Here is a 56105-nt window from a genome sequence, read left to right on the forward strand (position 1 = left end):
CCGCGACCGAGCTTTCGACGGCCGAGGCGGCCATCATTGCCGGTCTGGTCAAGGCGCCCAGCCGCTATTCCCCGACCGCCGATGTCGACGCCGCCGTGGGCCGTGCGAATGTCGTGCTGCGCCTGATGCGCGAACAGGGCCGTATCTCCAGCAGCGAGGCCTCGGTCGATCCTTCCACGGTGAAGCTGAAGGAAGAGCGTAGCCAGAATTCCGCGCGGTACTTCACCGATTGGGTACTGCCGCAGCTGGACATATTGCTTCCCGAAACTTTTGCCCCGATCGAAGTCTGGACGACCCTGGATGTCGGCATGCAGCGCGCAGCGGCGGCGGCGATCACCGCCAATACACCGCCGGGTACGCAGGGCGCGCTGGTCAGCATGGACGACGACGGCGCGGTGCTCGCCCTCGTCGGCGGCACGGATTACGTCTCCAGCAATTACAACCGCGCCACCAGCGCGCTTCGCCAGCCAGGTTCGGCGTGGAAACTGTTCGTCTATCTCGCCGCGCTGGAAGCGGGCTACACGCCCGAAGACCGCGTGGTGGACGCGCCGGTCACGATCGAAGGGTGGAGCCCGCGCAATTCAGGCGGTGGTTATGCGGGCGAAATCGACGTGCGCACGGCTTTCGCCTATTCCAAGAACACGGTTGCCGCGCAGCTCGGGAACGAGGTCGGTTTCGGCACGGTGGCATCGATGGCGCGCCGCTTCGGCATCACCACGCCCATCGCCACGAACCCGGCGATGGTGCTCGGCAGTTCGGAGGTGCGCCTGCTCGATATGACGCGCGCCTTCGCCTCGGTTTCGGCGGGCGGCACTTCGGTCGAACCCTATGGCATCCTGAAGGTCACTACCGACGACGGTGAGGTGCTTTACGCTCACGAGGAAAACGACGCCGTCCAGCTGGTGCCGGCCTATGTCGCTGCCGCCATCACGGACTTGCTGCAGACGACGGTGAACACCGGCACGGGCCGCGCGGCGCAGATCGGCCGCCCCGTAGCGGGCAAGACCGGCACGACCACGGCCAACAAGGATGGCTGGTTCCTCGGCTTCTCAAGCGGCATCGCTACCGGTGTCTGGATGGGCCGCGACGATGCAAAGGCGGTTGGTGGCTTGCAGGGCGGGCGGGCACCGGCGCAGGCCTTTGCCGCCTTCATGCGCTATGCGGTCAAGGATCGCCCGATCACCCAGTTCCAGACCGAACTGCAATTGCCCGAATGGCAACTGGAACCCGATGACGAATATTTCTTCGGCGATCCTGAAGATTATTACTTCATCGACGAGCAGGGTAATCTGATCGAACCGGGCCGCAGCGACCGTTCGGGCCGCAATCCATTCCCGATGGAAGGTGAGGAAGGCGACTTCAGCCCCGATGACCGGGTGCCCGAACAGGACCAGGCCGTCAGCGACGATTTCCTCGACAGGGCGCTTGGCCGCGGCCGTAACCGGCAAAACCCGCCGCCGCCGCCTCCAGCGCCGCTCCCGCTTCCGCCGCAGCCGGGTCCCGGCGGCGGCGGCGGTGGGCCGGGGTCGCAGCCGATCCTCGTCCCTGCAAATCCCCGGGACTAGCGTTGCCGGACAGCGGGCGATCGAGCCGAGCGCGGGCATGACACCAGGCGAAGAAAAAGGCCCCGCCGGTTAAACCGGCGGGGCCTTTCCATTTTCAGCGATCGCTTCGTCGCGTCAGTTCAGGCGCACCGCCACATATTGCGCTGGCGATCCGCGGCGCTGGATGCGCAGCAGAACGGCATCACGGTTGGCCCGATCGGCTTCGGAAACGATGGCTTCCAGATCGGCAATCGAAGCGACCTCGTTATAATTGGCCGAGAGGATGATGTCGCCCCGGCGCAGACCCTTGCGGCCCGCATCGGAGTTGGGATTCACCGCTCCGATAACCAGACCTTGCAGATCGGGATCGACGCCAAGCTGCCGAGCTATACGCGGCGTGAGGTCGATTACCTGAAGTCCGAGTTCTTCGGCGATCACGCCGCTGTCCTCGCCTTCGGGCATTTCTTCCTCGGCATCGGGATCGAACATCTGCTGCTCGCGCAGTTCCTCGTCGCTAGGGCGGCGACCGACTGTCGCCGTCACCCGGCGGCGCTCGCCGTCGCGCAGCAGCACGATCGGCACGCGCGTTCCCGGCTCGATATTGGCCACCAGATAGGAAAGCGTCTGGTCGGGCGTGACGTCCTGCCCGTTGACGCTGACGACGATGTCACCGGCGCGGATTCCCGCATCGGCGGCAGCGGCGCCGGGTTCAACCGACTGGACCAGTTCGCCCTGATTGCGCGGAAGGCCGAGCGAGGCGGCAAGATCGTCATCGACCGGCTGGATGCGAACACCCAGATAGCCGCGTTCGATGTCCAGACCCTGCGCCAGACGATCGACGATCGGCGCGGCGATCTCGGCGGGAATGGCGAAGCCGATGCCCACGCTGCCGCCAGAAGGCGAGAAGATGGCATTGTTGATGCCGATCACGTTGCCCTGCATGTCGAACAGGGGGCCACCCGAATTGCCGCGATTGATGCTGGCATCGGTCTGAATATAACGGTCGTAGGCACCGCCGGAATTCGTGGCGCGATAGACGGCAGATACGATGCCCGAAGTCACCGTACCGCCAAGCCCGAAGGGGTTGCCGATGGCGATGACCCAGTCACCCACGCGCGCCTGGCTTGAATCGCCGAAATTGACGAAGGGGAACGGTGTCCCGCGCTGGATCTTCAGCACCGCAAGGTCGCTGGAGGCGTCATTGCCGACCAGTTCCGCCGGATATTCCGTGCCGTCGGGCATGGTGACGGTAATCTCTTCCACCGTGCCGCGCCCGGTCGGGCTGACGACATGGTTGTTTGTGACCACGAACCCGTCGGCGGAAATGATGAAGCCCGAACCCAGCGACTGCGCCTCGCGCGTTTGGGGTTGCTGCGGCTGACCCTGGCCCCGGCGGCTGCCGAACAGGCCTTCGAAAGGTGTTCCGGCAAAGGGGTTTTGCTGCTGCTGAACCTCGACCCGCTGGCGTGTGGAGATGTTGACCACGGCCGGTTGCAGCTGTTCCGTCAGATCGGCGAAACTCGCAGGCGCCCCATCGACAGGAACAGTCCGGTTGATCATGTTGTCCGCATTGCGGGCCACCTGCGCACCGGCCGGCTGGCCAGTCACGAGGGAGATGGCGGCGCCGCCGACCAGCAGCGCGGAGGTCAGTCCATAAGCATATCGCACAGGCTTCACGTCCTTTATCTTCCTTCTATCTGCGTTCTTCGGCGGGGCGCTGGAAAGCGCTCCCGTTTGCGCCACATTGCGGCACGCCGCTTGAATGCGGTTTGAACGGCGGCGGGCATATGGCCCCGCCGTTCAAACCGTGAATTTACCTCTGTCCCCGGAACTGGCGCAGATATTCATTGTCCGGCGACAATATGATGGAACTTTGCGCATCGCCGTTCTCGAAAGTGCGACGGTAACTTTCCATGGCGCGGTAGAAATCGTAGAATTCCGGGTCCTTGCCATAGGCATCGGCATAGGTGCTCGCGGCTGTCGCCTCGCTTTCGGCGCGAATGATCTGCGCGTTCTTGCGTCCCTGCGCCCGTATCGTCGCGGCCTCTTCCTCACGGTCGGTTTCCATGCGGGTAAAGGCCGATTCCAGCGGGCGACCGTCGGGCAGATCGGCGCGCTTGATCCGCACGTCGATGATCTGCGCGCCATATTGCCGCGCCTGCCGGTCGAGCGTGTTGCGGATGTTCTCCATCGCATCGCCGCGCTCTGCAGTCAGCAGCGAGGCGAAGGGACGACGGCCCAGTTCCTGCCGCAGGACCGAGGTCAGAATGGGTTCGAGCTGCATAACCACCTGTTCCGTGGTGCCTGCGGTGCGAACCATCTTCACCGGGTCGATGATGCGGAAGCGGGCATAGGCATCGACCTGCAGACGCTGCTGGTCGTTCGACAGCACCTGCTGACGCTCCATGTCGAGGTCGAGCACGCGCTTGTCGATATATTGCGCGCGTTCGAGGAACGGGATGCGCCAGACGATGCCCGCGCCGGTCTGACCGTAGGGCTCGTTGGGCTGAAACCGGTTGACGACACGCACCGGCTCACCGGTCCGGACAATGACCGCCTGCTGGCTTTCCGGCACCACGATCAGGCTGGAAAGGGCGGCGAAGATCAGCACCGCCAGCGCCATCAGCGCCAGCTTGTGGTCTTCCCAGATACGCTGGATCCTGTTCATGTCACTGGTCCCCCGTTGCGGGTGCCGCGGCCGCGCTCGCGGCAGGCGCACGCTGGCGGCGCTGCACTTCGGGCAGCGGCAGATAGGTCTGCACGCCGTCGGTTTCCACGATGGTCTTGTCGGTCTTGGCCAAAACGCTTTCCATGGTTTCGTAATAGAGGCGGCGGCGGGTCACTTCGGGCGCCATCCGGTATTCCTCGTAAATCTTGTCGAATGATGCGGCGTCACCTTCGGCCTGGGCCAGAACCTGCTGGGCATAAGCCCGGGCGCGGTTCAGTTCGGCATCGGCATCCTGCTGTGCGGCGGAGACGTCCTTGAACGCCTCGACCACGCGCTCGGGCGGATCGGTCCGTTCGATTTCGATACCCTGCACGGCGATGCCGGCGCGATAGGCGTCGAGGAGAGCCTGCATCCGGGCGCGTACGCCCTGTTCGATTTCGGCACGGCCTGCACCGGAGAATGTGGCGTCCAGAGTCTGCTCGGCGACGGAGGCACGCATGGCGGCCTCGGCCACTTCGCGTACCGTCTCTTCAGGTTCCGCCAGCTGGAACATGTATTGCTTCAGATCCTTGATGTTCCAGCGGATGACATAGCTGAGATCGACGAGGTTCTGGTCGCCGGTCAGGATCAATTTCTGTTCGTTACCCTCGGGTATCTTCTCGCTGCGGATAGAGGTCACGTCCGTCACCTCGACCTGCTGGAACGGCCAGGGGGCCGTGATATGCAGGCCGGAATTCAGCGTATTGGTATATTTGCCGAAAGTGGTGACCACGCCCTGTTCGCGTGGAGCGATCTGGTGGACCATGGTGACGAACAGCAGCACGCCGACGATCAGCGCGATGCCGATGGGGAACCAGCTCTTGCCGCCGCGGCGTTCGGGCAGGCGGAAATTGCCGCCCCCGCCGCCACCGGCACGGCGCGGCCCTTCCGGCCCGCGGTTCTTGAAGATGTCTTCGATGCTGGCGCTGCGGCGCGGCCCGGGCTTGCCCGTGTCGTTGCCGCCGCCTGGCGGAAGCCAGGGATTGCGCGGCCCGCCTACGCGGCCCTTGGCCGGTGGCTCGCCATCGGAGGAGGGGCCAGTGTCCGGCGTCTCGCGAGGCTCGTCGCCTCCGCCGCCATTGCTGTCGCCACTGCCCCAGGGGCTTTTCCTGCCAGCCATTGCCAGCGCGATCCGTTTCGTGAACCCGTCCATTCTGTCCATGACATCATTATAGGTACGGGTGAGGCAAAAAACAGGGGTTCGGGAGGTCCAATCGAGAAATCCGGAAACGATTTTCGCCAGTCGTGAAAAACAGGGGTGGCGAGCACGCATTTGCTGCTAGGACGCGGGCCATGGACGAAGCTGCAATCAAGAGCCGCCTTCCCGCCCCGATCGCCCATCGCCTGCAGGCCGTCCGCATCAGCGGCGGAACGGTCAGCCTGGTGGTGGATGCGCATGGCCTGGACGAAGGCGCGAGGCAGGCGCTGGACCGCGCCGCGAAGGAAGCATTGCGCGGCATGGAAGGTATTACCGAAACGCGCGTGGCGCTGGTCGCCGACCGCGCCGCTCCGGAACACGATGCGCCCGCCGCGAATGCACCCGCACCGGCCGCCGAAAGGCGCTCCGCAACCATCCAGCCGCCGCCGCCCGGCGTGCCGCCGATCATTGCCGTGGGATCGGGCAAGGGCGGCGTGGGCAAGTCAACCCTGACGGCCAATCTGGCCGTGGCGCTGAAGCGAGCCGGTCGCCGTGTCGGCGTCGTCGATGCCGACATCTATGGTCCCTCCATACCCAAGATCTTCGCCACCGAAGATGCACGGCCCGAAAGCGAAGGCGCCAAGCTGATCCCGGTCACCGGTGCTGCGGGAATACCGGCGCTGTCGATGGGCCATCTGGTGGAGGCGGACCGTGCCATCGCCTGGCGCGGCCCGATGATCGGCAAGGCGATGGCCCAGCTGATCGACGCGCACTGGGGTGATGCCGAGATGCTGCTGATCGATCTGCCGCCCGGCACCGGCGATGTGCAGCTGACCATGCTGCAGCGCTTCCGCCCGGCAGGTGCCGTGATCGTGTCCACGCCGCAGGACCTTGCCCTGATGGACGCGAAGCGCGCGGCGCAATTGTTCGAGGTCGCGGGCGTTCCGCTGGTGGGTCTGGTCGAGAATATGGCGGGCTACGAATGCCCCCATTGCCATGAGGTCAGCGACCCCTTCGGGCGCGGCGGGGTCGAGGCTGCGGCGGCAGGCATGCAGGTGCCCTTCCTCGGCCGCATACCGCTGGCGTTGGAAATTCGCGAGGGCGGCGATGCTGGCAATCCTACCGCTGCGGGCGAGGGTCCGCAGGCGGAAGCCTTCCGCGATGTCGCCGCGAAATTGTCGGACTGGCTGACGCGGCACAAGGTCGTCTGACGATGAAGCTGAGCCGCCGCGGCGTTCTGGTCGGGGCGGCAGCGGGCGGGGGCCTGCTGCTCGCCTGGGGGTTGATGCCGCGCGAATATGGCTCGCCCTTGCCGACAGGCCCGGACGAGACGGCCTTCGGTGCCTGGCTGACGATTGCGCGCGACGGCATCGTGACCGTCGCGGTTCCACAGCTTGAGATGGGGCAGGGGGTCACCACCATCTTGCCGCAGATCGTCGCGGGAGAACTCGGGGCCGATTGGCGGCAGGTCGCCGCCGAACCGGTGCCGCCCAGCGGTGCCTATGCCAATATTCCGCTTGCCGCCGAATGGGCGCCCTTGTGGATGCCCGCCTTTCCCGGTCTTGCGGGCGAGCCGGACAATCTGATCGCGCAGCGCTACGCCCGCGCCAGCAGCTTCACCGCCACGGCCGCCGGGACGACGCTGGCTGCCTATGAACTGCCCGCGAGGGAAGCTGCCGCGACGGCTCGCGCCTTGCTGGCCATGGCCGCTGCCGAGCGGTGGGACATCCCCTGGGAGGAATGCCGGGTCGAAAATGGGTTCGTTCTCCACCAGAACCAGCGCGCGGCGTTCGGGGAACTGGCGGCGGAAGCGGCTCTGCTGGTTCCGCCCGATCCGCCGCCGCTGCGCCCGGAAGCGATGCAGGAGCGTCCATTCGCGGGCGCGGCAGGCGCTCCGCTCGACTTCCCGCGACTCGATCTGCCGGCCAAGGTCAGCGGGCAGTTCCTGTTCGCGGGCGATGTTCGCCTGCCCGGCATGGTGCATGCCGCGATCCGGCACGGCCCGCAGGGCGGGGCGGAATTGCTGCGCTTCGATGAAGGGGCCGCATCAACCGTTGCAGGGATGATCGGCGTGGTGCGCGGCCAGCACTGGCTCGCCGCCGTCGCGGAAAACTGGTGGGCGGCGGAACGGGCCATCGATGCGATGCAGCCAGTCTTCGCAGTCGCCAACCCCGTCGACAGCGTAGCGGTGGAAGTTGCGCTGGACGAGGCGCTGCGTAGCGGTTCGGCCACGCGAGTGGCGGAACGGGTCACCGACAGCGGGCTGGAACTGGTGGAAGGCGACGCTTTCGCCGAACCGGACATCGCCTTGCGTTACGATGTCGCGCCGGCGCTCCATGTGCCGCTGGAAACGGCGAGCGCAACCGCGAGGCTGGCCGATGGCAGGCTGGAGCTTTGGGTCTCGAGTCAGGTGCCCGAACAGACGCGCGAGGCTGCGGCCAGGGCAATCGGCATATCTTCGCGCGATGTCATCCTCTATCCCATGCCCGCCGGCGGCAGTTTCGATGCGCGGCTGCAAACGGGCCATGCCGTGGAAGCGGCGCTGATCGCCCGTGCCACGCGCCGCCCGGTGCAACTCACCTGGTCCCGCTGGCAGGAGACGCTGGCCAGCCCGCCACGCGCACCCTCCGCCGCGCTGATGACGGCCAGGGTGGCCCCCGACGGCACGATCACCGCGCTGCGCAGCCGCATCGCCATGCCGCCGACGATGCGCGAGACAGGCCGCCGCGTCTTCTCGGGCGAAAGTGCAAGCGAGGCGGCAGCAGAAGATACAGGATTGTTCGGCTTGCAGGCCGACCCGCTGGCGGTGGACGGTGCTATCCCGCCCTACGCCATCCCTGCCGTGGCGGTCGATCACGCGCCGGTGGCGATCGGCCTGCCGACCAACCGGATGCGCGGCGGTCCGCATGGCTACACCTGCTTCTTCACCGAGAGCTTCATCGACGAAATTGCCGACCGGCGCGGGCGGGAGCCGCTGTCCTATCGCATCGCCATGCTCGGCAATGATGTGCGGCTGGTCGAATGTCTGCAACGCGCGGCGCGCCTCGGTGAATGGGGCGGCGGCGAGGGACGTAGCGGGCAAGGGCTGGCCTGTCATCGCATGGGCGACGACGGGCTGACGAGCAGCGCGGGCCGCATCGCCTGCATCGCCACCGCGCGGCGCGCTGCAGGCGGGATCGAGGTCAGCCGCATGGTCGCGGCGGTCGATATCGGCAGGATCGTCAATCTCGACATTGCTCGCCAGCAGGTTGAGGGCGGGCTGATCTACGGCCTCTCGCTGGCCTTGGGTGCGGCGGTGCGGTATGAAAACGGCTTGCCCGTTCAGGGCACGCTGGCGTCGCTGTCCCTGCCGCGTCTTGCACAAAGCCCCGAAATCCTCGTCGACTTCATCGCCAGCGACGCGCCGCCTGCCGATCCCGGCGAATTGGGCGTGGCCGTCGCCGCGCCTGCAATCGCCAACGCGCTATATTCCGCAACCGGCGTGCGCCATCGCCGCCTGCCCCTGCTATCGGAGGTGACATGACACGACAGCCCCAATCGCTTCCCACCGATCATCCGCCCGTCAGAAGCGGGAACATCGGACTGCTCGTGGTAAATCTCGGCACGCCGGATGCGCCGGATACGAAGTCGGTGAAGCGCTACCTGGCCGAATTCCTGTCCGACCGGCGCGTGGTCGAGATCCCGCCCATCGCCTGGCAGCCGATCCTGCGCGGCATCATCCTGAATACGCGCCCGAAGAAATCGGCCCATGCCTACGCCCAGGTGTGGAGCGAGGAAGGCTCGCCGCTTGCCGCCATCACTGCGCGGCAGGCGCGCGAATTGCAGCAGCGGCTGGGGCAGGGCGTCCAGGTGGATTACGCGATGCGCTACGGCAATCCGTCCATCGACAGCCGCCTGCGCAAGCTGATGGACGCGGGGTGCGACCGTATTCTGCTGGCGCCGCTCTATCCGCAATATAGCGGCGCGACCACGGCCACGGTGGTGGACAAGGCAGCGGACACGTTGCGAAAGCTGCGCTGGCAACCGGCGCTGCGCACCCTGCCGCCATACTATGACGATCCCGCCTATATCGACGCGCTGGCACAGGATCTGGGGCAACAGATCGAGGCGCTGGATTTCAGCCCCGAATTGCTGCTGCTGTCTTTCCACGGCATGCCGCAGCGCACACTGGAATTGGGCGACCCCTATCATTGCCACTGCCGCAAGACGGCTCGGCTGCTGACGGAAAGGCTGCAGGCCGAAAAGCGCTGGCCCGGCCTGCGGATCGAAACCAGCTTCCAGTCGCGCTTTGGCCCGGCAAAATGGCTGGAACCCGCTACCGACGCCGTGCTGGAGGCCGAGGCGAAGAAGGGCACCAGGCGCATCGCCATCGCCGCGCCCGGCTTTTCCGCCGATTGCCTCGAAACGCTGGAGGAACTCGCGATCAGGGGGCGGGAGCAGTTCACCGAAGCAGGCGGCGAACAGCTCGCCGCACTGGTCTGCCTTAATACCTCGCCCAGCGGAATGGAGATGCTGGAGGCCTTGATGCGCCGTGAATTGTCGGGCTGGATTTAGCGCCGGAACTTACTTACACTGCGGTAAGTAAGGAGCATTCCATGGCCACGCTACCCGCCCATTCCCAGTCGCCGCAGCCTGCACCAGCACGGCAGTTCGAACATTGGTCGCAGAAACTGCCGGAACAGGCGCTCGATCACATTCCGGGCGAAGCGGGTGCGCCGCTGGTCGGCCATACCTTTACCCAGCTTGCCGATCCGCATGGCTTCACCCGGCGCATGCATGCCAAATATGGCAAGGTCTACAAGGTGCGCAGCTTCGGCCGCTGGAACGTCGCTTTGTTGGGCGCGGAAGCGAACGAACTGGTGCTGTTCGATCGGAACAAGGTTTTTTCCTCCGAACAGGGTTGGGGTCCGGTGCTCGACAAGCTGTTCCCGCGCGGGCTGATGCTGATCGATTTCGACCATCACCGAATGGATCGCCGCGCGCTCTCCATCGCCTTCAAGCCCGAACCGATGCGCCATTACGCTGGCGCGCTCAATAGCGGAATCGCGGCGCAGGTGGGCGACTGGGGCGGGACAATGAAGTTCTACCCCGCCATCAAGCAGCTGACGCTCGACCTTGCCGCCGACAGCTTCATCGGCCTGCCCTTCGGTCCGGAAGCGGACCGGATCAACACCGCTTTCGTCGACATGGTGCAGGCCTCGATCGCGCCGATCCGCAAGCCGCTGCCCTTTACGCAGATGCGCAGGGGAGTGAAGGGGCGCGAGTTCCTGGTCGATTATTTCACCGCCGAAACGCTGCGGCGCCGGGCAGCCGCCGGTGATGGGAATGCAGACGGGCAGGACATGTTCAGCCAGTTCGCCGTTGCCACGCGCGAGGATGGATCGCTGCTGCCGGTGGATCAGGTGGTCGACCACATGAACTTCCTGATGATGGCGGCGCATGACACCATCACTTCTTCCGCCACATCGCTCGTGTGGCTGCTGGCGCAGAACCCTGAATGGCAGGATAAATTGCGCGAGGAGATCATGGCGGTCACCGGCGGCCCGGACGAGAAGGGCGTGCCGCGCGATCTTGCTTACGAGGATCTCGGCAAGCTCGAACTGGTGGAGATGGCTTTCAAGGAGAGCCTGCGGATGATCCCGCCCGTGCCCTCGACGCCGCGCCGGGCGCTGAAATCGTTCGAATATTGCGGCTACACGATTCCGGCAGGTACCGCGGTCGGCATCAACGCGGCCTTCGTGCACATGATGGAAGAACATTGGGAGGAGCCGACCCGCTTCGACCCGATGCGCTTTACCGCCGAAGCGGTGAAGGCGCGGCATAAATATGCCTGGGTTCCGTTCGGCGGGGGCGCGCATATGTGCCTGGGCCTGCATTTCGCCTATATGCAGGTGAAGGTGCTGCTGACGCATCTACTGCAGCGTTACCGCATTGAAACGGCGGAGGGCTACGCGCCGGAGTGGCAGGCCTGGCCGATCCCGAAGCCGAAGGACGGGCTGAAGGTGACGCTCACGCCGCTGAAGTAAGCGGAAGCCTCAGAAATCTATGGCAATCCCGTCCTTAACCCAGTCGCCATAGCGGGTCGGTGACAGGCCCTGCGGATCGTCGGGATTTTCTTCCGGCGGCTTCGGCTTGGGCGGAGGCGTGTCGCTCCAGTGAGCGGGCTTCTCGAAATTGTCGGGCCGTTGTGTCGCACGCTGGGTCATGCGTCTGACATGGGGTCCGCCCGCCCGATTTGCAAATGCGTGTTTTCGCATCGACGCTTGCCCGCGATGGTTCTAAGGACGGGCGCATGGTCGATATTTCAGGATTACCCGCCCGCCGCGCTGCCATGCGGATGCTCGATGCCGTGCTGCGCCGGGGCGAAACCCTGGACCTTGCCGAGCGCGCAGCGACCAAGGGCATCCACTCCTTCGCCGACCGCGCGCTGGCCCGTGCCATCGCCAGCGAGGTGCTGCGCTGGCTGGTAGATCTCGATGCGATGATCGACAGCGCGACACAGCGCAATCTGCCCGAAGATGCGAAGCCCCGCGTGGCGCTGCGGATCATGCTGGCACAATGGCTGCGCCTCGACACGCCGCCCCATGCGGTGATTGCGACGGGTCTGCCGCTGCTGACCGGCGGGCCGCGTCGTCTGGCGCATGGGGTGTTCTCCACGCTGGTGAAGCGCGGCAGTTTCCTGCCCGAAGCGCCGACGCTGCCCGCCAATGTGGCGGCACGCTGGGGCGAGCGGAGCGCCGCCATCGCCGCCGGCCTCGCCATCCCGCCGCCGCTCGATCTTTCGCTTCGGGACATTGGCGAAACCGAGCACTGGGCTAATGAACTCGGCGGTACCAGCCTTGCGCCCGGCCATGTTCGCCTGCCGCGCGGCGTACCCGTCGAACAGCTGCCCGGTTTCGAAAAGGGCGCATGGTGGGTGCAGGACCTGGCTGCCAGCCTGCCGGTGCGGCTGCTCGGGCCGGGCAAGGGCGCAAACGGCGAAGCGAAGCGCGTGCTGGATCTCTGCGCCGCGCCGGGCGGCAAGAGCCTGCAACTCGCCGCCGCCGGATGGTCCGTCACCGCGCTCGACAGCAGCGAGAAGCGTCTGGAATTGCTGCGCGGTAATCTTCAGCGCACTGGCCTGACGGCGGAGATCATCACCGGCAACGCCATGGCGTGGGAACCGGCCAAGCAGTTCAATGCCATCCTGCTGGACGCGCCATGCAGTGCGACCGGAACTTGCCGCCGTCACCCCGATGTCATCCACCGCATCGGAGAACGGCAGATTGCCGAACTCGCCGAATTGCAGGCAGGGCTGCTGGCAAGGGCGACCGAATGGCTGCCCGCAGGCGGCACGCTCGTCTACGCGGTTTGCTCGCTGGAGCGTGAGGAGGGCGAGGCGCAGGCGAAGAAGGTCGAACTGGCCCCGGTCCCGATCACACAGGACGAACTGCCTGAAGGCCTTGCACCCACGCCGGAAGGTTACCTGCGCACGGACCCCGGCATGTTGGCGGATGCAGGCGGGCTGGACGGTTTCTTCATCGCCCGCTGGCGGCGCTGAATACCGATCTCACCGTCAGGCGGCGGGCTTGTCGATCAGATCGAGCAACTGGGCCGCGACATCATTGGCGCAAGCCGGTTTCGAGATCACCGGAGCATCGATCCGGCGCAGGAATTCGCCGACCCGGTCGAGGTCGCCAGTGTGCAGGATGAACGGCAACCCGCGTTCTTCCAGCTCCGCCGCAATCGGTTCGCAGGTCGCGCCTGCGCCGAGGTTCACGTCGAGCAGCGCGGCGTCGATCTGTTCGTCGGCGAGATATTGCCGCGCCTCGGCGCATGTCGCCGCGATCAGGGCGCGGACAGAAACGTCCTCGAAAGCAAAGCCCAGATCCATGGCGATGAAGGGCTCATCCTCGAGCACGAGTACGCAGGTCATGGCGGGGTCGGTCTTCATCATGCGGATAGCGGCAAAGTCATCGTCGCGCGCAGCCCGTCAGGCTCCCACGCCCGTTCCAGCCTGCCCCGCGAATAGGACAGCAAGGTGTCCGCGATGCTGAGGCCCGTGCCCGAACATTCGGGATTCTCAGGCGGCTTCGGACCGCCCGTTTCCTTCCAGTCGATGTTCAGAATGCGTTGCCCCTCCGCATCATGGTCCTGTTTCCAGGCAATGAATACCTCGCCTTGCGGCACCGACAACGCACCATATTTCAGCGCATTGGTCGCCAGTTCATGGAGGGTGAGGCCGATGGTGGAGACAGCGTTGGGTTCCGAACGGACCTCGCCGCCCTCCAGAGTGATGCGGTCACCTGCCGGATCGTAGGGTTTCAGCACGCTGCGAATGGCCTGACCGATCTCGATCGTGCCCATGAAAGCGTCGTCGAGCGTCGGCTCATAGGCGCGGCCAAGCGCCTGGATGCGCGAATTGATGCTCTGCGCCGCCTCGCGCACATTCAGCGACCGTCCGGTAATGTTCACGATGCCGCCGATCACGGCGAAGACGTTCTTCAGTCGGTGCGACACCTCGCGCGCCATCGCCTTGGCGTGGCGTTCCTCCGACCGGGCGAGGTGAATGTCGGTCACATCCCACTGGCTGCCGAAAAAATAGCGCAGATTGCCTTCGTCATCATAGATGGGGCCAAGGTGCAGCGCGTTCCAGAAAGTCGAACCGTCCTTGCGGTAATTCAACATCTCGACCACCGCGACTTCTTCCGCCGCGATCGCGTTGCGAATGCGCTGGACCTGCTCCGGGTCGGTACGCGGACCCTGCAGGAACCGGCAGTTGCGCCCGACGATATCCGCCGCGTCATAGCCGGTCAGGCGTTCGAAGGCCTGATTGCAGAAGACGATAGGATCGTCCTCCTGGCGCGGATCGGAAAGGCAGACCGCCATGCGGGTCTGCGCCATGGCCTGTTCGAACAGTAGGCCGCTTGCTCCGGAAAACCGCTTCCTGGCGGATTTCTGGAAGCTCTCGGACAGCTCGTTGCTTTCGCGAAGATAGGCCTGATTGGAACTTTCCAGGCCCTCGTCGTCGCGCATGTCATGGCTCATCTGAGAATCGACATCCCAATCCAAATTAGAATTGCTGAACGTCTATTTCGCTGAAGAGTGCCCGTCGCAAGGTAAAAATCGGTGAGTTTCTGCGGCAGAGCGGCGCATCGGCGCACAATTTCCGGCAGCTAGCCGAGCAGTCGGACCAGCAAGTGAGACAACAAGGCGCCGGAATCGCTTGAGAATTCCGGCGCCTCGGTCATCTTGCGTTCAAGGCCAAGGGCTTGAAGCGATCAGGCTTCGGCCCGGACCTTGTTCTGGAAGCTCTTGCGCAGTTTCATCAATTTCGGCGGGATCGTGGCGAGGCAATAGGGGTTCGCCTTGCCTTCGCCGTCCCAGTAATCCTGGTGGTAATCCTCGGCGGGATACCAGTTGGTCGGTTCCTCGATCGTGGTCACGACCTTGCCGTCATGCGCTTCATTGGCGCGGGCGATGGCGGCTTCGGCTTCAGCGCGCTGATCCGCATCAAGAGGGAAGATGGCGGACCGGTATTGCGTGCCCACATCGTTGCCCTGCCGGTTCAGCTGCGTCGGGTCATGGGTGCCAAGGAACACGTCGAGGATTTCAGCCAGCGAGATCGTATCGGTGTCGAAGGTGACGCGGATCGCCTCGGCATGGCCGGTCGTGCCGCTGCAGACCTGCTTGTAGGTCGGGTCCGCCGTGTCGCCGCCGATATAGCCGCTTTCCACTTCGCTAACGCCGATCACATCCTTGAAGACGGCTTCCGTGCACCAGAAGCACCCGCCGGCGATGATGGCCTGTTCTTTTGCCATGTTCTTCATTCTCCTGTTCTTCGCAGGCCGAGATAGGAAGCCCATCGCCGCTTGTCATGGGCTGGCAGCGCCCTAATGTAGCGCACACGACAGAACAGGGAGATTTCGATGCGTCATATTCTCGCACTCGCCGCAAGCACCGGGCTGGCACTCGCAATGGCCGCACCGGCCCATGCCGATCACCACATGGCTTCCGCCACGATCTCGGCGGAAAACCATCAGGCGATGCAGGCGGCGCTGGCCGATGCGCGCCGCGCCGACGACCGGGCGCGCGATACCTTCCGCAACCCGGGCGAGACGCTCGCCTTCTTCGGTGTCGAACCCGGCATGACCGTGGTCGATTACATGCCTGCAGGCGGCTGGTACACGCGGGTGCTGGTGCCCTACCTGGGTGCCAACGGCCGCTACATCGGCCTCACCCCCGATCCCGCCGCAGCGGACAACGAACGCTTCGGCAACTACTTCGCGGGCCTGCCGAAGGATTACACCGATAATGTCGGCAAATGGAACCTGACCGGCGCGCCCAACATGGTGGCCGCCACGGGTGCGGCTGAGCTGGAGCCGTATCAGGGCGAAGTCGACCGGGTTCTGATCTTTCGCGAAATGCACAATCTGTATCGTTCGGGGGTGCTGCATTCGGAACTGACGCGGATCCGCAACCTGCTGGCCGATGACGGCATGCTGGGCATTGTGCAGCACCGCGCCAAGCCCTGGGCAACGGGTGATTACACCTCGGGCAACAATGGTTATCTCCGCCAGCAGGACGTGATCGGGCTGATTGAAGCGCATGGCTTCCAGCTTGTCGGCACGAGCGAGGTCAACGCCAATCCGCGCGACACCGCCGATTACGAAGGCGGTGTGTGGGAGCTCCCGCCTGCCATGCGCGGCGACAACGAAGCGCGCCGTTCGGTTGGCGAAAGCGACCGCATGACGCTGCTCTTCCGCAAACGATAGGGACATTCAGTGACGCAAGTGACGGTCGCCGCGCTGCAATTGCAGCTCGGCGTTGGGGATATGCAGGACAACATCGCCGCCGTGTCGGACCTCGTGGCCGATGCGGCGGCTCGCGGTGCGCAGATCGTGTTGCCGCCCGAACTGTTCGCCGGCGGTTATTTCTGCCGGGTGGAGGACGAGGCGCTGTTCGCGCTGGCCCATCCGACCGCCGAACATCCCTCCGTCCTTGCCATGCAGAAGCTGGCGAGATCGCTGAAGGTGGCGATCCCCACCAGCTTCTTCGAACGCGACGGACACCATTACTACAACACGATGGCGATGGTCGGGGCTGATGGCGAGATCATGGGAACCTATCGCAAGAGCCACATTCCCGACGGACCGGGCTATGAGGAAAAGTACTATTTCCGCCCCGGCAATGACGGCTTCAAGGTGTGGGATGTCGCAGGCACCCGCATCGGTGTCGGCATATGCTGGGACCAATGGTACCCGGAATGCGCGCGGGTGATGGCGCTGCAAGGGGCGGAGCTGCTGTTCTATCCCACCGCCATCGGGTCCGAACCCTATGACGCCGATTTCGACACCAGCCGGCTTTGGAAGCGGGCGATGCAGGGCCATGCCGTGTCGAACTGCATGCCCGTGATCGCCGCCAACCGCATCGGGGCAGAGGGACCGGAAGGCGCGCAGCAGAGCTTCTATGGCCACAGCTTCATCACCGATGAATGGGGTGACATTGTGGAAGGATATGCGGAAGGCGAATCCGGCGCACTGGTCGCAACACTCGACCTTGCCCGCGCGGCGAAACACCGAGCCGGCATGGGCTTCTTTCGCGATCGCAGGCCACAATTATACGGCCGCATCTGCGAGGATATCTGAGCGCGGCGCGGTCTGCGGACGAGGAGGGCCGATGCAGGAATATCTCGTCGCGACTGGATCGAACATGCGCCATGCCAATCATGGCGGGCCGCGCCAGATACTGATCGCGGCCGAGGAAGCGGTGCGGAAGGCGGGCGTTCATGTCCTCGCCACGGCTCCCGTCAAGGCGAGCCGCCCGATCGGCCCATCCCGCCGCATCTACGCCAACGGCGGCTGGCATCTCGCCGCCCCTCACGATCCACCCGCCATGCTCGCCCTGCTGCAGCAAATAGAACGCAACTTCGCACGCCATCGGCGGGGGATGCGATGGCAGGCGCGAACGCTCGATCTCGATGTCGTATTGTGGAGCGGCGGCGTCTGGAGGGAACGCGGGGCCGAACCCGGTCTCATCATACCACACCCCGAATTTGCCCACCGCGCTTTTGTGACCGGCCCGTTAAGCGCCATAGCCCCGAGTTGGAAGGTTCCGGGCTCTGAACTGACGCTGCGCCAGTTGCATGCCCGCTTGACCCGAAGCCAACCGCTGCCTAGTGGAACCGGCGGTGGGGCCCTTAGCTCAGTCGGTAGAGCAACTGACTTTTAATCAGTAGGTCGCTGGTTCGAACCCAGCAGGGCTCACCACTCTCTCAACAAAATCAGGAGGTTAGACCTACCTCCTAATTTTGTGCTTCCCAGAAATCTGCTGGGGAAGCACCGGGGAAGCACCGGACGGGTTTCCCCAAGGCGAGCATTTGCTGGTGCTACTGAGCTGGAGGTGACTTGTGGGAAGCATTCGACTGGCCCCAGACATGACCGAGATTGATCATGTGCCTGTGGAGGTTCGAACCAGGGCAGGCGATATCATCCTCACATGTGCCCTGATCCAGCAGCAGCTGGCTGAACTATTTGCTCACATCGTGGGCCTGAACCCTGCAATTTTCACTTACCTGGGTCACGACCTCGACACATCGAAAATGATCACCGCCATAAAGCGCCTGGCCAAATCTGATGATTGCCCAAGTGAGGTGGACACCAAGCTGATCAGCACTCTCAATCAGTGCGCGAAGGTGCTCCAGGAGCGCAACAATGTCGCTCATGGCCCCATGGTCTATGTCAATGAGATGCTGATGCGGTTTGAGGTTAAGGGAGGCGAAAAGCCCCACAGAGTGGCCCAGGGGCTCTCCATCGCCTATTTCGACAAGACGCTAGGCGATGCAAAAGCAGCCCTCTGGGCGCTTCGCCAGCAGGTGATCCAGCTCAATAAGCGCAAGGCTCAGCAGCAGGCAAAGTAAGGGGCCAGCCAGCGCCAAGCATAGCTGGCCCCAATCAGGGCGGGACATATGGAGCCTGTGACCGCCCTGAAACTGCTTAGGTCAGCTCTTGGCCTTTGATTTTGGCTTGGGCTGAGCCTTGATTTCCTCAGCCAGCCCATTCTCAATCAAGGCCTTTCCATAGTCAGCTTCCACCGTGGGCTCATCGCCCTCCAAGAAGCTGCCATTTGCGCGGGTGATCCGAATTTTCATCTGCTCTCCATCCATGATGGGCACCATGCTCACGGCCCCAGGGACACCGCCCCTGATGAGGGCCGTGAGCCTATTCACTGGTGCGGGCCCAAGGCTGTGAATGGCCTGCCATCCATCAGCCCTCAGCTGCGCTGTAGTCACCGTAAATGAGGGCCTCAGGGCGGCGCACAGCCAGGCCCAGGCGTTCCTCAGCCAGGATGGTGACAAGGTTGCGGCGGAAATTGTCTGCATCCTCAGTGGAGAGCAGCACCACAGGCTCCATGCGATCATAGACCGTGGCAGCAGTGGCGAAGGCACCCACCAGGAATTTGCCAGCAGGCATGGAGTTGGACGGGGCCACCGGAAGGCCCCAGGCCTGCGGCTGTGCCTGGCCGAACGGTCCAGTGCCAATGTAGCGGCCCTGGCCATCCTTAAGCGTCTGCAGAGCCATCCAGTCGCCAGCATTCACGATCACGCCAGTTGCGGGCAGATCAGCCAGCTCAGCTTGGCGAATGGCCATCAGCAGCACATCAAACTTGCTAGCACCCGCAGGGGTCACTGCGGCATCATAGGCGGTGGCCTGTGGAATGAGGCCCAGGAGGTTCTGGCCAACGCCATCACCCAGCAGCAGCTGCTGCTCTTCTACCAGGGCCAGGCCATAGCGCATTTCACCATCAATGATGGTGCGCAGCTGCTCAGCATCATCCAGCACCTGGCGACTGGCCAACGTCCAGTGCGCCATGGTGCGCACAGCGGTCTGCTTAAGCTCAAAAGCGAAGGTGCTCTCAGGCTTGAGCGCGCCCTCTGCCACCATCGCCGCGCCATTGTTGCGGGCAGTCTGGCGCACATAGTCGATGGTGTTGCTGCGAGTGCGGCCTTGGCCAAGCAGGCTGCGAACGCGAAGGGTGCGCCGCGCAGTGGTGACAGGGGTAGCGCGATCAGGAGTGATGAATGAGCCACCGCCGCTGTCCACAGAGGTGATCATGGCCTGGGGGCCCAGGGGCACCGATACCTTGCCGCGCCCTGCCTGGCTGGCAAATGCGCGCACCTCATCATTGCTTGCTACCTGGCTGCCCCAGCTGGTGCCGAAAAACCCGCCATCATCGCCATTGGGGGAGCCGAGCACCTGGGCCTCAGAACGATCCAGCAACCGCTCCACCGCGCCCTCCATTGCGTTGACGCGATTATCGTAACGGGCCTGGAAACCCTGCACAGTGTCACGGAGACTGAGCAGCAGCTGATTGGGATCAGTTTCGGCGCGAACGGAGCCGCACATGGCGCGGGGGGCATTGATCAGGTTCATGGAAAACTCCCTCTGTTGAAAGAGGGCATGGACCATCGCGATTTGGGAAAAATCGGTTTACCCAAGGAAAATGACCTTAGGTCAGGGGGAGTGGGGAAATGGCACGAATACGGGCCGAGAAAGAGGCTACGCTTAGGGAGGTTCTGGCAGAGGTAAGTCTGCTGGATGTGGGGCGGTTGCTGAAAAGCACCCTACTCACCTTGGGGTGCCTGGGGATTTTCTACGCCATTATCTTTGGAGTGGGCGCGGTCGCGTCAAACGCCACTGGCTTCACGGTAAGCGATCTGGGCATCCCGGGCGGGGTGTTTTGGATTTTTGTCGCCTGGGTGTTTGTATTCGGCGCAACAAGTGACCGGAGCTTCCACGAGTGGAATGCGAGCTGGTTTTTTCCCAAGCTGGAGTGGTTCAGCTCACTGCTTTTGGCAGCCTACATTGTCGGCTTCATCTATCTCAACATCCACATCTTCAGCATGGAGCTGGGTGCAGAGCGCGCCCTAGCAGCTGTCACTTTCTGGCTGGGCTATGCGGGCCCCTTCCTGCTGTTCTTTTCCGCAATCAACATCGGCCATGCCAAGCTCCTGGAGAAGCGCGCTCAGGTCACTGCCAATGAGTGATGATGATCATGACGGACTTGGCGCGAGCGCGGAAAGCCAAGCAGGCGACGAAACCAAAGATTGGGAAGCGCACAACAAGGCGATCCAGGACGGCTATATCGAGCTCTTGGCTCCCCTTTTTCTGCCGAAAGACCCCACCAAGCCCGACATATTAGACTATTTCTGTGCGCTTCTGCGCGTGGGAGGCTGGGAGGATGGCGGCTGGGACCCCTACGGAGAGTCGCGGGTGGTCCTCAACGAAATACACGAATTGATGAAAGTAGAGCTGCCTGAAAAACATTTTCCAGACCACGAAAAGACCATCATACGGCTAGGCCTAATTTTCTATAGTCACATTGTAGAAATGGATGCCCCCTATGAGGTTATTGCCAACCTTTTGCGCTTCAAGCTGGATCTTGGATATTCACTCCAGCCGTTCTTTGATTTTTTGTCGGCCAAAGAGCAAAAACAATATCGGTACTCCGGTATTTACCCTTCTAAAAAGATCGAGATCATCAAAAAGCTTGGCCTAGAAGCTGGCTTGGACCTCGGTTCGATGTTCGACGATTTTTATGACAACGGACTGCGCAACGCCATTTCGCATTCCTCTTTCGCCATAACTGACACTGAGTTGCGATGTAGAAGCTGGAAGGTGGGAAAGTCTTTCAGCCTAACGCTACAGGAGCTTGATGAGAAAATCCTGTGCGCCAAGCTCTTCATAGGTGCTTTTTTTGCTCTTGAAGTGGAGGCCAGGCGTCAATGTGGGGAAGCGGCGGGTCGGGCCCTTGCGTATGATCCGCACTATAAGGGCATAATGGAGGTGCTGGTGAACGAAGAGGGGTTGATGGATGGCTACAAGGTCCACTGGCCGAATGGATCAGACTCCTATTATCGGAGAACACCGCAGGGTGCTAAGCTAGTTAACTGCTTACCCAGTGCGAAAAGACCAGCTGTGGAATTATTCGTGGGGCTTTACGCGCGCCAGCGAAGCCAATTTAGTCCGCTGGTCGAACAGGGGGCGGAGCCAATTTACACCCCGCTAGAAAACGGTGAGCCAACCGTATGGGCTCCCTAGTTATCGAGAAGGAATGCAGGCGCTGAAAGCTCATCCAGCCCTCAGATGCCTGTCATAGCGCCCAGCCAGGAGGGGCTCCACCTCAGCTGCAATCGCGCTCAGCTCAGCGCGGTGCTCCAGTGGGGAGAGGTGGCGGCCATGCCTGGCGCGTAGGCGCTCCACCTGGCGCTCCACGATCTCATCCAGGGTGTTGATTTCTGGATCAGTGGCCAAGGTGAGCACAGGGCTCTGGCAGGCCAGCTGCTCCAGGACTGTCAGCAGGCGATCACTCTGCAGCTCCTTCACCAGCTCAGCCACCACCTTGCTGGCCAGGGCTGAGGCCTTGCGGGTGACAGCCCAGCTGGCTGGATAGTCACCGGCAGCGGCCAGGACAGCCGCGCGCTCTGCCTGGGGCCTGGAGGGGCGCGCCATGCCCATCACAGGGCCTGCCAAAGCTGAGGGCCTGGCGATCAATGGGCCCTCCTCTGGCCAGCCATGGCATCGCGCTCCAGCACATCCAGGCCAGTGCGCAGCCATTCTATTGCGGCCACCGGCCCGCCTTTCAGCTCCATCGCCACATCCAGAGTGCTGTAGAGGCAGCCGATGGCCACATCCTCAGGGCAGATGCCGCGCTCATGGAATTTGGCAGCAGCTGAGCGGTTGATTTTCCGGCACAGCTCAATCGCGGCCATGCTCTGATCTTCATCATCATTGGTCATGATTTTTCCTCCTTTGGCTCAGTAGCCTTGTTTCCTAGTCGCACTGTCGATGGCGTTGAGAACAGCGGGCAAATCGGAGGGGGTGGCCAGCTTAAAAGCAGTATAGCCGTTGAAGGTGGACAGGGTTTTGAGCTTCGTTTCAATCTTCCCACGCACGTTGATCAGAAGCTGCTTCTTCTGAGATTGCGCTTCGATGGCCACGAAATTGTCACGGCGGTTCACAAAACGATTGTTTTGGCGCTGAAAATCGCCGGTTGGATCAAGTGCGCGAACATGCTCGATCACACCTTCTGCGGCCTGCCTCATCTCTTCTGGGAACTGCTGCACCTTCTGCAGAAGCTGCCGATCGCCAAGGCCTAGCCTCACGGCAGGAGCTTCCCCGGAGGCGGGCCCTGAAGCATTCTGGGGACCGCAATCGGCGGTCGCGCCCGCCTGACTACTGGCTTCTGCGCCGATAAGGATGGCCCGATCAGTTGACCCCAAGTTGAGCACGCGCACAGCGTTAATTGCGAAGCGCATTTCGCCCTCGCCAGCGTCAAATTCCGGCTGATCGATCATCACGATGCTATGGGCACCAATCTCTCCTGCTGGATTGCCAAGCTGGCGCACATTGGAGGGAGCAACGTCTGCCTCCCACAGCGACGGGGCCAGCTGGGTCACGTTAGATATGGTAGCACCAATTCGCATAAGAACCTCCTGCTATGTTCACTGCTAATCTTACTGCGCCAGTAAACTAGGAGTCAACCCTTTCCGTCTGCGAAAGTGGTGTTTGCGATTTTTTCTTGGGACGCCGCCGCTCTTGGGTCGGGCCTCTCTCAACTTTTCCATAGGGAGGGGGGCCTGCCCCGATGGAGCGCGGCTCCAGGGCCTGCAGCTGCTTGGGCACGGTCAGGCCAAAATCCGCATTCTGGCCCACACCAAACTTGTCGCGGTGCCTGATGAAGGGGAAACCCAGAGCGATGGCAGCTGCGATCAGCACCCCATTGGCCACATAGGTGTGAGCTGCGCGCGAGGGGCAAAGAGGGTCCTTCACCTCAGCCATGTGCTTGAGGGTGTAGCTGCAGGGCCAACGGCCTTTGCGCTCTTTGACCTGGCAGCACCTGAGGAAGGCCACAGCGCGCTCAAAGCCAGCCTGGTGGGCCAGCCAATCCTCATCGCCTGCCTCCCTGAAACCAGACAGAGCCAGCGGGCTATGCTCAGCTCTGATGGCAGCGATCAGCTCCAGGTAGGCCTCAGGCGACAGCGGCTGTGATGGGGCTCCAGCGATTGAAGCGCGTGAAGCGCGTGATCCGCTATCCCCCTCCTTTTTGCCCTTCCCACCCTCAGAAACCTCAACCTCAGAAAAACTTTTCAAAGCGTGGGCGCGAGGGGAAAAGAGGGGGGATAGGCGATCACGCGCTTCACGCGCTGCACGCGCTGAGCGATCAAAACGGGACTGCATTTTCACCCTCCCTGGCCAGCTTTTCGGCAGCTGAAATGGCATCGCGGATGCTCAGCTCACGCTTGGCGTAGATCACCACATCCTTGCCGCTCACCTTCCAGCGGCCAGCCTTGGCTGTAGGATTGCGCACGGCGCGATAGCCGCACTCTTCCATCTTGTGGGGCACCTTGCGGCTGTTCCTGCGGTCCCTGAGCCACTCAGCGAATGAGGCCTCAGCTGCCTCTGTGACAGCTGCCAGGGTCACTGCCCCAGGCCATCTGAGCTGCTCCAGAGCATCGGTCAGCTCTGCTGCCTCAGGCGCGCTATTGGAGGCGACGATATCCCAGAAGGCCTCTGTCTTGGGAGGCGGGGCCTTAGGGTCAAAGTGGCTGATATCCCTGTGCCTCAAATAGGCAGCGACATGGCCAAAGCCCCCACCCTGATACCAGGCCCAGAGGCGCTGCCAGTAGTCGGGCTCAAAATCGGATTTGGTAAGCTCGGACCAGGCCACATAGTGCCTGCGATCATCCTCAGGCAGATAGATGCCATCGCCCTTGTGGTTGCTGGTGATGATCACCCCGCACACATTAAAAACGGAGTATTCCCGCTGGAATTTCTCATCCACGCGGAGAACATCGGGCGGGGCAGCCGTGTAGGCCTTCATGTGATCATAGAAGGCGAAGCGGTCCACATCGCCCAAATCCCGCGCTTCGCTCACGCGGAGGATCACTGATTTCACAAAGCCATTGAAGCGGCCCAGGAGGTGCTGAGGCGATACCTCCTGGCAGTTCCATGGGCCAACGGCCTGCTTGACGGGCTCCAGGATCGTATCTTTGCCAATGCCCTGAGCACCGCCCATCACGATTGCATGATTGATCTTGTCCTGGGGCCGCTGCACCCGCTGCGCGCACCAATCCAGGAGGTGCTCAGCATCGCTGGGAAACACACGGCGCACATGATCCACCCACGGCCCAGCCAGGGCCGCATCACCTTTCTGGGGCGATGGCGGGCGGTAGAGATTGAACACATTGCACTCAGGTCGGGCAATCCAGCCACCCTCTGAAATCAGTCGATTATGGATTACTTGGGGAGCACCTGGAGCCCAGGTCATTTGCTCGACAGGGCGATGCCTATCTAGCCACTTGCTGGCAGCCAGAGTGCGCTGCTCACCCTCATCATCTAAATCAGGTTGGCCATTCGCACGGAACAGAAGAACGGGCGGAATGCGGGCATTGACGCTGGTGGCGGGCCAGGGCTCACCGCTGGGGGCAAAGATGTAGTTATGCGAGGGCATGAAGGCATGGAAATCCTCCAGGCGCACCCCTCTCCCAGCACCGCTCCCAGCCTTGGCAACCTCAGCCAGCAGTTCATCTTTGGAGTGCCCAGCCTCCAGCCAATCGGTCACATCCCCGCCCACAGCCAGGCCAGGCAGCTCCAGCAGCCTCACTGATTTGGCAACATGGCGCAGCTGAGCTTGGACCCTGGAGCCCCGCTTGCGGCCCTTCTCATCATTGTCGATGCACAGCACCACATCGCGCCCCGCAAAGTGCGCGTTAAATTCTGGCTTCCAATTCAGTGCGCCATTGGGGTTGGTGGTCGCGATCAGGCCAAGCTCAATGAGCCTATCGGCATCCTTTTCGCCCTCAGCGATGAAAACTGGATCATTCGGGCACGCTGCCATCTGCTCCAGCAGATCAGGCAGGCGATAGAGCAGATCAGGCTCATCAGCCGCGCCCTTCGTGTAGTGCTCCAAACCTGGGAGCCTGTAGAAATCCTCGGGACATTCTTGTTTGGCGCTCTGCAGCTCGCCCATCCCGCCATGGAAACGGCGCGCGGTCAGGAACACCTTTTCTCCGTCAGCGCGCGAGCCCTTCAGCTTGGAATAGGCATAGCGGCCATCAGGATGGTGATAGTCGAAAACGGCCACCAACTTGGTGGAAGCATCCCACCTGGGCCGCTCTGGATCATCATAGGACCAGGAGCCACCATTCCGCTCAGCAGAGGTGCTCCAGGGCGCGCTGGCTCCCTGCTCAGGAGCTTGGCTTTCCCGCCTGTTTTCGCTAAGCTCAGCGCCTTCATCGCCCGATGAAAACAGTGAGCCGTCCCCATTCGCCTGGGGGCGGCTTTCCTCTTTCATCACGCCACCTCAGGAACGCACTCGCCAGCGTCAATGAACGCCTCCAGATCGGAGCGGCGATAAAAGACCTTGCGGCCCAGCTTCACATATTTTGGACCACGGCCCTTGGCGCGCCACCACTGCAGGGTGGCAGCTGGCGTTTTCCCCAAATAGGCGCTGGCCTGCTCAGGCGATAGAAGTTCGGTTTGATTGTCCATCTCAGCCTCATCAGTTTGATTGAGTGAGGCTGAGTATGGGGAGGGATTGGGAGTTAGTCGTGGGGCAACAAAAACTGGTTTTTTATTGCCCCATCAGCTCCGTTGCTTGCGCCAATATTTAATGAGGCGGTCTCCCTTATGCTCAGCGCTATCCAGCCCTTCAAAAACGGCCTGAGCTGCTGCCTTTTGTGTCTGACCACTCGCTATGAGCCGCTCAAATTTGGAGAGGTTTTCTGGAGTGGTTATGGTGGACCCCCCGCCACTTCCCCTGCGCTCGATTGGATCGGGCCAGTGCTGCAGCAGCTCATCAGCGATTATCTCTGAGGGCAGCTTGTCGCCGCCCCTCGTGGCCCAGATTGATTTTGGATCATTTTGAGAGAGCTTCCTGGCTGCGGCCACGCGAGCTGCCATTTCCTTCACCTGGGCCCTTGTTTCCTCGGGAATGCTGGCGAGTGTGGCTCTCAGTCTCTCCATCCCGTCAGTCGCGCCATGGGGCTCCACAAGAGCTGAGGCCTCAGCCAGCAGCTCCATGGCTTCGTCCACGCGGCCTTGCCTTTCCAGCTCACCGGCGCGGGCCTCCAGATCACTGGCGCGATTGATCCAGCTCTGATCAGCCATTGGCCCGCTCCATCTGCACAACCTTGCCACCCTTGCCAGCGGCTTTGACAGCTCCAGCTCTCCGCTTGGCTGCCTGCTGAGCAGCCTTCATCACTTCATCGCGGCCCACATGAGCATAGCGCATGGCGGTGGCCACGCTGGAGTGACCCACGATGGCCATTTGGACGGGGAGGGGGATGCTGCTGTCAGTGTAAGTTTTGGTGGCAAACCAGTGCCTGATCAGGTGCAGGGTGGCGTTCTCATCAGCCCGCACTTTCGCGGCCTTCATCACCCGCTCAAAGCCAGCCTCCAGGGTTTCCACGCGCAACGGTTTGCGAGCTGCTCCACATTTCACCACAGGGGAGGGACACACCCAATCCACCCCCACGATGCGCTCAGCCTTTTTGAGCAGCTGATGCGCCTCAGCGGTGATGGGCTTTTCCAGGAAGCCAGTTTTGGAGCTGGGCCACCTGAGCAGGCCTTCCTCCAGGTCCACATTGCTCCACTGCAGCTCAGCGATTTCACCAGCCCTGCAGCCAGTGGCAAAGAGCAGCCGGATGCCGAGGGCCACAGGTGGAGACACTTTGCCCTCTGCCTCCAGCTCAGCCAGCTTGACCAGGAGCCTGGACACCTCTGCATCGCTGAATAGCCTGGTGCGCCGCCTGGAGCCTTTGAGCCTGATCCTGGCAGGGTTGGGCCCATGCGGCCTGAGCCCGAATTCCTCAGCCCAGGACATGGCAGATGAGAGCACCCGCACTGCCAGGGAGGCTTGGGTGGGGGTGCCGCGCATCCCATGATACATTTCAGCCACGGCCTTGGGCTCCAGCTCGTCAATGCGAGTGCCACCCAGCGCTGGCTTCAAGAGCTTGCCGGAAATCCGCTCATATTCCGCGCTCGTTTTTGGCGCGAGTTTCTCTTTGGCGTGATCCTCAATGAAGCGGTCCAGCACCTGGGCCACGGTGAGGGTTTTGCTGATGCGCTCCAGCTCCTGCCTCTCAGCAGTTTTCTCGCCAGCTGGATCACCGCCGCCATGGAATTGCGCAGCCAGGGCCTTGGCCTGCTCAAAGGCATGATCAGGGTGAGGTGACTTGATGGTGACGCGCCTGGAAGAGCCGCTCCTGCCTCCAGGGGTGCGATAGGCGAATATGAAGCTCTTGCTGCCAGTGGGGCGCACCCGCAGGCCAAAGCCAGCCACCCTGCTATCCCAGAGGATGTATTCGCGCTCCTGGGGCTGAGCCTCAGCAACCGCAGTTTTCGACAATCTGACCTTCATTTTGACCCCCTGGGGAAGCACCGGGGAAGCACACTCGCCCATCTGGGCCGCTGCTCCCACTCCCTTACTAATTCGGGGGATCACGAAAAGCAAAGGTATTTCAGGGGTTTTTAGCGATTATCCACGCGAACCCATTTTCCCACATCGTCGCTCAAACAAACTTTTAATCAGTAGGTCGCTGGTTCGAACCCAGCAGGGCTCACCATTTTCTTGCAATCTTTGTAGCGAGCCCGGCAGGGCTCGTGTCTGCGGCTCCGCCCTGATAGGCTGGCGGCTTGCAAGGAGATGGGGCGATGGTGCGGATTGCTGCGATTGTCCTCGGACTGATCGGGATATCGGGTTCATCACCAACGCAAGCTGACGAACAGCATGAGCATTGCATGGCAGCCGGTCAGACCACGCTGGATTACGAGAAATGCGGCTCCGAATGGATTGCGCGGGAGGATGCCGAGCTGAACCGGGTCTGGCGGCGGGTATATGGCGGTCTTGAGTCTAGGGCGGTCAAGCGTGACCTGTTGGCGGAACAGCGCAAGTGGATAAAATACAAGGAAACAACCTGCCTTCTGTTTCGAAACCGCGAAGAATTCGGCTCGATAGGGTGGGCACTGCAGTTTCCGACATGCCGCGCCGGAGTAATCCGTGAAAGAACCGATCGGCTCCGCCAATATGCAGATCAGATCGAGGGGCAGGCTGCTTCCAGGCAGCTTTGAAAATTCGGCACTCGTTTCAGTTCAGCGCCCGCTGATAGCCGTCAGAGCCGATCGCGGCGTGGAACGCCACGAAGGAACTGGCGAGCGCCGCTTCGCTGTCGATCAGCGACTGGCGGCTGGCGATGAGCTGCCGCTGTGCGTCCAGCACGTCGAACAGGGAGGCCAGGCCTTCGCGGTAAAGCGCGTTCGACTGGCCCAGCGCCGCTTCGCTCTGCTCGATCGCCTCGGTCAGTGAGGCGAGGCGCTGTTGATAGGCATCGATGGCAACCAGCGAGGTTTCCACTTCTGCCAATGCATTCAGGAAGGTGACGCGGTATTCGGCCAGCCGCGCGTCGGCCTCGGCGCGGGCCGCCACGACTTCGGCGCGGCGGCGTCCGCCGTCGAAGAGGGGCAGGTCGAGCGACGCGCCCAGCGTCAGCAGAAAATCGGAAAACAGGCCGCCCAGCGAGCCGTTGCCCAGCGACACCACGCCGGGGATGGTGAGGGCGGGGCGCAGATCTGCCTGTTCGACCCCGATGATGGCCGCCGCCTGGGCCAGACGGGCTTCGGCGGCCAGGATGTCCGCGCGGCGGCGCAGCAGGTCGGCGGGCGTGCCGGCCTCCGGCCCCCCGGCATAATCCGGTATTCCGCCGAGCTGAGCGTCGCTCGGCAGGAAAGCGCCCGGCGGCTCCGCCAGCAGCACGGCAAGCGCGGCAGCGGCTTCGGACCGGGCGATGGCGATCAGCCCCCGGCGCGCGCGGGTCTGCGCCAGATCGGCCGCGGCGCGGCGCACGTCGAGATTGGCGGCAAGCCCCGCCTCGAACCGCAGGGTGACGATGCGTAGGGTCTGTTCCTGCAGATCGGTCGATTCCTGCAGCAGTTCCAGCTGCGCGCCGGTACGGCGATACTCGATATATTGGTTGGCGATGGCCGCCGCGACCAGCCGGCGCGTGTCGGAGACGAGGTAATCGGCCTCGGCATAATTTGCGACCGCTGCCCTGATCTCGGCGGCGAGGCGGCCGTTGATGTCGGGATTGAACAGGCCGAACAGGCCGGCACCCGCATCGATGCTGGCTCCGCTGCCCCCCAGGCCGACGCCCGCTTCCGCCGACCCGTCCACTCCCGGCAGGCGGTCGGACCGCTCCGCCCGCAGCAGCGCGGCGGCGACGCGGAGTCGGTCCGCCGCCGCCTCGACGTCGTAATTGGCCGCAAGTCCCTGTTCGATCAACGCATCGAGCACGGGATCGTTGAAGCCGAGCCACCACTCCCGTGCCGGACCTGCCGGTGGCAGGTTGGTGGCATAATAGGGCGGCGCAGCGACGCTTGGCGGTATGTCCACCGGCTCGACACTGGCGCAACCGCCGATCAGCAGGACGGGCAGCAGCAGGGAAGGCACGGCAATATCGCGCAACCTCATGCCGGGGCCACCGTCATGTCCTCATCCACTTCCTCGATCTCTTCGCTCAGCCGCGCGAGATCGACATTGCGCGGCGTGCCGAAGCGGGCAACGCCGAGGTAGATTACCGGCGTCAGGAACAGGGTGAAGATCCCGGCGATGCCCAATCCGCCGAAGATTACCCAGCCGATGGACTGCCGCGCTTCCGCGCCCGCGCCAGTCGCCAGAATCAGCGGTACGGCGCCGAGCACGGTCGAGATCAGCGTCATGGCAATGGGGCGCAGGCGGATGGCGGCGGCTTCCTCGACAGCTTCTCGAACCGAGCGCCCCTGCCGTCGCAACTGGTCGGCGAATTCCACGATGAGGATGCCGTTCTTCGCCATTAATCCGATCAGCATGACGAGGCCGATCTGCGAATAGATGTTGAGCGAGGTGCCCGAGAGATACAGCGAGAACACCGCCGCCGCGAGCGCGAAGGGCACGGTCAGCACGACCACGATCGCGCTGGTCAGGCTCTCGAACTGAGCGACCAGCACGAGGAAGACAAAGACCAGCGCGAAGGCATAGGTGAGGAGCAAATCGTTCGAGGTTTCCTCGAGGCTTTCCGCCTCGCCCTGCAGCAGCATGTCAATGTCGTCAGCCACGGTTTCCTCAGACAGTCGCTCGATCTCGTCCACCGCTTCCCGCAGGGTCGCGCCCGGCGCGATGTCGGCGCTGACTTCGATGGCGCGGCGCTGTTCCGTCCGGTCGAGTTCGGCGGCAATGCCCTGTTCGTCAATCGTGGTCACGCTGGACAGCGGCACCAGCGTGTCATTCGCGCCCCTGACGAACAGGTTGCGCAGATCCGACGGGTTGGTGACGCTGACCGATTGCGCCGTGAGGAAGACGGGCACGGCCTGATCGCCGATGCTGAGATCGACCAGATCGTCGCCGCCGACCATCGCCCGCAGGGTCTGCGCAAGATCATCAAGATCGACGCCGAGATCGGCGGCGCGTTGCCGGTCGATGCGGATGGACAGCTGCGGCTGCGTCGGCTGGTAGGATATGTCGGGGTTGGATAGAATGTCGGACTGCGTGTCGATGGCCCGCGACAAGGCATCGGCGGATTCGTAGATGCGGCCATATTCCGAACCCGTCAGCGCGACCTCCAGCCCGTCGCCGCCTCCGCCGAAATTCAGTGTTCCGCGTCCGCGTGCGCTGGTGCGCGAGCCGGGGATGTCCTGCAAGGGTTCGTTCAGATCCTCGACGATTTCGGTCTGGCTGCGGTCGCGTTCGCCCCAATCGGCAAGCTGAGCGGTCACCCGGACGCGGTTCGGGTCATAGCGTCCGACGATTGAGAAGGTGCGCTCGATTTCTCCGCTGGCGAGATAGGGTTCGAGCACCTGCTCGACCTCGTCCAGCTCGTCATCCATGAAGTCGATGCCGACGCCGTCCGGCCCCGTCGCATCCACGGTGATGACGCCGCGATCCTCGTCGGGCACCAGTTCGTTGTCGAGCCCGGAGTAAAGCAGCCCCGCCAGCACGGCGAGAACGACGGCAACGATGCCGACCGTCACCGGCCGATCGAGACAGCGGGTCAGCGCGCTTTCATACCAGTGACTGGCCTTCTGGCCCCATGATCCGATGCGGCCCGGCTCGTCATCCTTGCTGGTGAGATCGAAGCGCGCGGCGAGCGCAGGCACCAGCGACAGGGCCACGAAGGACGACAGGATCACCGCCACCGCCAGCACGAAGCCGAATTCGCGGAACAGCCGCCCGGCCTCGGAAGGCAGGAAGGATATCGGCACGAAGACGGACACCAGCACGGCGGTGGTCGCGACCACGGCGAAGAAGACCTGCCGCGTGCCGATCACGGCGGCGGCACGGCGTCCCAGCCCCTTGTTCTGCAGGCGCTGAGCGTTCTCCAGCACCACGATGGCATCGTCGACGATGAGGCCGGTGGCCAGCACCAGCGCGAGCAGGGTCAGCAGATTGATGGAAAAGCCCATCGCCCAGATGCCCGCAATGACCCCGACCAGCGCGACGGGGATGGTGGTGCTGGGCACGACGGTGGGCCGCCATGCGCGGAAGAACACCAGCATCGTGCCGATCACCACGGCGATGGTGAAGCCGAGCGTGATCAGCACCTCGCGCACCGAGATGCGGATGAATTCGGCATCGTCCGAGACGATTTCGACATTCACATCGTCGAAGCGTTCGTTCAGCCGGTCGACTCCGTCACGAATTGAACTGGAAATGGTGATCGTGTTCGAACTGGCCTGCCGCACGACGCCCAGCCCGATGATCGGCTGCCCGTCCAGCCGCACGAAATTCGTCGCATTGGCAGGCGCGAAGATGGCTTCGGCCACGTCGCCGATGCGGGTGGTGCCGGAAATCACGATGCTCTCGATCTGTTCGGGCGTGGCGGCGGTCGCCTCTGCCCGCACCACCAGTTCCTGCGCATCGGACCGGAACGACCCGACCGGCACGTCATAGGGCGCGTTGTTCAGCGCCTCGGCCACATCGGTCAGCGCGAGGCCGAAACGGTTCAGCCGCGCCGGATCGATGCTGACGCGCATCTGCCTTTCGCGGGTGCCGAATTCCTCGATACTGGCGACCCCTTCGGCCGTCAGCAGTTCGGGGACGATGTCGTTTTCGACGATGCGCGTCAGTTCCGCCTCGTCATAGCGGTCCGACGATATTGCCAGCGTCATGATCGGCTGGGCGTCCTGGTCCGCCTTCACCACCGTGACCTGCTCGACCCGGTCGGGCAATTCGCGGGTGACGCGGCTGACCGCCTCACGCACGTCGGAAGCCGCCGTGTCCAGGTCGACGCCGGGATTGAACTCGACCCGAATGCGCGAATTGTTTTCCTCGCTCGACGCGTTGATCTGGCGCACGCCGGAGACTCGGGCAACCGCGCCTTCCAGCACGCTGGTCACTTCGGAATCCATCGTCTGCGGGGCAGCGCCCGGCAAATTGGCGGTAACGGAGACGATGGGCCGGTCGACATTTGGCAATTCGCGGACTTCCACGCCCATCAGCGCGGCGATGCCTGCAATGACGATGAGCAGGTTCAACACGCCGATCAGCAGCGGCCGCTTGACCGCCAGCATCGGCAGGTCTGACTTATTGTGCATTGTCGCCGCGTGTCGGCCGAAGCTGCACGTCCTGCGGGGCAGCGTTGTTGGCGCGCACGACCCGCACATCCTGCCCGTCGCGCACCTTCTGCACGCCTTCGACGATCACGCGGTCACCCGTCCGCACATCGCCATCGACGAAGACCAGCCCTTCACGGCGCGAGGTGATGGTCACCGGCACCCGGCGCGCCGTGCCTTCACGCACCAGGAAGAGATGCGACCCTTCGCCGCCCCAGACGATGGCTTCTTCCGGCACCGCCGCCCGCGCTTCGCCGTTGCGGCTGAAGATCACGCGGAAGCTCATGCCCGGGCGTAGCGTGTCGTCGGAATTGGAGATGGCGGTGCGGACGGTGAAATTGCGCGTGTCCTGCGAAATGCGCGCGTCGGTAGTCACTACGCGGGCATCGATGGTGCGTGAGGGGTCGGAGAAAGGCGTGACCTGCACGACCTGCCCGGGGCGCAAGGCGTTGAATACCGCTTCGGGCGCGGGAAAATCCACGTAGAGCGTCTCGCGCTTGTCGATCTGTGTGATCGGCGTGCTGTCGTTCACCCGGTCGCCGCGGTCGATCTCGGTCAGGCCGACATGGCCGGAAAAGGGCGCGCGCACGACCCTGTCGCCCAGGTCCACCTCGGCCTGCTGCAAGGCCACGCGGGCGGAGGCGAGGGCGGTCTCACCCGCCTCGATCTGGCTTTCCGACAAGGCGCCGGTGTCCTCGATGCGGCGATAGCGCGTCAGCAATTGATCGGCCTCGCTCACCTGCACGCGCGCGGCGTCAACCGCCAGGCTTTCGGCCCGCGCGTCGAGGCGCAGGAGCGGCTCGCCCTCGCGCACGTAATCGCCGGCGCTGAACAACACGCTGGTCACGCGGCCGGACGTTTCCGGATAAATCTCGGCAGAGGTGGTCGCGCGCGCCGTGCCGATCGCCTCGACCTCAAGCTGTTCGGGCAGCACCCTGACTGGCTGGGCGATGACCACGACCGGATCACGTTCGGGCGCGGCTTCCTCTTCGGAGCATCCGGCAACTGCGATCGCGAGACTGAATGCGGCGGTCAGCCGGCGAGCTAGCTTGAAACCCATGCAGCCCACCTATCGGAGCCGCACGGCTTGGGAAAGATTAGTTTGGAGATTTGGCGCGGAAAGATCAGCGATCGAGCCGTTTCGCCAGCCGCACGAGCAAGCCGATCAGCGGCGGCACCAGCACCAGGGACAGCACGACCTTGGCCAGCATCTGCCCCGCCAGCAGCGAGCCGATGGGAAATTCGCCATAGAAAGCAAGGGTGATGAAGATGATTGTATCGACGATCTGGCTGAGCGCCGAAGCAATGCCGCCGCGCACCATCATCCAGAGATTGCCGTCATTCGATCCGCTGCCGCGCAGCCAGTCGAAAATACGCACATTCAGGATCAGCGACACGCCATAGGCAACCGGCCCCGCCGCCATGATTCGCGGCGTCTGGGTCAGCACCTGTTCGAAAGCGGCAATATTCTCGGGCGGCATGGCGGATGACACCGGCAGCATGAGGACCAGCAGGATCAGCAGGATCGAAGCGGCCAGCGGCAGGAATCCCCACAGCACCATCCGGTCCGCGACGGAGCGACCGTACAGATGGCTGACCGTGCTCGACAGCACCACCAGCATCAGGAAGGCGAAAATCCCCGCTTCGACCGCCAAGGGGCCGAGCGCCACCTGCTTGAATCCCAGCACACCCGCCAGCACCGTCATGCCGCCATAGAACAGCGCATAGACGAACAGCGCGCGCGGTATGCCGCCGGGGCTCAGCACGGCCGCTGCCGCCGGATGATCCTGGGTGTCGGAGTGAATGGTGGGTTCCTGCATCGTGCACGCCTATGCGAGAGCGGAAAAAAAGGAAAGGTGCCGGGAACCTTTTGCCCAGTCGCAATTCCTTCGCATTTGACTGGCGGGCAACAAAAGGCAAGAGAGCGCCGCGGACGGGCAGCGCGGCACATGATTCCTGCAATCGGCAGGCCGATCAATCATGAAAAAGCGCAAAGCGTCCCTCCAAGCAAAGGACGACAATGCCACCCGTCATCATGAGCCTCATCGGTATTGTCGCGATTCTGCTTATCGCCTTCCTGCTTTCGTCGGGCAAACGCCGTATCAGCCTGCGCGTGGTGGGCGCGGCCTTCGCGCTGCAGGCGCTGCTCGCCTTCCTGGTGCTGCGCACGCCGTGGGGCCGCGCGGCGATACAGGGCATGTCGAACGGCGTGGCGGCGCTGCTGTCCTATGCCGACCGGGGCACCGAATTCCTGTTCGGGGCGAGCGAGGGCAATCCGCTTGCCAACACTTTCGCGCTGGGCGCCCTGCCGGTCATCATCTTCTTCGCGGCGCTGGTTTCGATCCTTTATCACCTCGGCGTGATGCAGCGGATCGTCCGCTGGGTCGGCGGGGCCATCGGCTGGCTGACCGGCATCACACGCGTCGAATCGCTGGGCGCTGCGGCCAACATCTTCGTCGGCCAGTCGGAAAGCCCGCTGGTGGTCCGCCCCTATCTCGCCGGCCTCGTGCCGTCGCAGCTGTTCACGCTGATGACGGTCGGCATGGCGGGCGTCGCCGGAACGATCCTTGCCGCCTATGCCGGGCTGCTGGGCAACGAATATCTGCCCTATCTGCTGGCGGGTGCCTTCATGTCGGCGCCGGGCGGTATCCTCATGGCCAAGATCATGATGCCTGACGATGAAGTCGTCGCCGATGTCACGGTGGATGGCAGCGAGGATGAGCGCCTGGCCCTTCCGCGCGGCCGGATCAGTGCCGAAGGTCCCGCAGCCCTGACCGAGGGCGGCCGCGCGCATGAGGTGGAAGTCGCCGAAACCTTCGAGGAAGGCCAGCGGCCCGCCAACATCATCGAAGCCGCGGCACAAGGCGCGCAGACCGGCGTGAAGCTGGCGGTCGCCGTCGGTGCGATGGTCCTGGCATTCGTGGCGCTTGTGGCGCTGGCGAACGGATTGCTCGGCTGGGCGGGCAGCTGGTTCGGCTTCCCTGAACTGTCGTTCCAGATGCTGCTGGGCCTGATCTTCGCGCCCGTCATGTTCCTGATCGGAATCCCGTGGGAAGACGCGGGGATCGCCGGCGGGCTGTTCGGCACCAAGATCGTGCTCAACGAATTCGTCGCCTTCATCGAACTGGGCCAGATCGACACGCTGGTGCTGTCCGAACGCAGCCGCGCGATCGTTACTTTCGCCCTGTGCGGTTTCGCCAATTTCAGCTCCATCGCCATCCAGATGGCCGTGACCGGCGGCCTCGCGCCCAACCAGCGCCCCGTCATCGCCCGGCTGGGCCTGCGCGCATTGGCGGCAGGTTCGCTCGCCAATCTGATGAGCGCGGCACTGGCGGGGCTGTTCCTGCCTTACTAGATTGTTCGATATTTCTTCCCCTGAGGATCGTCATGTCTTCCATTGCCTCCGTTTCGCTGTCCCGCCCGCTCGAAGATGTCGCCGATGCGCTTGGCCGCAGTTTCGGCGAATATGGCTTCGCCATCATTCGCGACCACGGGATTCCCGCCGACCTGATCGCGGAAGCTGAGGCGCTGGCAAAAGCGTTCTTCGCTCTGCCGGACGAAACCAAGCGCGCCTACAAGCTTGAAGGCGGCGGCGGCGCGCGCGGATACACGCCCTTCGGAACCGAGAAAGCAAAGGACGCCAAGGTCCACGATCTGAAGGAATTCTGGCACGTCGGACGCGACCTTCCTGCCGACCACCCGCTGTCCTCTTTCATGGCACCCAATATCTGGCCGACGGAGCTGCCCGAGTTCCGCGATATTCTCACCCGGCTCTACACCGCATTCGAGGAAGCCGGGGGCCGCGTGCTGGAAGCGATCGCGCTGCATCTCGGGCGTGACCGCAATTTCTTCGCGCCCACGGTTGAGGACGGCAATTCGGTCATGCGCCTGCTGCATTACCCGCCGCTGCAGGGCGAGGACAGCGAAGGCGCCATTCGCGCCGCCGCGCATGGCGACATCAACACCATCACCCTGCTGCTGGGCGCGGAAGAAGCGGGTCTTGAACTGCTGACGAAGGACGGCGAATGGCTGGCGGTCGATCCGCCGGAAGGTGCGCTGGTCGTCAATATCGGCGATATGCTGGACCGGCTGACGGGCGGCCGCCTGCGCTCCACGGTGCACCGCGTCGTCAATCCAAGCGGGGCGGCGGCGAAGCGGTCGCGCTATTCCATGCCCTTCTTCCTGCACTTCCGCCCGGATTACGTCATCGACGTGCTGGAAGATTGCCGCAGCGGCGAATCGGCAGAGGTTCCCCCGCCGATTTCCAGCCACGATTACCTGATGCAGCGGCTGCGCGAGATCAATCTGGCGTAAAAGGTTCCTGAGAAAAACCGAAGTTGGCTGTGGAGAAACGATAATCCGCAGTTGTTGCATTGCAGCAACATAAAGAAATTACGTATATTCAAGGGTTTATGAAGGCGCCAGCCAGCAGGCGCTTTTGCGCCACCTGCTGTCATATTGCTGCAATAAAACTTTCTTCTTACCGCATTGTGCAGCGCCTAGCCGGGCGTCGTAGCCAGCAACCCGCACAATCCTCCGGTCGTCCTTTCGGCGCCGGTTCGTCGCGGGCGAGGGGTCGCATGGAATTCTTGAATGTCACGCAAAGGGATCGTCTGACATGAAAATTAAGTATCTTCTGGCTGCCAGCGTCGTCAGCCTTTCGGCCGGCGTGATGCTGCCTGCGCCTGCTGCTGCGCAGCAGATTACTTCGGGGATCGAAGGCACCGTGTCTTCCGCCGACGGCGTTGCACTTCCCGGTGCGATCGTCACCGTGACCGACACTCGCACCAATCAGGTGCGCACGATCACCACCGGTTCTGACGGCACGTTCCGCGCGGGCAATCTCGTCCCCGGCGGCCCTTACCAGGTAACCGCCGTCGCCGATGGCTACGAAGGTCAGACGGTCCTCGATCAGTTCATCACGGTCTCGGGCAATCTCTCGTTCAACTTTGAACTGACCCCGGCTGATGCAGGCATCGTAAGTGATGTGATCGTCGTGACGGGCGCCCGCGCCGGTGTAACCCAGCTCGCTGTCGGCCCCGGCACGGCATTCGGCGAAGAGACGCTGGAAAGCTTCCCCTCGATCACGCGTGACGTTCGCGACATCATCCGCCTCGACCCGCGCGTCAGCATCGACCGCGACAACGAAGTGGACCGCGTGTCCTGCCTCGGCGGTAACGATCGCTCCAACACCTTCACTGTCGACGGCATCGTCCAGGCCGACGTCTTCGGCCTCAACGGCACGCCCTTCGCCTCGCGCAACTCGCTGCCGCTGCCATTCGACGTCATCCGCGAAACCAGCGTCGAGTTCGCACCGTTCGACGTCGAATATTCCGACTTCACCGGCTGCCTCGTCAACGTCATCACGAAGTCGGGCACAAACCAGTTCCACGGCAGCGCCTTCTTCACCTTCCGCAATGAAGATTTACGCGGCAACACGATCGACGGCGACGATTTCACTGCCGCCGCATTCGAGGAAAAGCGCTGGGGTGCCACGCTGAACGGGCCCATCGTCCCCGACCGCCTGTTCTTCAGCCTTGGCTATGAAGAAACCGACCTCGGTGACAGCAACGACTTCGGACCGCAGGGGCTGAATTTCCCGAATGAAGCCGCATTCGTCGACGTGGACCAGTTCAACCGCTTCGCAGGTATCGCAAACAGCGTCTACGGCCAGGATGTGGGTGAATATCCCCGTGCACTGCCGGAAAGCTCGCAGCGTTATTTCGGCCGTGTCGACGCCTACATTACCGACGATCACCGGGTCGAGGCGACCTATCAGAAGCTGAAGGAAACGAATGTCGAATCCGACACCGGCTTCAACGAACTGACCGGTCTCAACAGCTTCGAGGACGAAGGCACCGATTCCGATTATTACGCCCTTCGCCTCTATTCCAACTGGAGCGACACCTTCTCGACCGAACTGCGCCTCAGCCGTGCCGACGTCAGCGACGTGCAGGGCCCGGTCGGTTTCGGTGAAGCGCAGTCCGAAAATCCGACGGTACGTCTCGTGGTCGGGGTGCAGAACACCGATCCTGGCGATGGCAGCATCACCAACGGCTTCCTCAGCACCGGACCCGGCATCTTCCGTTCGGCTAACGCGCTGCAGACGCAGATCGACCAGGCCCGGTTCCAGGCGACGGCCGATGCCGGCAACCACCAGCTGAAGGTGGGCGTGGAACTGAACGAACTGGAAGTCTACAATCTGTTCGCAGCCAATGCGACGGGTACGCTGTTCTTCCGCAATCTCGACGATTTCCAGAACGGCCTCGTGGCGAGCGGCAATTTCTCCTCCACCTTCTCCAATCCGGATGAACTGGCAGAGGGCCTGCTGGGCGGCGGCGTCATCAACGCCACGCCGAGCGGCGACATCAACGAAGCGGCCGCGACGTTCAACCGGACCATCTACAGCTTCTACGTGCAGGATGATTGGCAGGCGACGCCGCAGCTCGGCCTGACCGCGGGCATCCGCGCGCAGTTGTATGACGGCTCGGCACCGACGGCGAACCCGAACTTCCTCGACCGTTACGGCTTCACCAACCGCGTGGCGTTCTCCAGCATTCCGCCGGTTTTCCTGCCGCGTGTTGCCGCGACCTATGAATTCGACAATTACGGGTTCCTGTCCAACTCGCGCGTCACGGGCGGCGTCGGCATCTTTGCCGGCGGCGATCCGGTGGTGTTCTTCTCCAACGCATTCTCGAACAACGGTTTCAACACCGGCGAAGGCACCACCTTCACCGATGCTTGCGATGCGATCCGGAATGCCGATGGCACGATCGACATCCTGCAGGGCGGCAGCTTCAACGGCTTCCCCGAATGCGCGCGTCTCGCCGGTTCGGATCGGGCGGCGCAGGGCCTTTCCGACACGCAATCCACCGATCCCGACTTCGAAATCCCCACGGTGCTTCGTGCCAACGTCGGTTTCGGAACGCGCTTCGGCGTCGGCGACGGGTTCTTCGGCGACTGGCAGCTCAACCTCGACTACATCTACAGCCGCTTCCAGAACACGCTGAACTTCGTGGACCTGTCGCAGGTGATCAACCCGTCGCTCGGCGCGGCAGGCTTCACCGTCGATGGCCGTCCGATCTATCGGGCCATCGATCCCACTGCCAATGGCTGCGATGCCGATCTGCAGGGAACGGGCGGAACGCCGCCGGTCTATACCAATCTCAGCCCTGCCTGTTTCGCGACCGGACGGGATGACGAACTGCAGCTGACCAACGGCCCCGATTATGAAAGCCACGTCGCATCCATCGCGCTGGCCAAGAATCTCGGCCGCGGCGTGTTCACCGACGATGGCGACGTCGGTTTCCGGCTCGGCTACGCCTATACCGACAGCGAGAACAACCGGAACATCGGGTCGTCGACCGCTACGTCCAATTTCGACGTGACGGCCGCTTTCGACCGCCAGAACCCGGCGATCTCGACGTCCAACTTCGAAACGAAGCACAATTTCACGGCAGCCTTCAGCTTCCAGGAAGCTTTCTTCGAAGATTACCAGACCAGCCTGGGCCTGTTCTTCAGCGCCCGTTCGGGTCGCCCGTACAGCCTGACATTCGCCGGTGGCGGCGATTTCAACGACAGCGCTTCGGGTAACAACAACGCGCTGCTCTACATCCCGACCGGCGTGAACGATCCCAACCTGGTGGCTCCGGTGTTCGCTGCAACCGGTGAATTGATTGGCGGTTCGGACCCTGAAGCGGTTCAGGCGCTGGTAGATTACGTCGCTGCATCGGGCTGCGACTTCACGCCCGGCCAGACGATCGAACGCAATAGCTGCGACAACGACTGGTATTACGACCTCGACATGCGCATCAGCCAGGATCTGCCGTTCATCGGCCGCCTGACGGGTGTTGCCGATGACAGGATCGAACTGTTCGCCGATTTCGACAACTTCCTGAACCTGCTCGACAACAGCTGGAACGTTTTCCGCCGCCGTGGCGGGTTCTCGCAGACGGTCGATCTGGTGGAAGCGGGTGCGACCTATGAGGATCCGATCACTGGCCGCAGGATCAACGTTCCGGCTTTCGATAACACGGGGCGTTACGTAATCTCGGACTTCGATGCGAATGACACGAACGAAGTCAGCAGCTCGGCTTCGGTCTGGCGCATCCAGGTCGGCGTTCGTTACGAATTCTGATCTCGCAGAAAAGCAAACGGAAGGGCGGCGGCACGCAGGTGTCGCCGCCCTTTTCTTTTGGGCGCGGCTCGCGTTAAGGCACCTGTGCAAAACGGCAGCGGAAAATGTCAGGCGAGCATGAGCGACAAGAGCGGCAATTTTACTCACACCCGGCAGCGGATCCGGCCGCTGACGCTGGTCGGAATCGCCGTGCTGCATATCCTGCTGTTCTACGGTCTGGCCCGTGCGCTCGCGCCCGATTTCACCGGCGGGCTGGAGGAAAGCGTGGTCGCCGCCTTCACGGTTCCCACCGAAATTCCCGAAACACCGCCGCCGCCTGTTCCCGAACCCGCGCCGGAAACCGACACGCGGCCTGACGAAGGCGCACAGGGCGATCCGGGGCGTGAAGCGGTGGCGCGAGCGGTCGCCGCGCCTGAACCTGCTGTCACGATCGTCGAGGCGCCGCCTGCCCCGCGCGCCGCATCGACCGGTGCCGCAAACACCAGCGGCGCTGCCGAACAGGGCGAGGGCACCGGCGCTGCCGGAAGCGGCTCAGGCACCGGCAGCGGGCAGGGGGGCGTCGGAGGGGGCGGCGGTGGCAGCGGCGCAGCTATCGCCCGGCCCGCGCGCAAGATTGCGGGCGACATACGCTCAGCAGCGGATTTCCCCGTGCCGCCGGGCGGGCGCGCGATACGGCGGGGGCAATCGGTGACCGTGGCGGTCACCGTTGGCGTGGATGGCCGCGCGCGCGACTGCCGCGTGCTGAAACCCAGCCCCGACCCGCAGGCGGATCAGACCACCTGCCGCCTGGTGGTGGAGCGGTTCCGCTTCGAACCGGCAGTGAATGCAGCCGGAGAAACGGTGCCTGCGACCTATGGCTGGCGGCAGGACTTCTACTGAAGCTGAAGGCTCAGCCAAAGGCCATTTGCGCCAGCGCGCCGGCGATGTCATCCTTGTCATAGGGCTTCTTCAGGACGCCCATGGCACCGGTCTCGTCCATGCGGTCGCTCATGTCGCCATAGCCCGTCGCCAGGAAGAACGGGATGCCCCGGCTGCGCAGTTCATCGGCGATGGGATCGCTGGTTTCCGACCCGAGATTGTAATCCAGGATCGCCATGTCGGGCGCGTCCTCTTCTATCACCGAGAGCGCATTGGCCACGCTGCCCGCAACATTGACGATGGATACGCCGATCTGCCGCAGACTGTCCTCAGTATCGAGGGCGATGATCATGCTGTCTTCCACCAGCAGAACATGCTGCGGAATGGCGGAGGCGGCAGGATCGTCGGATGCGCCCTGATTATGCGTGCTGTCGATAGTTTCGCTTCCTGCCTCGCCGGGCAGGCCCTTCTGTGACGGAATGGTGGTGACATAGGAGGCAGGAATGGTGAACTCCGCCTCCACGCCGCCGAGCTTGTAGAAAATATCCGCGTCCCCATCCAGTTCGTGCGGGATGGAGCGGCAGATGATCGTTGTGCCGAAGCCGCGGCGGGTCGGTGCCTTGACAGGCGGCCCGCCCCGTTCGCGCCAGTGGATGTCCAGATCGTTGTCGCGTCCCCGTTCCAGCGTCACCGTCAAGGTGCCGGAACTGTCGCACAGGCTGCCATATTTGACCGAATTGGTCATCATCTCGTGAATGACAAGCGCCAGCACGGTGAAGGCCTCGGGCGCGATCAGGACATCGTCGCCGATGATCTGCAGCCGGTCCCGATTACCGTCGTTCAGATAGGCACGCGCTTCATTGAGGACGAGTTCCTTGACCGAAGCCGGCGACCAGTTTTCCTTGGTGATCTGGTCATGCGCCGATGCGAGCGCCGAAATGCGCCCGCCGACGATGCGGGAAAAGCTTTCCACATCCACCGCTTCGCCCTTGGATTGCGTGATCAGCCCGCGAATCAGGTTGAGGATGTTGCGTACCCGGTGGTTCAGTTCCGCGATCAGCAATTCCTGCTGCTGCTGGGCGCTGGCACGGTCCTGCATCGCCTGATCGGTCAGGCGCAGGATTACCTCGATCAGTGTGACCCGCAGGCTTTCGGCGATGCTGACCTCTTCATCCAGCCAGGGCGCGCTGCGGCCCCTGACCGATTCCTGCCAGGCCTCGAAGCTCTTGCGCGGCGTCAGCCGGGCGCCGTTTGGCCCGTATTCCACCGCTTTTTCCGGGTTGCCGGCCCAGTTCACCACCTGCGGCAATTCCTGCCGCCACAGGATGAAGTAATCACGCGGGCGGCGCGACACGGGGATGACCAACGCACCCACTGCCCGATCGGCGAAGGCCTGAGCGGCGGGAATGATCGCGCCGAGTTCGTTATGAGCGAAAACCTTGCTGGTCGCGGCTGAATTCAGCGTCGGCGCGATGGCGAGGAATTCCTCCTCGTTCGGTGCCTTGCCCCGCGTCCTGTACTCCCCGTCGATATAGGCGCTCGACCCGGAATGCGGGATCACGTCGCCGATAATGGCTTCGATGGTGTCGAGATTCTCGGCGAGGCCGCTGCCGCCGGCCAGCCGTGCCATCAGCTTGTTGTGAATCTCCCGCCCCCGCTGCGTGCGCGCCGCGCTTTCCCGCTGCAGCAGGCGTTCCAATAGCAGCGAGAACATGCCGGAGAACAGCTCTGCCACCGTGCGCAAGGGGAAGGGCAGGGTGCGGGCGGAATAATGGTGGCAAGCGAACAGGCCCCACAACTTTCCACCGATCACGATCGAAATGGACAGCGATGCGCCCACGCCCATGTTCTGCAGATATTCGATGTGAATGGGCGACACGGCACGCAGAACGCTGTCGCTGAGGTCGAGCGGTTCACCCGATAGCGAGATTTCCGGCACGATCGGCACCGGCGGCGCGATGACATCGCTGATGATGCGAAACGGGTTGCGCACGTAAAGCGCGCGCGCCTGCGACGGAATGTCGGATTTCGGGTAGCGCAGGGTGAGGAATGTCTCGAGATGAGTCTCGCGCGCTTCGGCGATGACTTCGCCGCTCTGATCTTCATGAAAACGATAGACCATCACCCGGTCGAAGCCGAGCATGGCCTTCACCTGCACCGCCGCCCGGCGGCAAAGGTCGGTCACGCTATCCGCATGCTCCAGATTGGCCATGACCGGCTGCAAGGTGCCCAGCTGCGCTGCAAAGGCATCCGGATCGTGCGGTTCGAATTCGATGAGGTAGAGTTCGCCGGAAGCGTGCAGGGCTATGTCGAACAACCGTCCCGCTGCGCCGAGGTCGATGGCGAACAGCCTTTCCGCCAGGCGGTCATCGCCGTCATGCCGCATCCGCTTCTGGAGAAGCCGGATCGCCGCTTCGGGAAAGACGCTGTTCAGCCTGGTTCCGGCCCCGGCACCGGTGTCACGCCCGAGAATATCGACAACGTTCTGCGAATGATGCACGATGATGAGATCGGCATTCACCGCAATCAGCGCACCGAAATTCTGGATCATGCCCAGCTTGTGTATGGGCTCGCGGTCGCAATTGCCGAGGTCGATCGTCTCGGTCACCTTCACGAGGCGAGTTCCGGCATCTGCATGGCCCATGACTGGCGAAAAGCGGCGAAAACGGCTTCGGCTGCCGCGATGGCTGACCGGGTGCGGCTTTCGGAATAGGAACGTTCGATGAGAGGCCTCAGAGTTTTGAAATAGGCAGGCAGGTCGGTATTGCCGAGGAAGTGCATGGGCCAATCCCCGTGCGTCCGGCGGCGGAGGTCGGCGGCCATGGCGCGGTTGCCCATCGACGATCCGGCGACGACCCAGCAGACGCCAAGCGGCTCGCTGCAGGATGGCAGATCGAACATGACTGGCTCAGCTGCCCGCGCGGCATCGAGTCTCGCCAGATCCTGCAGGACGAGAGATGTTTGCGGCGGAGGCACGAGATCTGCCGAGCAATGCTGCCGGCACCATTCCTCGACGCCGATGCGCGCATTCAGCTGAATTTCCAGAAAGCGGACGTAATCGGCGCGTGTGGAAAGGTCCAGATCGCCCATCGACGCGTCGAGCGCGTCGTGCGCGGGTGCGGTCGCCTCGCGCAAGCGGCTCCGCAAAGTATCTTCTCGGGCGACCGTATTCAAACTCTCGTGACCTCTCGCAATCTTCATCGGTCCCGGCGGTTCACCACGCCACCAGCCCCGCATTTAGCCTCTGCGAGACAAATTGAAACCGCCGCAGGTGCAAATTGTTCCTGCATTCGGGCTGCGTTCCGGCCACGAACCATCTAGCGACATCGCGCAGCTTTGCTCTAAAGGCGCAGCATGATCGCACAAACCATCCAGCTTGCCCTGGCGCCTGTCTTCATGCTGGTTGCGATCGGCAATATCATGAACCTTCTGTCCGCACGGCTGGGGCGCGTCGTCGACCGCAGCCGCGAACTGCAGACGATGCATGGCGAAACCGATGGGATCGCGCATGACATCATCGTCCGCCAGATTCGTGTTCTGGACCGGCGCATCCACCTCATCGGGCTGGCGATCCTGTCGCTCGTCCTCAGCGGCCTTTCCATCGGCACGACGGTGGCGATCCTGTTCATCGAGGAACTGCTGGCGAGTGATCTGCAGCGTTTCGCCGCCGCGGCCTTCCTGCTGGCGGTCGCCCTGCTGATGTATGCGCTGTGGCTGTTCCTGAAGGAAACCCGCGCCGCATCCGCCGCCCTGCGGATACCGGCGGATTACCTGGAACTCGACCGCACGATCTGAAGCCTGAACGGTTGCGCCTAGTCGCTGCCGATCAGCCGCTGCCCCTGCTGGCGGATGGCGCCTTCCACCATGGGCTGGATGAAGGCGAGGGCGGGCGGCAGGTCCATCTCGAACACTACCTCGTCGTCCAGCACGTCGACATGGCCGCGCACCTGCTGGCCCATGGCGGAAACGGTCAGATTCATGCGGTCTTCCGAAGGCCAGTCGGTCGCCACCTCGGCGGCCCCGCCGGGTATGTTGTCCTGGATCTTGTGGCTCTTGGCCCGCAGGCGGTTGCGGATCGTTGCGCGATCCTTGTCGTGGGGAATGGCCACGCGCATTACTCGATCTCCTTCGCGGGCGCAGGGCTTTCATTTGCTCCGGCCAATTGTTCCGTGCCGCCATAGCGGTAATCCAAATAGCGGTGCTTGATCGCGAGATCGTCCAGCGCACCATCGGCCAATTGCCGGGTCACGCTGTCGATCTCAAGGCTGATCTTTTCCAGCCCCTGCGTCACCTGTTCGTCGGGCGAGGCACCGCCGCGCTGCTCATTCCGCAGATGGGCAGGGACCTTGCGGTAGCTGTCGACCATTTCGGGCAGATGTTCGCCGACCAGCTTGCGCACCTCGCGCGCAGCGGGGTGGGACTGGTCCACGGTTTCGAGCTGTAGCCCCAGCGCGTCCAGCTGCACCCCGAGCCGGTCGACGACGTCCACCGCCGGCGGCGGCAGGGCCGGGCGCTGATGTTCCAGCCACATCTCGGTATTACCGACCAACTGCCGCACGTCGCCCTTGCTCAGGCCCTTCTGCAGATCGGCGCGGGTGGGCGCCTTGATCCGGGGGAAGGTCGCAAGGGCAACGACGGCGGCGATCATCGCCAGCAGCGTGACCATGACGCCAATGAAGCCGATGCCGTCCAGCACCAGCCCCGCCACCATTGCGGCGATGACGATCGCGCCGATGGACAGCACGATGCGCTTCAGCTTGGCCATCCAGTGCTTGATCTTGATATCCGCCGAACGCTGGCCGATCGACTTGCTCACCGCCTTGCGGCGGCCGCCCGCGCGCTGCACCGTGAGCGACTGGCTGGCCGCGCTCAGGATCCGGTCGGAATCATGCGCCTCGCGTGCCATCAGTTCTCCACCGATAGCAGCGAGGGCGCTTCGATACGGCTTGCGGCCTGCGACTGCCCTTCGGCACGCGCAATATAGCCTTTCGACTTCTCGACTTCGTCCGTCAGAACCTCGACCGTCTGCTTCATGGAATTGAGCGAGCGCAGCTTGAACTGGTCGACTTCGTCCATCGTGTCGTAGATGTTCTGGAAGGCGCGCTGCAGGGTCTCCAGCGGGATGGTGCTGGCTGCGGCCTGTTCGTGGATCTTGCCGGTCTGGTCGCGCAGCATCTGCCCCGTGGAATCGATGATGCCTGCCGTGGTTTCGTTCAGGCTGGTGATCTGTTGCAGCACCAGGCGCTGGTTGGTCATGGCCTGAGCGACGGTAACCGCGGTGCGCAGGGCGGCCACGGTGGTCGTGCTGGCGCGGTCGACGCCTTTCACCAGTTCGACATTGTTCTTCTTGACCAGATCGAGAGAGAGATAACCCTGCACGCTGACCGCCATCTGCGTCAGCAGATCCTGCGTACGCTGCCGCACGTAGAACAGCGCCGTTTCGCGGATCGCCTTGGCCTTCGCCGGATCGGTGGAATCGAGATCCGCCGCCTTTTCCTCAAGCCGTTCATCCAACGCGCGGGAAATGTGGATCATCTGTTCCAGATTGCCCATCGCCTCCCACAACTTCTGCCGTTCGACATCGATGGCGGCATTGTCCATCAGCAATTCGTCCTTGCCGGACGCCAGCCGCTCCAGAATGGCCTGGATGTGCCCCTGCGCGGATCGGTAGCTGTCAAAATAGCGCTTCAGCTTGTTGCCGAAGGGAATGATGCCGAACAGCTTGCGCCCGCGCAGCTTGCCCTTGCGGCCCGGGTCGAGTTCTTCAACCGTGCGGCGCAATTCGGCAAGATCGGTGCCGACGCCGCTGTCCTTGTCCATCGCGCGCACGGGCCGGTCGAGGAAGCGGTTCGACATGCCGGCCGCCGTGGCGATCTCCTTGCGGCCCATGTTGGTGAGCTGGTCGACCTTCTTGCCGAATTCGGGCGAATTGGCATCGATGGAGACCAGTTCGGCGACGAAACCATCCACCTTGTCGTCCAGCTTCGATCGCTTGTCCTCCGACAGCGGAACGAGGCCCGCAGCCTTTTCCGCAGTGACGCGCGGCACCGGATCGGGTGCTGTGAGTTCCAGATCATTCGCGGTCTTCGTCGCGACTCTCGCTTCGGTATTCTGCATATCGGCCATCGGCATCATCCTTCTGTCGCAAATTATGGCATCGCATGGTGTGTTGTGCAACTATAGCAGTGCCAAAGACCGGCGAAAAATCCTGCTGCGATGGTGTGTCATGCCAATGCGGGCGGTGGCAAGCGGGTTCCCCTGCGTGCGCGCCGCTATATAAGGCGATTCTTCAAGCGAACGAATGACGGAGGCCGCGTGGCCGAGACACAGGCAGGCACCTCGGAACAGCACAGGTCGATGGACGAGGTGATCGCCGACAGCTGGGCGGTCTTCCGCCGCTGGTGGAGCATGTCCGTCGTCGGCACGGTCAAACGGCAGGAGGTGATCGAGAAACGCCGCGCGGAGGCCTATACCTCGCCGCGTTATCTGTTCATGCTGGCGATGTCGGCGGGCATCGCCGTGCTCGGCCTGCTGCTGTCGTCACCTGCCGTGGTGATTGGCGCGATGCTGATCGCCCCGCTGATGGGGCCGATCATCGGGGCGGGTTTCGCCCTCGCCATTGGCGATTACAAATGGCTGCGCGGATCGGTACGGGCGCTGGTGGCGGGCACAATACTGGCCGTGGGCCTGTGCGCCTTCATCGTCTTCATCTCGCCCTTGAAGACCATTACGCCCGAAATTGCCGCACGCACGCGGCCGAACCTGTTCGACCTCGGCATTGCGGTGTTCTCGGCACTGGCGGGCGCCTATTCGATGATCCGGGGGCGCGAGGGCACTATCGTCGGGGTGGCCATCGCCACGGCGCTGATGCCGCCGCTGGCCGTGGTCGGCTTCGGTCTCGCCACCTTCAACTGGACCGTGTTTTCCGGCGCGATGCTGCTGTTCGTCACCAATCTGATGACGATCGCGCTGGTCGCCACCATCATGGCGCGGCTCTACGGCTTCAGCGCGGCCTTGTCCGAGAGGCAGACGCGGCTTCAGACCATCATCATCGTCGCCGTCTTTGTCGCGCTGGCCGTTCCGCTGTTCCTGTCGCTGCGGCAGATCGTGTGGGAGACCAATGCCGCGCGGCAGATCCGCGACACGGTCCTGTCGAGTTTCGACGGGGACGCGCGCCTTTCTCAGGTGGATTTCGACCTCGATCTCGACCCGATCCAGGTGTCGGCGACCGTATTGACCCCCGAACTCGAACCCGCCGCCGAACGCGCCAGCCGCACCGCCCTGCGCAAGGTTCTGGGGCAGGAGGTCGATCTCGACCTGACGCAATTCCGCGTCGGCACGGCGCGCGGCGCGGAGGAAGCGGAATTATCGGCGGCGCAGGCCCGTGCCGAACGCGAACGAGCGAGCCAGATCGACGGGATCGCCGATAGCCTTGCCATGGTGGCTGGAGTCGATACCTCCGCCATCACCCTCGATGTCAGCAACCGCCGCGCCGTGGTGCGGGCCCGGCCGGTCCCGGGGGCGAGCCTGGCGACCTATCGCGCGCTGGAGAGCCGTGTCGCCGCGCGCTGGCCCGACTGGACGATCCAGTTGCTGCCGCCGCTGCAGGCCTTGCCGGAAATCCCGTTCGAGGCCGGTGAGCCGACCGCAGCCGGGCAGCAGGCGCTTCGAATTACCGTCTGGGCCGCCGAGCGGCTGGGCCTGCCCTTCGCTTTGCGGGGCGGAACGCCGGAGACGCGGGAAAGGGCGGTTGAGATCCTGCTGGAGGACGGCCTCGATCCTGCGCTCGCACCCGAACTGATCCAGGGCGGGCCGGTCATGCAGGCGCGCTGGAATACGGCGCCCGAAAACGACCTCGCCGCTCCCTGACCGCGGCGGGAGGATTCCGGATCAGGCGGCGAGATCGAGTGGCTGGATTTCGCCGGCCAGATACATCCGTTTCGCCTTGGCGCGGCTCAGCTTGCCGCTCGACGTGCGCGGCAGGGTGCGCGGCGGCACCAGTTCGACGACGCAGTTCATGCCGGTGATGGAGCGAACCTTGTCGCGGATCTGCTCCCGCAGTTTCAGGCGTTCATCGGGGTCGGAAACGCGGCAATGCACCAGCACGGCGGGCGATTCCTCGCCATTGTCGGCCTCGATGCTGAAGGCCGCGATGTCGCCGTGATTGAAGCCCGGCAATTGCTCCACGGCCCATTCGATATCCTGGGGCCAGTGATTCTTGCCATTGATGATGATCATGTCCTTGGCGCGGCCGACGATGAACAGGTAATCATCGGCCATGTAGCCCATGTCGCCGGTATCCAGCCAGCCGTCGACCAGACAATCGCGGGTCGCATCCTCGTCGCGGAAATAGGAATGCATGACGCTGGGTCCTCGGCACCAGACCTTGCCGATCTGGTGGTCGGCGCGCTTCGTGCCTTTTTCGCCGCGTATCTCGACGGCCATGTCCTTTACCGGCTTGCCGCAATTGACGATGGCGCGGTAGCGGGCGGGGCGCGATAGATTGCGCGGCGCGCCCGAAAGCTTCTCTTCCGCCACCAGTTCGACCTTGATGCCTTCACCCGGCGGCATGACGGTGACCGCCAGCGTCGCTTCGGCAAGGCCATAGCTGGGGGTGAAGGCCTTGGCCCTGAAACCTGCGGGCGCGAAGGCGTTGACGAAATTCTGCATGACATCGGGCCGGATCATGTCCGCGCCGTTGCCCGCCGTCCGCCAGCGCGACAGATCGAACCGTTCGGCCACATTGCTCTGGCTGGAGATGCGGCGCGCGCAAATGTCGTATCCGAAGGTCGGCGAATAGGAGAGGGTATTGCCCTTGTTGCGGCTGATCAGGTCGAGCCAGGCGAGCGGGCGGCGGGCGAAATGCTCCGTCTTCAGATAATCGACCGACATCTGGTTGGCGATCAGCGACAGGAAACAGCCGACAAGGCCCATGTCGTGATACCACGGCAGCCAGCTGACCACGCGGTCGTCCTTGCCGGCATCGGTCGCTTCCGCATGGCCGGCCAGATTATTGAGCAGCGCCTCATGCGTGACGGCAACACCGGTGGGAAAGCGGGTCGAGCCGGAGGAATATTGCAGGTAGCAGATGTCGCCGGGCCTGGCTTCGGGCAGGTCGCAAGCGGGTGCGTCTTCTTGCGCAAAGCTTTCCCAGTCGACGCCTTCGCAGCCCTGCCGCTTTACCGCAGCGTCGGCCATATCGGCGATCTCGGCCGGATAGAGCAGCATTTTCGGATCGCAGCTCTGCAGCTGGATGGCGAGCTGTTCGATATAACCTTCCTTGCCGCCGAAAGTGGTCGGCAGGGGCAGCGGCACTGGCCATGCACCGGCATAGACCGCGCCGCAGAAGAGCGCCGCGAACTCGGGCCCGGTTTCCGCGACCATCGCCACGCGGTCCCTGGGGCGGATACCCGCCGCCACCAGCCGCCGCGCGCTCGCCAGTGCGTCGTCGCGCATCTCGGCAAAGGTGTAGACCCGCTCCAGCGTTCCGCGCATGTCATGGAAGTTCATCCCCTTCGCGCTGCGGGCGGCATAATCGACCGCATCGTTGAAGGTCGGGAAATCGGATCGCCTGCGAGGCAGCGGACAATCGTTCGGCGTGGGGACGAGTGCTGCGGGTGCCGAAGCGTGTCCGGACGCAATTCCTGTCGAGGTGCCGGCAATAGTCTGCCCGTCTGCGTCGTTCTGTGATTTGGCGGTCATAATGCGTGGCGATACCCGTTGATGATGAACGCTGGCTGGCGCTGTGTTCTTCCTGCGGGGGGCGACAGGATTATTTTCGCGTGTTTGCCCAAGTTATTTTCCCAATCGGCAGGGACTGTGGCATTATTATGGCCGATGACGGGCCGCCAGACCAGACCCCGGCGCGAAAAACGTGTGCCAAAGCCGCTCGACAAGCCGCGGCTGGAGGAACTCGCCCTCGGCTATGTCGCCCGCTTTGCCACCAGCAGCCGCAAGCTGGAAGACTATCTCAAGCGGAAATTGCGCGAACGCGGATGGGAGGGGGAGGACCAGCCGCCCGTGGCCGCAACGGTCGCCCGCTATGTCGATCTCGGCTATATTGACGATGCCGCCTATGCGAAGGCGAAGTCGGGCGGATTGCTGCGCCGTGGTTACGGCCCGCGCCGGGTTTCGCAGGCGCTCGGCGCTGCCGGGATCGCGGAGGACATACGCGAGGATCTGAAAGCGGGCGAGGCAGCGCAGCGCAGCGCGGCGCTTGCACTGGCGAGGAAACGCCGCTTCGGCCCCTTCGCGGCAGAACCCGTCGAGCGCGACAAACGCGAAAAGCAGATTGCCGCCATGCTGCGGGCAGGGCACGGTTTCGATATAGTGCGGCAGGTGATGAATGCCGAAAGCGCGAGCGAGGCCGAGCAATGGGCCGCCGAAGCGCAGGATGAGGACGATTTGTAAATGATGTTCATAATTAACGCGGCGCATTCCGGCTTCCGGTCATCAGCGGCCGCGATATTGGCTGCGGCGATGCTGGCCGGGTGCTCCGCGCAGCAGGGGGGAACTGCAGCGCCGGCAGCGACTGAAGCTGCGGCACCAGCCGTGGCCCTGCATCCCGAATCCGGCCTGGAGGTCATTCCGCTGACCGTCACCGGGGCCAGCGGGCGCCACGACTTCCAGGTCGAGGTGGCGAGCAGCCCGCAGCAACGCGCGCAGGGGCTGATGTTCCGCACCGCGCTCGGCCCGAATGAAGGGATGTTGTTCCCCAGCGCCACGCCTGCGCAGCAGAGCTTCTGGATGAAGAACACCCCGCTGCCGCTGGACATCATCTTCATCGGCACCGACGGGCGGATCAGCAACATCGCCGCCAATACGACGCCCTATTCGCTGGATTCGGTCACGTCGACGGGCCTTGCCTCGGCCGTGCTGGAGATACCCGGCGGCCGCGCGGCGGAACTGGGCATCATGCCGGGCGACAGGGTGGAATGGCAGGCGCCCTGAGGATCATGGCCCGCGCCAATCGCTTACCGCTTGGCCAAATGAGCCGAATCGGCTAGTCGCGCGGGCATGGCCTTTTTCAATCCCTTCACCTGGTGGAACGGCGCGACGCTGGGCACTCTGATCGACAGCTGGCGTCACGGCGAGCAGGTCGGCACCGACGCGCAGGGCCACCGTTATTTCCGTGCCAAGCCGAACAAGCGCAACCCTGCTGCGCGCGAACGGCGTTGGGTGATCTATGAAGGTGCGAACGATGCCAGCCGGGTGCCGCCCGAATGGCATGGCTGGCTGCATGGTCGTTTCGACGACATACCCGAAAGCCATTTGCCACCCGCAAAAATCTGGGAAGTCGAATATACGCCCAACGCGACCGGCACCGCCGATGCCTATCGCCCGCAGGGTGCGCTGGAGCGGGGCGGAAAGCGCGTGCATGCGCGGGGCGACTACGAATCCTGGACGCCGGACAGCTGACCATTTCCATGCATGTGCCGGCCCCTCTTCGTGCCTTGCTGCTCGCCTGTCCGCTCGTGGCGCTTGCTGCCTGCGACCGTGCCCCCCCTCCGCCGGAGCCGGTGGAGACCGAGGTTCCGGAAGAACTGCGGCAGAACACGCCGCCCGCTGCCGTGGTCAGCGACGAAGCGCAGATCGGCACGCCCATGGCCGAGCGCGTCGCCACGATCGGCGTATTGAACAAGCGGAACAATATCTCCGAAGAACTGGAGATGAGCCCCGGCGATTCCCGCCGCATCGGCGACCTGATCGTCAGGATGCAGGCCTGCGAGCGCACGCCGCCCTGGGAACTGCCCAAGGAAACCGGCGCCTTCGTTCAGGTGATCGTGCGCGACGCGGGCGATGAAGACAATTGGCGCCGGGTGTTCTCGGGCTGGATGTTCAAGAATTCGCCGTCGCTCAACGTTGTCGAGCACCCCATCTATGATGTCTGGGTCAAGGATTGCGCGATGAGCTTCCCGGGCGAGGAAGCCGACCCTGCCGGTGCAGAGGACGAGGAAGCGGAAGAAGCCTCGGCCACCAGCCCGGCATAAGCCTCCGGCAAAGTCATTGCAGGCGTTCCATCCGCAGCGGCGACCATCTCCAGATATCGCCCCTGCGGCATCTCCACCGCGCCAAGCGACGCGAGATGTTCGGTCATGAACTGGCAATCGAGCAGGGCAAAACCCGCTCGGCGCATCATCGCAACCAGCCACGCCAGCGCCACTTTGGACGCATTGTCGGCAAGGCTGAACATGCTTTCGCCGCAGAACACCCGGTCGAAACTGACGCCGTACAGCCCGCCGACCAGCGCCTCGTCCTTCCAGCATTCCAGCGAATGGGCATGGCCGGCCTCGTGCAGCGACGAATAGCTGGCGAGAATGCGTTCGCTGATCCAGCTTTCCGGATGGCCCGGGCGGGGCGCAGCGCAATGGCGCATCACATCGGCGAAGGCGGCATTGCAGGTGATGGTGAAGCGATCCTGCCGAACCACTTTCGTCAGCGAGCGGGAGCAGACGAAGCCCTCGAGCGGGATAATCGCCCGCTCACGCGGTTCGACCCAGAAAATATCCGGATCGTCGCGCGAATCCGCCATGGGGAAAATCCCGCTGCGATAGGCGAGCAGCAGCATGTCGGCAGGAATCGGTTCTGGCTGCGGAGAAGGACCAATTGCGTGCATGCTGCCCATCTAGGCACAATTGCGCCGATTGCGAATAGCCACGTGCTTTCGAACCTCGCATTTGGCCGCAGCGCGTCCTTGCCAATCTGCCGCAAGCACCTTACAGGCCCGCTTGCGTGCAGGAGTGTAGCTCAGTTGGTAGAGCATCGGTCTCCAAAACCGAGGGCCGTGGGTTCGAGTCCCTCCACTCCTGCCAGCATCTCTTCAGACATTGTCCGGCTCCGCGCTGTAACCGCTCATATTCCGGCATGCACGCAGCTATCCTAGCGGTTTTCAGCCGCGAAACTGTTGGCCAGTTACGGGCATTTGGCTGGTGAAATGAGCCACTTGCCAACATTTTCGTACAGTCGATCACATCCGCAACTTCCAAGTTGAAATTGTCCCGTTTCGGCGCTGCAGCATCGGGAACCTTGCGCTGACCTGTGTGTTTCTGTCGTTGGAACGAAGCGCATTTGAGAGGAGTATGGCGATGTCGAACCTTAGCTTCCGTAGCAGCCAGCCCGATCGCTGGAATTCACCAAGGCCCTACAGCGATCCCTCCATGCGGCTTTTGCACCACGGCAAGATCCAGCCCATGGAAACCCCCGGGTTCCTTGCCCGCCTTTTCGGCCGGGTATGAGCGCCGGACATAAGTGCAACGGCTGAGGCTACCCGCTCATAGCATTAAAGCGATTCACGTAACCTCGACATGACCGCGCCGATGACGCGCAGCCCCTTCATTACAGAAAATCAGCCGCCGCTCGTTCCGAACCGATGTTCAGGCAGAGCGGCGGCTCCCTCACTCAATATTCGTCCGGTTCTTCCTGCGTGTCCGCGCGGTATTCCTTACCGGCCTTGCGATCGCCCTTCGCCAGCTTGAACACCACGCCCGACAGCAGCGCCAGAGCCAGCAGGTTCGGCAGCGCCATCATCGCGTTGGAGATGTCGCCCATGCGCCAGACCAGCTCGGAAGGCTGGCTCGCCCCGATGTAGATCGCGACGCACCACAGCACACGCCAGGCGTAATGCAGGCCCTTCTCACCGCCGCGCGTCGATCCAGGCACGCGGTCGTAGATGAAGGTGATCGCCCGCTCACCATAATAGGACCATGTCAGCAGCGTGGTGAACACGAACAGGATCAGCGCGATACTGGCGACAAGGGTGCCCACGGGAATGCTGGCAATGGCCAGCGGGAACGCCGCTGCGAAAGCACCCGACGTCATGGCAAAGCCGGTCAGGTCGGACTGCCAGGCATGCTGCACCGCCTGTCCGCCGCCGGTGAATTCACCTTCCACCGTCAGAATGACCAGCGCGGTCATGGTGCAGATGATCACGGTGTCGATGAAGGTGCCCAGCATCGCCATGCGGCCCTGCTGTTCCGGATCGTCCGTCTGCGCCACGGCATGCGCAATCGGGGTGGAGCCCTGGCCCGCCTCGTTGGAGAACAGGCCGCGCGCCACGCCTGCGCGTATGGCGATGATCAGCGCCGCGCCGGTGAAGCCG

52 protein-coding genes and 2 tRNA genes (2 of these 54 only partly in view) are annotated in these 56105 nt (G+C 63.3%); 25 read left to right on the forward strand and 29 right to left on the reverse strand.

Translation table 11 applies throughout. The features are described from left to right. Positions 1-1565, forward strand: the 3' portion of a protein-coding gene (locus G7A66_RS13220; RefSeq protein ID WP_232366896.1) for a transglycosylase domain-containing protein. It extends 592 nt beyond the left edge of the window; only the last 1565 of its 2157 coding nucleotides appear in the window; its start codon lies beyond the left edge, outside the window; it ends in the stop codon at positions 1563-1565. Positions 1566-1679: 114 nt separating this feature from the next. On the opposite strand, the gene G7A66_RS13225 is transcribed toward G7A66_RS13220, so the two are convergent. From G7A66_RS13225 to hflK, 3 genes are all read right to left on the reverse strand, one after another. Then, entirely contained in the window at positions 1680-3221 is a 1542-nt protein-coding gene (locus G7A66_RS13225; protein ID WP_332310563.1) for a Do family serine endopeptidase, read from the reverse strand. Positions 3222-3357: 136 nt separating this feature from the next. Continuing rightward, on the reverse strand, positions 3358-4203 hold the full coding sequence (gene hflC / locus G7A66_RS13230) for a protease modulator HflC (RefSeq protein WP_170003172.1): 846 nt from the start codon (positions 4201-4203) through the stop codon (positions 3358-3360). Between the two features lie 10 nt (positions 4204-4213). Beyond that, positions 4214-5413 (reverse strand): protease modulator HflK, encoded by a 1200-nt coding sequence (hflK, locus tag G7A66_RS13235; RefSeq protein ID WP_232366897.1) that lies wholly within the window; start codon positions 5411-5413, stop codon positions 4214-4216. A 131-nt stretch (positions 5414-5544) separates the two neighbouring features. On the opposite strand from hflK, the gene G7A66_RS13240 reads away from it, so the two are divergent. Genes G7A66_RS13240 through G7A66_RS13255 form a run of 4 tightly spaced genes read left to right on the forward strand, consistent with a single transcriptional unit; the run spans position 5545 to position 11415 of the window. Further along, positions 5545-6600: an Mrp/NBP35 family ATP-binding protein gene (locus G7A66_RS13240; protein WP_174296147.1), complete on the forward strand. Its 1056-nt coding sequence runs from the start codon at positions 5545-5547 to the stop codon at positions 6598-6600. Between the two features lie 2 nt (positions 6601-6602). Beyond that, complete coding sequence (locus tag G7A66_RS13245; protein ID WP_174296148.1) at positions 6603-8912, forward strand: xanthine dehydrogenase family protein molybdopterin-binding subunit; 2310 nt, start codon at positions 6603-6605, stop codon at positions 8910-8912. Beyond that, a complete protein-coding gene (hemH, locus tag G7A66_RS13250) occupies positions 8909-9943 on the forward strand; it encodes a ferrochelatase (RefSeq protein WP_174296149.1) in 1035 nt (344 codons plus the stop codon). The genes G7A66_RS13245 and hemH overlap by 4 nt, the downstream gene beginning before the upstream one ends. A 41-nt stretch (positions 9944-9984) precedes the next feature. Further along, positions 9985-11415: a cytochrome P450 gene (locus G7A66_RS13255; protein ID WP_174296150.1), complete on the forward strand. Its 1431-nt coding sequence runs from the start codon at positions 9985-9987 to the stop codon at positions 11413-11415. A 9-nt stretch (positions 11416-11424) separates the two neighbouring features. Here the strand turns inward: G7A66_RS13255 and G7A66_RS13260 are convergent, their stop codons facing one another. Continuing rightward, the gene (locus tag G7A66_RS13260; RefSeq protein ID WP_174296151.1) at positions 11425-11595 is read right to left on the reverse strand and encodes a DUF1674 domain-containing protein; all 171 of its coding nucleotides are present in this window, start codon (positions 11593-11595) and stop codon (positions 11425-11427) included. Between the two features lie 86 nt (positions 11596-11681). On the opposite strand from G7A66_RS13260, the gene G7A66_RS13265 reads away from it, so the two are divergent. After that, positions 11682-12929 (forward strand): RsmB/NOP family class I SAM-dependent RNA methyltransferase, encoded by a 1248-nt coding sequence (locus tag G7A66_RS13265; protein WP_174296152.1) that lies wholly within the window; start codon positions 11682-11684, stop codon positions 12927-12929. Between the two features lie 15 nt (positions 12930-12944). Here G7A66_RS13265 and G7A66_RS13270 read toward each other — a convergent pair whose 3' ends face one another. From G7A66_RS13270 to msrA, 3 genes are all read right to left on the reverse strand, one after another. Beyond that, positions 12945-13325: a response regulator gene (locus G7A66_RS13270; protein WP_174296153.1), complete on the reverse strand. Its 381-nt coding sequence runs from the start codon at positions 13323-13325 to the stop codon at positions 12945-12947. Further along, on the reverse strand, positions 13322-14416 hold the full coding sequence (locus G7A66_RS13275; RefSeq protein ID WP_232366898.1) for a PAS domain-containing protein: 1095 nt from the start codon (positions 14414-14416) through the stop codon (positions 13322-13324). The genes G7A66_RS13270 and G7A66_RS13275 overlap by 4 nt, the downstream gene beginning before the upstream one ends. Before the next feature lie 233 nt (positions 14417-14649). Next, a complete protein-coding gene (gene msrA, locus G7A66_RS13280; protein WP_174296154.1) occupies positions 14650-15189 on the reverse strand; it encodes a peptide-methionine (S)-S-oxide reductase MsrA in 540 nt (179 codons plus the stop codon). 108 nt (positions 15190-15297) lie between these two features. Between msrA and G7A66_RS13285 the strand changes: the two genes are divergently transcribed. From G7A66_RS13285 to G7A66_RS13305, 5 genes are all read left to right on the forward strand, one after another. Next, positions 15298-16143, forward strand: a complete 846-nt coding sequence (locus G7A66_RS13285) for a class I SAM-dependent methyltransferase (protein WP_174296155.1) — start codon at positions 15298-15300, stop codon at positions 16141-16143. Between the two features lie 9 nt (positions 16144-16152). Beyond that, positions 16153-17016: an N-carbamoylputrescine amidase gene (gene aguB, locus G7A66_RS13290; protein ID WP_174296156.1), complete on the forward strand. Its 864-nt coding sequence runs from the start codon at positions 16153-16155 to the stop codon at positions 17014-17016. 64 nt (positions 17017-17080) lie between these two features. Next, positions 17081-17599 (forward strand): 2-amino-4-hydroxy-6-hydroxymethyldihydropteridine diphosphokinase, encoded by a 519-nt coding sequence (gene folK / locus G7A66_RS13295; RefSeq protein WP_232366912.1) that lies wholly within the window; start codon positions 17081-17083, stop codon positions 17597-17599. Further along, positions 17562-17637, forward strand: a tRNA-Lys gene (locus tag G7A66_RS13300). The genes folK and G7A66_RS13300 overlap by 38 nt, the downstream gene beginning before the upstream one ends. Before the next feature lie 167 nt (positions 17638-17804). Next, positions 17805-18287: a hypothetical protein gene (locus G7A66_RS13305; RefSeq protein WP_174296157.1), complete on the forward strand. Its 483-nt coding sequence runs from the start codon at positions 17805-17807 to the stop codon at positions 18285-18287. Between the two features lie 81 nt (positions 18288-18368). Here G7A66_RS13305 and G7A66_RS13310 read toward each other — a convergent pair whose 3' ends face one another. Together G7A66_RS13310 and G7A66_RS13315 are read right to left on the reverse strand one after the other, a co-directional pair. Next, positions 18369-18545 (reverse strand): hypothetical protein, encoded by a 177-nt coding sequence (locus G7A66_RS13310; RefSeq protein WP_206675227.1) that lies wholly within the window; start codon positions 18543-18545, stop codon positions 18369-18371. Positions 18546-18633: 88 nt separating this feature from the next. Then, a complete protein-coding gene (locus G7A66_RS13315; protein ID WP_174296159.1) occupies positions 18634-19800 on the reverse strand; it encodes a phage major capsid protein in 1167 nt (388 codons plus the stop codon). Positions 19801-19898: 98 nt separating this feature from the next. Here G7A66_RS13315 and G7A66_RS13320 point away from each other — a divergent pair, with 98 nt between their 5' ends. Next, a complete protein-coding gene (locus tag G7A66_RS13320) occupies positions 19899-20414 on the forward strand; it encodes a hypothetical protein (RefSeq protein ID WP_174296160.1) in 516 nt (171 codons plus the stop codon). Beyond that, positions 20407-21468, forward strand: a complete 1062-nt coding sequence (locus tag G7A66_RS13325) for a hypothetical protein (RefSeq protein WP_174296161.1) — start codon at positions 20407-20409, stop codon at positions 21466-21468. The genes G7A66_RS13320 and G7A66_RS13325 overlap by 8 nt, the downstream gene beginning before the upstream one ends. A 30-nt stretch (positions 21469-21498) precedes the next feature. On the opposite strand, the gene G7A66_RS13330 is transcribed toward G7A66_RS13325, so the two are convergent. The 8 genes from G7A66_RS13330 to G7A66_RS13365 form a co-directional block, all read right to left on the reverse strand. Further along, positions 21499-21879 carry a hypothetical protein gene (locus tag G7A66_RS13330; protein WP_174296162.1) on the reverse strand — a complete coding sequence of 127 codons (381 nt, stop codon included), beginning with the start codon at positions 21877-21879 and terminating at the stop codon, positions 21499-21501. A 38-nt stretch (positions 21880-21917) separates the two neighbouring features. Further along, positions 21918-22166: a hypothetical protein gene (locus G7A66_RS13335; RefSeq protein ID WP_174296163.1), complete on the reverse strand. Its 249-nt coding sequence runs from the start codon at positions 22164-22166 to the stop codon at positions 21918-21920. 18 nt (positions 22167-22184) lie between these two features. Further along, entirely contained in the window at positions 22185-22826 is a 642-nt protein-coding gene (locus tag G7A66_RS13340) for a hypothetical protein (protein WP_174296164.1), read from the reverse strand. 73 nt (positions 22827-22899) lie between these two features. Further along, on the reverse strand, positions 22900-23607 hold the full coding sequence (locus G7A66_RS13345) for a hypothetical protein (protein ID WP_174296165.1): 708 nt from the start codon (positions 23605-23607) through the stop codon (positions 22900-22902). Next, on the reverse strand, positions 23591-25723 hold the full coding sequence (locus G7A66_RS13350; protein ID WP_174296166.1) for a primase-helicase family protein: 2133 nt from the start codon (positions 25721-25723) through the stop codon (positions 23591-23593). The genes G7A66_RS13345 and G7A66_RS13350 overlap by 17 nt, the downstream gene beginning before the upstream one ends. Further along, positions 25723-25920 (reverse strand): helix-turn-helix transcriptional regulator, encoded by a 198-nt coding sequence (locus G7A66_RS13355; protein ID WP_174296167.1) that lies wholly within the window; start codon positions 25918-25920, stop codon positions 25723-25725. The genes G7A66_RS13350 and G7A66_RS13355 overlap by 1 nt, the downstream gene beginning before the upstream one ends. A gap of 93 nt (positions 25921-26013) precedes the next feature. Then, positions 26014-26538 (reverse strand): hypothetical protein, encoded by a 525-nt coding sequence (locus G7A66_RS13360; RefSeq protein WP_174296168.1) that lies wholly within the window; start codon positions 26536-26538, stop codon positions 26014-26016. After that, complete coding sequence (locus tag G7A66_RS13365; protein ID WP_174296169.1) at positions 26531-27790, reverse strand: site-specific integrase; 1260 nt, start codon at positions 27788-27790, stop codon at positions 26531-26533. Before G7A66_RS13365 ends, G7A66_RS13360 begins: the two co-directional genes overlap by 8 nt. A gap of 293 nt (positions 27791-28083) precedes the next feature. Here G7A66_RS13365 and G7A66_RS13370 point away from each other — a divergent pair, with 293 nt between their 5' ends. Continuing rightward, on the forward strand, positions 28084-28500 hold the full coding sequence (locus G7A66_RS13370) for a lysozyme inhibitor LprI family protein (protein ID WP_174296170.1): 417 nt from the start codon (positions 28084-28086) through the stop codon (positions 28498-28500). A gap of 16 nt (positions 28501-28516) precedes the next feature. On the opposite strand, the gene G7A66_RS13375 is transcribed toward G7A66_RS13370, so the two are convergent. From G7A66_RS13375 to G7A66_RS13390, 4 genes are all read right to left on the reverse strand, one after another. Further along, positions 28517-29896 carry an efflux transporter outer membrane subunit gene (locus G7A66_RS13375; RefSeq protein ID WP_174296171.1) on the reverse strand — a complete coding sequence of 460 codons (1380 nt, stop codon included), beginning with the start codon at positions 29894-29896 and terminating at the stop codon, positions 28517-28519. Further along, positions 29893-32994 carry an efflux RND transporter permease subunit gene (locus tag G7A66_RS13380; RefSeq protein WP_174296172.1) on the reverse strand — a complete coding sequence of 1034 codons (3102 nt, stop codon included), beginning with the start codon at positions 32992-32994 and terminating at the stop codon, positions 29893-29895. Before G7A66_RS13380 ends, G7A66_RS13375 begins: the two co-directional genes overlap by 4 nt. Then, on the reverse strand, positions 32984-34072 hold the full coding sequence (locus G7A66_RS13385; RefSeq protein WP_174296173.1) for an efflux RND transporter periplasmic adaptor subunit: 1089 nt from the start codon (positions 34070-34072) through the stop codon (positions 32984-32986). Before G7A66_RS13385 ends, G7A66_RS13380 begins: the two co-directional genes overlap by 11 nt. A gap of 64 nt (positions 34073-34136) precedes the next feature. Next, on the reverse strand, positions 34137-34832 hold the full coding sequence (locus G7A66_RS13390) for a queuosine precursor transporter (RefSeq protein WP_174296174.1): 696 nt from the start codon (positions 34830-34832) through the stop codon (positions 34137-34139). A gap of 200 nt (positions 34833-35032) precedes the next feature. Between G7A66_RS13390 and G7A66_RS13395 the strand changes: the two genes are divergently transcribed. The 4 genes from G7A66_RS13395 (at position 35033) to G7A66_RS13410 (ending at position 42028) form a co-directional block, all read left to right on the forward strand. Further along, positions 35033-36367: a NupC/NupG family nucleoside CNT transporter gene (locus tag G7A66_RS13395; RefSeq protein WP_174296175.1), complete on the forward strand. Its 1335-nt coding sequence runs from the start codon at positions 35033-35035 to the stop codon at positions 36365-36367. A 32-nt stretch (positions 36368-36399) separates the two neighbouring features. Next, on the forward strand, positions 36400-37326 hold the full coding sequence (locus tag G7A66_RS13400; RefSeq protein WP_174296176.1) for an isopenicillin N synthase family dioxygenase: 927 nt from the start codon (positions 36400-36402) through the stop codon (positions 37324-37326). Positions 37327-37630: 304 nt separating this feature from the next. Continuing rightward, positions 37631-41149 carry an outer membrane beta-barrel protein gene (locus G7A66_RS13405; protein WP_174296177.1) on the forward strand — a complete coding sequence of 1173 codons (3519 nt, stop codon included), beginning with the start codon at positions 37631-37633 and terminating at the stop codon, positions 41147-41149. A 117-nt stretch (positions 41150-41266) separates the two neighbouring features. Continuing rightward, positions 41267-42028: a TonB family protein gene (locus G7A66_RS13410; RefSeq protein ID WP_174296178.1), complete on the forward strand. Its 762-nt coding sequence runs from the start codon at positions 41267-41269 to the stop codon at positions 42026-42028. A gap of 10 nt (positions 42029-42038) precedes the next feature. Here the strand turns inward: G7A66_RS13410 and G7A66_RS13415 are convergent, their stop codons facing one another. Both G7A66_RS13415 and G7A66_RS13420 read right to left on the reverse strand, forming a co-directional pair. Next, on the reverse strand, positions 42039-44621 hold the full coding sequence (locus G7A66_RS13415) for an HWE histidine kinase domain-containing protein (RefSeq protein ID WP_332310564.1): 2583 nt from the start codon (positions 44619-44621) through the stop codon (positions 42039-42041). After that, positions 44618-45208 carry a biliverdin-producing heme oxygenase gene (locus G7A66_RS13420; RefSeq protein ID WP_174296180.1) on the reverse strand — a complete coding sequence of 197 codons (591 nt, stop codon included), beginning with the start codon at positions 45206-45208 and terminating at the stop codon, positions 44618-44620. The genes G7A66_RS13415 and G7A66_RS13420 overlap by 4 nt, the downstream gene beginning before the upstream one ends. 153 nt (positions 45209-45361) lie before the next feature. Between G7A66_RS13420 and G7A66_RS13425 the strand changes: the two genes are divergently transcribed. Beyond that, a complete protein-coding gene (locus tag G7A66_RS13425; protein WP_174296181.1) occupies positions 45362-45802 on the forward strand; it encodes a DUF2721 domain-containing protein in 441 nt (146 codons plus the stop codon). Between the two features lie 17 nt (positions 45803-45819). On the opposite strand, the gene G7A66_RS13430 is transcribed toward G7A66_RS13425, so the two are convergent. Genes G7A66_RS13430 through G7A66_RS13440 form a run of 3 tightly spaced genes read right to left on the reverse strand, consistent with a single transcriptional unit; the run spans position 45820 to position 48133 of the window. Continuing rightward, complete coding sequence (locus tag G7A66_RS13430) at positions 45820-46122, reverse strand: polyhydroxyalkanoic acid system family protein (protein ID WP_174296182.1); 303 nt, start codon at positions 46120-46122, stop codon at positions 45820-45822. Next, positions 46122-46913, reverse strand: coding sequence for a hypothetical protein (locus G7A66_RS13435; RefSeq protein ID WP_174296183.1), 792 nt, complete (start codon positions 46911-46913; stop codon positions 46122-46124). Before G7A66_RS13435 ends, G7A66_RS13430 begins: the two co-directional genes overlap by 1 nt. Continuing rightward, positions 46913-48133: a toxic anion resistance protein gene (locus G7A66_RS13440; protein WP_232366899.1), complete on the reverse strand. Its 1221-nt coding sequence runs from the start codon at positions 48131-48133 to the stop codon at positions 46913-46915. Before G7A66_RS13440 ends, G7A66_RS13435 begins: the two co-directional genes overlap by 1 nt. Positions 48134-48322: 189 nt before the next feature. On the opposite strand from G7A66_RS13440, the gene G7A66_RS13445 reads away from it, so the two are divergent. Beyond that, positions 48323-49876, forward strand: a complete 1554-nt coding sequence (locus tag G7A66_RS13445) for a TIGR00341 family protein (protein ID WP_332310565.1) — start codon at positions 48323-48325, stop codon at positions 49874-49876. A 21-nt stretch (positions 49877-49897) separates the two neighbouring features. On the opposite strand, the gene G7A66_RS13450 is transcribed toward G7A66_RS13445, so the two are convergent. Further along, complete coding sequence (locus G7A66_RS13450) at positions 49898-51709, reverse strand: fatty acyl-AMP ligase (RefSeq protein WP_174296184.1); 1812 nt, start codon at positions 51707-51709, stop codon at positions 49898-49900. Between the two features lie 135 nt (positions 51710-51844). On the opposite strand from G7A66_RS13450, the gene G7A66_RS13455 reads away from it, so the two are divergent. The 4 genes from G7A66_RS13455 (at position 51845) to G7A66_RS13470 (ending at position 53997) form a co-directional block, all read left to right on the forward strand. Next, positions 51845-52417 (forward strand): regulatory protein RecX, encoded by a 573-nt coding sequence (locus G7A66_RS13455; protein ID WP_174296185.1) that lies wholly within the window; start codon positions 51845-51847, stop codon positions 52415-52417. Further along, positions 52418-52957: a DUF192 domain-containing protein gene (locus G7A66_RS13460; RefSeq protein WP_232366900.1), complete on the forward strand. Its 540-nt coding sequence runs from the start codon at positions 52418-52420 to the stop codon at positions 52955-52957. Positions 52958-53023: 66 nt separating this feature from the next. After that, positions 53024-53425, forward strand: coding sequence for an NADH:ubiquinone oxidoreductase subunit NDUFA12 (locus G7A66_RS13465; RefSeq protein ID WP_174296186.1), 402 nt, complete (start codon positions 53024-53026; stop codon positions 53423-53425). Between the two features lie 8 nt (positions 53426-53433). Further along, a complete protein-coding gene (locus G7A66_RS13470; RefSeq protein ID WP_174296187.1) occupies positions 53434-53997 on the forward strand; it encodes a DUF2155 domain-containing protein in 564 nt (187 codons plus the stop codon). Here the strand turns inward: G7A66_RS13470 and aat are convergent. Next, positions 53886-54623, reverse strand: a complete 738-nt coding sequence (gene aat, locus G7A66_RS13475) for a leucyl/phenylalanyl-tRNA--protein transferase (protein WP_174296259.1) — start codon at positions 54621-54623, stop codon at positions 53886-53888. The genes G7A66_RS13470 and aat overlap by 112 nt on opposite strands. A 120-nt stretch (positions 54624-54743) precedes the next feature. On the opposite strand from aat, the gene G7A66_RS13480 reads away from it, so the two are divergent. After that, a tRNA-Trp gene (locus G7A66_RS13480) sits at positions 54744-54819 on the forward strand. Between the two features lie 586 nt (positions 54820-55405). Here the strand turns inward: G7A66_RS13480 and G7A66_RS13485 are convergent. After that, on the reverse strand, positions 55406-56105 hold the 3' portion of the coding sequence (locus G7A66_RS13485; RefSeq protein WP_174296260.1) for an alanine/glycine:cation symporter family protein. The gene runs 827 nt beyond the window's last position; the window shows 700 of its 1527 coding nt (coding positions 828-1527); its start codon lies beyond the right edge, outside the window — the gene reads right to left on this strand; its stop codon occupies positions 55406-55408.

The sequence above is a fragment of the Alteripontixanthobacter muriae genome (genome assembly GCF_013336795.1).
Lineage (GTDB): Bacteria > Pseudomonadota > Alphaproteobacteria > Sphingomonadales > Sphingomonadaceae > Pseudopontixanthobacter > Pseudopontixanthobacter muriae.

What these genes read in the sequence shown, in the direction of transcription:
- hflK (WP_232366897.1), bottom strand. Translation starts at nt 5,413, where the DNA reads ATGGACAGAATGGACGGGTTCACGAAACGGATCGCGCTGGCAATGGCT.
- G7A66_RS13240 (WP_174296147.1), top strand. Translation starts at nt 5,545, where the DNA reads ATGGACGAAGCTGCAATCAAGAGCCGCCTTCCCGCCCCGATCGCCCAT.
- G7A66_RS13245 (WP_174296148.1), top strand. Translation starts at nt 6,603, where the DNA reads ATGAAGCTGAGCCGCCGCGGCGTTCTGGTCGGGGCGGCAGCGGGCGGG.
- hemH (WP_174296149.1), top strand. Translation starts at nt 8,909, where the DNA reads ATGACACGACAGCCCCAATCGCTTCCCACCGATCATCCGCCCGTCAGA.
- G7A66_RS13255 (WP_174296150.1), top strand. Translation starts at nt 9,985, where the DNA reads ATGGCCACGCTACCCGCCCATTCCCAGTCGCCGCAGCCTGCACCAGCA.
- G7A66_RS13260 (WP_174296151.1), bottom strand. Translation starts at nt 11,595, where the DNA reads ATGACCCAGCGTGCGACACAACGGCCCGACAATTTCGAGAAGCCCGCT.
- G7A66_RS13265 (WP_174296152.1), top strand. Translation starts at nt 11,682, where the DNA reads ATGGTCGATATTTCAGGATTACCCGCCCGCCGCGCTGCCATGCGGATG.
- G7A66_RS13270 (WP_174296153.1), bottom strand. Translation starts at nt 13,325, where the DNA reads ATGATGAAGACCGACCCCGCCATGACCTGCGTACTCGTGCTCGAGGAT.
- G7A66_RS13275 (WP_232366898.1), bottom strand. Translation starts at nt 14,416, where the DNA reads ATGAGCCATGACATGCGCGACGACGAGGGCCTGGAAAGTTCCAATCAG.
- msrA (WP_174296154.1), bottom strand. Translation starts at nt 15,189, where the DNA reads ATGGCAAAAGAACAGGCCATCATCGCCGGCGGGTGCTTCTGGTGCACG.
- G7A66_RS13285 (WP_174296155.1), top strand. Translation starts at nt 15,298, where the DNA reads ATGCGTCATATTCTCGCACTCGCCGCAAGCACCGGGCTGGCACTCGCA.
- folK (WP_232366912.1), top strand. Translation starts at nt 17,081, where the DNA reads ATGCGCCATGCCAATCATGGCGGGCCGCGCCAGATACTGATCGCGGCC.
- G7A66_RS13305 (WP_174296157.1), top strand. Translation starts at nt 17,805, where the DNA reads ATGACCGAGATTGATCATGTGCCTGTGGAGGTTCGAACCAGGGCAGGC.
- G7A66_RS13310 (WP_206675227.1), bottom strand. Translation starts at nt 18,545, where the DNA reads ATGGTGCCCATCATGGATGGAGAGCAGATGAAAATTCGGATCACCCGC.
- G7A66_RS13315 (WP_174296159.1), bottom strand. Translation starts at nt 19,800, where the DNA reads ATGAACCTGATCAATGCCCCCCGCGCCATGTGCGGCTCCGTTCGCGCC.
- G7A66_RS13320 (WP_174296160.1), top strand. Translation starts at nt 19,899, where the DNA reads ATGGCACGAATACGGGCCGAGAAAGAGGCTACGCTTAGGGAGGTTCTG.
- G7A66_RS13325 (WP_174296161.1), top strand. Translation starts at nt 20,407, where the DNA reads ATGAGTGATGATGATCATGACGGACTTGGCGCGAGCGCGGAAAGCCAA.
- G7A66_RS13330 (WP_174296162.1), bottom strand. Translation starts at nt 21,879, where the DNA reads ATGGCGCGCCCCTCCAGGCCCCAGGCAGAGCGCGCGGCTGTCCTGGCC.
- G7A66_RS13335 (WP_174296163.1), bottom strand. Translation starts at nt 22,166, where the DNA reads ATGACCAATGATGATGAAGATCAGAGCATGGCCGCGATTGAGCTGTGC.
- G7A66_RS13345 (WP_174296165.1), bottom strand. Translation starts at nt 23,607, where the DNA reads ATGCAGTCCCGTTTTGATCGCTCAGCGCGTGCAGCGCGTGAAGCGCGT.
- G7A66_RS13350 (WP_174296166.1), bottom strand. Translation starts at nt 25,723, where the DNA reads ATGAAAGAGGAAAGCCGCCCCCAGGCGAATGGGGACGGCTCACTGTTT.
- G7A66_RS13355 (WP_174296167.1), bottom strand. Translation starts at nt 25,920, where the DNA reads ATGGACAATCAAACCGAACTTCTATCGCCTGAGCAGGCCAGCGCCTAT.
- G7A66_RS13360 (WP_174296168.1), bottom strand. Translation starts at nt 26,538, where the DNA reads ATGGCTGATCAGAGCTGGATCAATCGCGCCAGTGATCTGGAGGCCCGC.
- G7A66_RS13365 (WP_174296169.1), bottom strand. Translation starts at nt 27,790, where the DNA reads ATGAAGGTCAGATTGTCGAAAACTGCGGTTGCTGAGGCTCAGCCCCAG.
- G7A66_RS13370 (WP_174296170.1), top strand. Translation starts at nt 28,084, where the DNA reads ATGGTGCGGATTGCTGCGATTGTCCTCGGACTGATCGGGATATCGGGT.
- G7A66_RS13375 (WP_174296171.1), bottom strand. Translation starts at nt 29,896, where the DNA reads ATGAGGTTGCGCGATATTGCCGTGCCTTCCCTGCTGCTGCCCGTCCTG.
- G7A66_RS13380 (WP_174296172.1), bottom strand. Translation starts at nt 32,994, where the DNA reads ATGCACAATAAGTCAGACCTGCCGATGCTGGCGGTCAAGCGGCCGCTG.
- G7A66_RS13385 (WP_174296173.1), bottom strand. Translation starts at nt 34,072, where the DNA reads ATGGGTTTCAAGCTAGCTCGCCGGCTGACCGCCGCATTCAGTCTCGCG.
- G7A66_RS13390 (WP_174296174.1), bottom strand. Translation starts at nt 34,832, where the DNA reads ATGCAGGAACCCACCATTCACTCCGACACCCAGGATCATCCGGCGGCA.
- G7A66_RS13395 (WP_174296175.1), top strand. Translation starts at nt 35,033, where the DNA reads ATGCCACCCGTCATCATGAGCCTCATCGGTATTGTCGCGATTCTGCTT.
- G7A66_RS13400 (WP_174296176.1), top strand. Translation starts at nt 36,400, where the DNA reads ATGTCTTCCATTGCCTCCGTTTCGCTGTCCCGCCCGCTCGAAGATGTC.
- G7A66_RS13405 (WP_174296177.1), top strand. Translation starts at nt 37,631, where the DNA reads ATGAAAATTAAGTATCTTCTGGCTGCCAGCGTCGTCAGCCTTTCGGCC.
- G7A66_RS13410 (WP_174296178.1), top strand. Translation starts at nt 41,267, where the DNA reads ATGAGCGACAAGAGCGGCAATTTTACTCACACCCGGCAGCGGATCCGG.
- G7A66_RS13420 (WP_174296180.1), bottom strand. Translation starts at nt 45,208, where the DNA reads ATGAAGATTGCGAGAGGTCACGAGAGTTTGAATACGGTCGCCCGAGAA.
- G7A66_RS13425 (WP_174296181.1), top strand. Translation starts at nt 45,362, where the DNA reads ATGATCGCACAAACCATCCAGCTTGCCCTGGCGCCTGTCTTCATGCTG.
- G7A66_RS13430 (WP_174296182.1), bottom strand. Translation starts at nt 46,122, where the DNA reads ATGCGCGTGGCCATTCCCCACGACAAGGATCGCGCAACGATCCGCAAC.
- G7A66_RS13435 (WP_174296183.1), bottom strand. Translation starts at nt 46,913, where the DNA reads ATGGCACGCGAGGCGCATGATTCCGACCGGATCCTGAGCGCGGCCAGC.
- G7A66_RS13440 (WP_232366899.1), bottom strand. Translation starts at nt 48,133, where the DNA reads ATGGCCGATATGCAGAATACCGAAGCGAGAGTCGCGACGAAGACCGCG.
- G7A66_RS13450 (WP_174296184.1), bottom strand. Translation starts at nt 51,709, where the DNA reads ATGACCGCCAAATCACAGAACGACGCAGACGGGCAGACTATTGCCGGC.
- G7A66_RS13455 (WP_174296185.1), top strand. Translation starts at nt 51,845, where the DNA reads ATGACGGGCCGCCAGACCAGACCCCGGCGCGAAAAACGTGTGCCAAAG.
- G7A66_RS13460 (WP_232366900.1), top strand. Translation starts at nt 52,418, where the DNA reads ATGATGTTCATAATTAACGCGGCGCATTCCGGCTTCCGGTCATCAGCG.
- G7A66_RS13465 (WP_174296186.1), top strand. Translation starts at nt 53,024, where the DNA reads ATGGCCTTTTTCAATCCCTTCACCTGGTGGAACGGCGCGACGCTGGGC.
- G7A66_RS13470 (WP_174296187.1), top strand. Translation starts at nt 53,434, where the DNA reads ATGCATGTGCCGGCCCCTCTTCGTGCCTTGCTGCTCGCCTGTCCGCTC.
- aat (WP_174296259.1), bottom strand. Translation starts at nt 54,623, where the DNA reads ATGCACGCAATTGGTCCTTCTCCGCAGCCAGAACCGATTCCTGCCGAC.